Raw genomic sequence first — 50,038 nt, forward strand, 5'->3', positions numbered from 1 at the left:
TGAGGTCTCCGATCCTGTTGGCGAGCAGTGGTATTCGGTTACGTTTTCTCAGACGAGTTCGTCGATGCGGACCTCGAGCGGCGCCGCGGTGGCCGCGAGGACCTCGTCGACGGTGACGCCGGGTGCGAGTTCACGCAGTGCGAGGGTCCCGTCACCCACGACGTCGATCACCGCGAGATCGGTGATGATCCGGTCGACGACACCCTGCCCGGTCAGGGGCAGCGAGCAGGTGTCGACGATCTTCGAATTGCCCTCGCGGTCGGTGTGTTCCATGACCACGATGACCCGGCTGGCGCCGTGCACCAGGTCCATGGCGCCGCCCATGCCCTTGACCATCTTGCCGGGGACCATCCAGTTGGCCAGGTCGCCCGTGCTGGAGACCTGCATGCCGCCGAGCACGGCGGTGTCGATGTGCCCACCGCGGATCATCCCGAACGACAGTGCCGAATCGAAGAAGGCCGCACCGGGATTGACGGTCACCGTCTCCTTGCCCGCGTTGATCAGGTCCGGGTCGACGTTCTCCTCGGTGGGGTACGGGCCGGTGCCGAGGATGCCGTTCTCCGAGTGCAGCGTCACGTGCACGTCCGGCGGGAGATGGCCGGGGATGAGCGTCGGCAGTCCGATACCGAGATTGACGTACTCGCCGTCGATCATCTCCTCGGCCGCGCGGGCCGCCATCTGATCTCGGGTCCATCCCTTGGTGCCGGTCATCGTGCCGCCCCTTCCGTTGCCTGAACTGTCCGCTTCTCGATCCGCTTGTCCTGCGGACCGGTTTCGACGATGCGCTGCACGAAGATTCCCGGCAGGTGCACCTGGGCGGGATCGAGCTCGCCGGGCTCGACGAGTTCCTCGACCTGCGCGATGGTGACCTTGCCGGCCATCGCGGCCAGCGGATTGAAGTTCATCGCCGTCTTGTCGAAGATCAGGTTGCCCGCGGTGTCGCCCTTGACCGCGTGCACCAGTGCGAAGTCGGCGGTGATGCCCTGCTCCATCACGTACCGCTTGTCGCCGAAGGCCCGGGTCTCCTTCGGCGGGGACGCCACGGCCACCGAGCCGTCGCCGTGGTACCGCCACGGCAGTCCGCCGTCGGCGACGGGGGTGCCGACGCCCGCGGGGGTGAAGAAGGCGGGGATGCCGGCGCCGCCGGCACGCAGCCGCTCGGCGAGGGTGCCCTGCGGGGTGAGCTCGACCTCGAGCTCACCGGCGAGGTACTGACGGGCGAACTCCTTGTTCTCGCCGACGTAGGAGGCGGTGACGCGGCGGATCTGCCGTCCGTTGAGCAGCAGGCCCAGGCCGTGGTCGTCGACACCGCAGTTGTTGGAGAAGACCTCCAGGTCGCCGACGCCGGACTCGACGAGCGCGCGGATCAGGGCGTCGGGGATGCCGCACAACCCGAACCCGCCGACGGCGATCGTCGCGCCGTCGGACACGTCCGCGACGGCCGCCGCGGGCGTACCGAACACTTTCGTTCCCATCAAGACCCCTCTCGAGAATTCGGTCCGTGCGGACCCGGTGCAGGATGTGTTCACTCAATGGACGAGCGCACATCGTTCGCCTACCACTACAAACGCCAGGTCCTTTTATTTCAAGACCTTGTCAGAGGCCTTTTCGAGATTGCTCGCCCATCGGAACGTCGTTGCGGCCGACGTTCACTGAGTGGACGTATTCTGGGGGCATGGCTGACGAGCAGAGACCTCAGGTGATCGGGCGGGTCGGAGCCCTCCTGCGGGCGATCGCCGGGCACGAACCGGTCGGATCGTCGACGTCCGACCTCGCGCGGGCGACGAGCCTCGCACGGCCGACCGTGCACCGCCTGCTGACCTCGCTCGCCGACGAGGGGCTCGTCGACCGTGACCCGAAGACCGGACGATGGTCGCTGGGACCCGAGCTCTACCTCCTGGGTTCGCTCGCGGCCGGCCGGTACGACATCACCGACCTCGCCCGGGACGTGCTGCGCGATCTCGCGCGGGAGACCGGCGAGAGCGCGTTCCTGTCCGCCCGGCGCGGTGACGAGACCGTGTGCCTCGCCAGCGAGGAGGGCAGCTTCCCCCTGCGCTCCCACGTCCTGCACGTCGGCATCCGGCTGCCGCTCGGGGTCGCCTCCGCGGGTCTGGTCATCCTGTCCCATCTCTCGGACCGCGACATCGACGAGTACCTGTCCCGCACCGACCTGACCGCGGAGTGGGGACCGGACCACACCCGGCAGGCGGTCGAGGAACGGATCGCCGCGACGCGCCTGGCCGGCTACTCCACCAATCCCGCTCTGCTCGTGGAAGGGAGCTGGGGGATGGGGGCCGCCGTCTTCGACCACCGCGACGCACCGGTCTGGGCGCTGAGCATCACCGGGGTCGAGAGCCGCTTCCGCGAGGATCGTCGCCCCGAACTCGGAGAACTGCTGCTCCGGCAGGCCCACCGGCTCACCCAGTTGCTGCGCCAGCGTCCCCGGCGCTCCGGGTGAGGGCCCCGAGGTGATCCGCGAGGGGCTGCGGCACCGGCTCGTCGTCCCGGCGTCCGGGCGGCCCGCATTGTCGTCGCGTCAGCCCGGCCCCCGTCCCGTGAGCACCTCGCGGGCCATCTCGGCCAGTTGCGCCGGCCGCCGGGCGAGGGCGTCGACGTCGACGTCCTGGCCGCCCATCGTCCCGGCGCGGAACCTCGCCGCCACACCCTCCGCAATGGCGGCGAGCTTCCACAGCGCGAAGGCCTGGTGGTAGCGCAGGTCGTCGAGATCGCGTCCGGTCGTGTCGGCATACCGGGTGGCGATCGTGTCGACGTCGAGGAAACCGTCGGCGGGATCGGGTGCCCAGCCGATCACGTCGGCCGAGGCCCAGGTGGCGGTGAGCCACCCGAGGTCGGCCAGGACGTCGCCGACGGTCCACAGTTCCCAGTCGAGCACCGCCCGGACCTCACCGTCGGGCCCGATCAGCAGGTTGCCCGGCCGGAAGTCGCCGTGCACCAACCCGGTCCACCGTTCGGCGGGCAGATGCCGGGTCAGGAGGTCGTGGACGTCCCACACGGGACCGGGACCGACACCGCCGTCGGCGAGCTGACGGCTCCAGCGCCGCAACTGGCGCTCGAGGTAGCTGCCGGGTCTGCGCATCTGCGCCAGCGGTCCGGTCGTGGTGTCCACCGCGTGGATCTTCGCGAGGGTGTCCACGATGCTGTGGGAGGCGGCCCGTCGGTGCTGCCGGGGGAGCGCGGCGACCGTCTCGGCATCGTCGAGGACGATGCCGTCGACGTGCGTCATCACGTAGAAGTCCGCGCCCGTCACCGCGTGGTCGGTGCAGTAGCCCAGTACCGGCGGCACCGGCACCGGGCCGCCGGCGAGCAGGTCGAGGATGCGCCATTCCCGCACGACGTCGTGGGCGGAGGAGAGCAGCGTCCCGGTCGGCGGCCGCCGCAGGACCCATCGCGTCCCTGCGTCGTCACGGACCCGGTAGGTGAGATTGGACCGGCCTCCGGTGATCAGCTCGAAGTGCAGCGGCGGTGCGACCGCCGGGAGGTTCTCGACGAACCACGCGGTGACGCGCGCGGGGTCGATTCCGATCGGCTCGCTCGCGGCATTCGCCTCAGCCATCGCGCCCCTGCTCTCGGTGGGAAGTCGTGTGCGGATCCTTCATGCCTACCCGCCCGGCGCACCGATCGGTGTGTGCCGTGCCGGGCGGGCCGAAAGTCCTGGAACACCGTCCAGAGGGAGCGGATCTCGGCGACCGTGCGAGTATGAGGCCCGTGAATGTCCTCACCAGAAACCACGTACGCGTCACCGGCCGGGCCGGCGCGCCCGTCGTGGTGCTGGCCCACGGGTTCGGCTGCGACCAGAACCTGTGGCGACTGGTGGTGCCGGAGTTGGAACGCGACTTCACCGTGGTGCGGTTCGACCACGTGGGGGCGGGCCGGTCGGATCTGTCGGCGTGGAGTGCGAAACGGTACTCGGATCTCGACGGCTACGCCGACGACGTGCTGGCGGTGTGCCGGGCGCTGGACCTCGGGCCGGTCGTCTTCGTCGGGCATTCGGTGAGCGCCATGATGGGGGTGCTTGCCGCCGCGCGCGACCCCGGCGCGTTCGCCGGGCTGGTGCTGCTGGCCCCGTCGCCGTGCTTCGTCGACGATCCGTCCACCGGATATCGGGGCGGGTTCAGCGCCGCCGACATCGAGGAGCTGCTCGAGTCGCTCGACGCGAACTACCTGGGCTGGTCGGGTGCGATGGCGCCCGTCGTCATGGGCAATCCGGAGCGTCCCGAACTCGGCGAGGAACTGACCGCCGCCTTCTGCCGCACCGATCCGGCGATCGCCCGGGTCTTCGCCCGCGTGACGTTCCTCTCCGACAACCGCGCGGACCTGGCGAACGTGCGTGTTCCGACCCTGGTGGCCCAGTGCTCACGCGACGCGATCGCCCCGCCGGAGGTGGGTGCGTTCGTCCACGCGCAGATTCCGGGAAGTCAGTTGGTGACATTGGACGCCACGGGGCATTGCCCGCAGCTCAGTGCTCCGGACGAGACCGTGGCCACGATCGCCGCCTTCGCCGGTTCGGTGGGGTGATGATCCCGACCCGGGAGACGGACGACGGCCGGAACCCGGGCGCCGGGGCGCCGGTGGGCGAGGATCGGGAGATTCGCGCCGCGCTGGCCGAGGACAGCGCCGAGAGCCTGTACGAGAACGCGCCCTGCGGCTACCTGTCCACCCTGCCGGACGGACGCATCGCGAAGATCAACGCGACTCTGCTGCAGTGGCTGGGACTCCGGCGCGACGAGGTGGTGGGCCGGCGGTACTTCTCCGACCTGCTCACGGTCGGCGGCCGCCTCTACCACGAGACCCACTTCGCCCCGCTGCTGCGCATGCAGGGTGAGATCAGCGGCATCGCACTGGAATTGAGGACGGCCGACGGTGCCCGCCTGCCCGTCCTGGTCACCTCGGTGGTCCGGTCCGACGACGGCGGGCAGCCGCTGCTGATCCGCACCACCGTCTTCGACGCCCGGGAGCGCCGGGCCTACGAGATCGAGCTGCTGCGCGCCCGCCGGGAGGCCGAGGACGAACGTCGACGCCTGCAGCGGCTGACCCGCACCCTCCAGGCGACGTTGCTGCCGCCCGACCTGCCACACGTGCCCGGTCTCGAGGTCGCCGCGCACTACCACATCGCGTCCCCGGACGAGGTCGGCGGCGACTTCTACGATCTGTTCCCGCTCGCTGCCGGCACCTGGGGCCTGTTCCTCGGCGACGTGTGCGGCAAGGGGGCGGCCGCGGCCGTGATGACCTCCGTCGCGCGCTACACCGTGCGTGCCGCAGCCGTCTACGCTTCCGGTCCGGCGGCGGTACTGGCCGACCTGAACACCGTCCTCGTCGAGCGGTACCGCATGCACGATCCGCGGTTCTGCACCGTCGTGTTCGGGACGCTCACCCCCGACCCGTCGCCGGGCAGCTTCCGCGTCACCCTGGCGTCGGGTGGGCACCCGCCGGCTCTGTTGCTGCGCGCCGACGGCAGCGCCGACTACGTGCCCATTCCGGGCGGTCAGCTCATCGGGTTGCTGCCGCGGGCCCACATCGCCAGCGCGGTGGTCCGGCTGGATCCCGGCGACACCCTGGTGCTCTACACCGACGGTCTCACCGAGGCCCGCAGCGCTCCGGGCGCCGACGAGCGCTACGGAGAGCAGGCTCTGCTCGACTTCGCCCGGATGCTGGGTCCGGTCACCGCCGCGGAGGCCGTCACCGCCGTCCGCGACCTCCTCGACACCCTGGGCACCGGGGTGGAGGACGACACGGCCGTCCTCGCCGTCCACGTGCCGCGCCGCAGCGTCGGATCCTGACCCCCGGGTCTCCCGTCACACCGGTCCTCGGGAGCGATTGACATCACACGGTCCCCGGCGCACACTATGCAAGCGCTCAGCAACTTGAATCTGACGTCAAGTTATGTGACTCCCTGCTGTGAAGGAGCACCGGATGACCGACGCACCCGCCGCGACGACCCGCGGCGTGGCCACCACCGACGACCTGGTCCTCGCCGAGCGGCGCGGACCGGTCGTCCTGCTCACCCTCAACCGGCCGGCCAAGCTCAACGCCTGGAGCAACGCCCTCGAGGACCGCTACTTCGACCTGCTCGCGCAGGCCGACGACGATCCGCAGGTACGGGCCGTCGTCGTCACCGGCGCCGGCCGCGGATTCTGCTCCGGTGCCGACCTCGACGACCTGCGCCACGTCGCCGACGCCACGGACGAAGACCTGGTGCGCCCGCGCCCTCGCGACTTCCCGTTGCGCGTCCGCAAGCCGATCGTCGCCGCGATCCGCGGTCCCGTCGCGGGGCTCGGTCTGGTCGAGGCCCTCTACTGCGACGTCCGCTTCGGCGACGCGACCGCCCGCTTCACCGCCGCGTTCGCGCGCCGGGGACTCATCGCCGAGTACGGCGTCACCTGGCTGCTGCCCCGCGTCGTCGGCCACAGCCGCGCGACGGACCTGCTGCTGTCGAGTCGCATGATCGACGCCGACGAGGCCCACCGGATCGGCCTGCTCGACCACCTGGTCACCACCGGCAGCGTGGTCGACGCGGCCGTCGCGTACGCGACCGACCTCGCTGTCCACTGCGCACCGCGGTCGATGGCGACGATCAAGTCGCAACTGCGCGACGATGCAGACCGGTCCTACCCGGACGCCGTGGCCGGCGCGGACCGCCTGATGGTCGAAGCCTTCCGCGGTCCCGACGTCGCCGAGGGCGTCGCCAGCCACCTCGAGCGGCGCGCCCCCGAGTTCGCCGCCCTGCCCGGGAGTGCCCATGCCACTGCGTGAAACCGTCGGCATCGACCCGGACGCGATCCTGCGCTGGCTGGGCGATCTCGGCATCGAGCACACCGCACCGCTGACCTTCGATCGCATCGGTCTCGGGCAGTCGAACCTGACCTACCTCGTGCAGGACGGCGACGGGCGCCGGTGGGTGCTGCGGCGACCACCGCTCGGACATCTGCTGGCGTCCGCACACGACGTCGCGCGCGAGGCCCGCATCCTCTCGGCGCTCGAGTCCACCGACGTGCCGACACCGACCGTGTTCGGACTCACCGACGATCCGGCGATCAGCGACGTGCCGATGGTGCTCATGGAGTACGTCGACGGACAGGTGGTGGACCGGATGTCCGTCGCGGAGTCCCTGACGCCGGAGCGCCGCCGCCGGATCGGGTTGTCGCTCGCGCGGACGCTCGGCCGCATCCATGCCGTGGACCTCGACAGCACGGGCCTCGCCGCCCTGGCCCGCCCCAAGCCGTATGCCGAGCGGCAGCTGCACCGCTGGGCCGGCCAGTGGGAGAAGTCGAAGACCCGCGAGCTGCCCGAACTCGACGACCTGACCCGCCGGCTCCTGGCCGCGGTGCCTCCGCAGCACGAAACCACCCTGGTGCACGGCGATTTCCATCTGCGCAACGTCATCACCTCGTACGACAGCGGTGACGTCGTCGCGGCGCTGGACTGGGAGCTGTCCACCGTCGGCGACCCGCTCGCCGACGTCGGGTCGCTGTTCGCCTACTGGCCCGAGCCCGGGGAGGACACCGGCGGCGACTTTCCCGCCTCCACCCTCGAGGGTTTCCCCAGCCGCGCCGAACTCGCCGCCGTCTACCTGGACGAGACGGGCCGCGACCCGGCGGCACTGCAGTTCTGGCACGCGCTCGGATTGTGGAAGGTGGCGGTGATCGCGGAAGGCGTGATGCGCCGCGCGCTCGACGAACCGCAGAACAAGGCCGCGGCCGGCACTCCCACGATCGAACGCATCGACGCCCTGGTTCACAAGGCCCGCGAGATCGCCGACGACGCCGGCATCTGACGCCCCGACCCCTCGACACGCAGGAGACGACGATGTCCCCCGACGAGCAGACGACCGCACGCGACCTCTCCGCGCGTGTGAAGACGCTTCTGTCCGAACATGATCCGAGCACAACCCGGCCCGAGGACTTCCTCGGCGCACGATTCGACGCCGGCCTCGCCTGGGTGCACTTCCCGCCGGGCCACGGCGGGCTCGGCCTGCCGCAGAGCCACCAGGCGCAGGTCGAGGCCGAACTGGCCGCCGCCGGCGCGCCCCGGCCCGCCGCCGGCCGCAACGGCATCGGCCTGGGCATGGCCGCCCCCACCATCGCCGCCTTCGGCACCGAGGAGCAGAAGAGCCGGTTCCTGCGCCCGATCTACACCGGACAGCACATCTACTGCCAGCTGTTCAGCGAGCCCGGCGCCGGCTCCGACCTGGCCGCCGTCGCGACCCGCGCCGTCCGCGACGGTGACGACTGGATCGTCGACGGCCAGAAGGTGTGGACCTCCGGCGCACAGAACGCGCAGATGGCGATCCTGGTGGCCCGCACCGATCCGTCCGTGCCCAAACACGCAGGGCTGACGTACTTCCTGCTCGACATGAGCGATCCCGGCGTCGACGTGCGGCCGCTGCGGCAGATCACCGGTGAGGCCGAGTTCAACGAGGTGTTCCTCACCGGAGTGCGGGTACCCGACGCCGATCGGCTCGGTGACGAAGGGCAGGGCTGGCGCGTCGCCACCACCACCCTCAACAACGAACGCGTCGCGATCGGCTCCGGTGCGCCCCGCGAGGGCGGCATGATCGGCAAGGTCACCGAGGCCTGGCGCGAGCGCCCCGAGGTGCGCGACCCGGCGCGGCACGACGAGCTGATGCGGCTGTGGGTCGAGGCCGAGGTGACCCGGCTGACCGGCGAACGCCTGCGCCAGCAGCTCGCCGCGGGCCAGCCCGGCCCGGAGGGCTCCGGCATGAAACTCGCGTTCGCCCGCCTCGCCCAGACGATCTCGGGCTTCGAGGTGGAACTGCACGGCGAGCAGGGCCTGCGCTACGACGACTGGACCCTGCGCCGGCCCGAATCGGTGGACTTCACCGGCCGCGAACCCGGATACCGGTACCTGCGCGCCAAGGGCAACTCGATCGAGGGCGGCACGTCGGAGATCCTGCGCAACGTCGTCGCCGAGCGGGTGCTCGGGCTGCCGCCGGAACACCGTGTGGACAAGGACATTCCGTGGAAGGACCTGGCGCGATGACCGACCTGCTGTACTCCGACACCGAGGACGCCCTGCGCGACAGCGTCCGTCGCATGCTCACCGAACGCTGCCCTGCGTCCGTCGTGACGACCGCGTACGACGCTGCGCCCGCCGACTTCTCGGGCGTGTGGAAGACCGTGGCCGTCGAACTCGGACTGGCCGGACTGCTGGTCCCCGAATCTCTCGGCGGCGCCGACGCGAGCACCCGCGAGGCCGCGGTCGTCATGGAGGAGGTCGGCCGGGCCGCCGCCCCGGTGCCGTACCTGTCGAGCGCGGTGCTCGCCACCGTCGCGCTGCTGCGTGCCGGCGACACCGGGACCGTGCCGGACCTGGCGGCCGGTGCCGTCACCGGCGCCCTCGCGGTCCCGCTGTCGACGGGGCCGGACGCCGCGATCACCGGGGTGCGTCGCACCGGCGACGGGCTGACCGGCCGGGTCACCAGCGTTGCCGGAGCACACGAGGCCGACGTGCTCGTCGTCCCCGTCGCGGGCGCTGACGGCCTCGAACTGCACACCGTCCGGTCGGACGCCGCCGGCGTCACCGTGACCCCCGTGCTGTCATTGGATATGACCCGGCCGATCGCCGACATCGAGTTCACCGGGGCCGCCTCCACCCGCGTCGACGACGGCGACGCGGCAGCGGCGGTGGCCGAGGCGCTCCGGTGCGGGGCGGTGCTGCTCGCCTCCGAGCAACTCGGGGTGGCCCAGTGGTGCCTCGAGACGACCGTCGCCTACGTCAAGGAGCGCCGCCAGTTCGGTCGCGCCGTCGGCTCGTACCAGGCGATCAAGCACCGGCTCGCCGACCTGTGGCTCGAGGTGGGCGCCGCGCAGTCGGCCGCCCGGTACGCGGCCGACGCGTACGCGCGCGGCGACGACGACACCGCGATCGCGACCGCCGTCGCCCAGTCGTACTGCAGCGACGTCGCGGTGCACGCCGCCGAGGAGTGCATCCAGTTGCACGGCGGCATCGGAATGACCTGGGAGTACCCGGCGCACCTCTACCTCAAGCGGGCCAAGGCCGATCAGCTCGCGCTCGGCGTCCCGTCCCGGCACCGCGCCCGCCTGGCCGAGCTCGTCGACCTGCCGGTCGAATGAACTCGACTGCGCTGCAACCACACACGAGAGGACAGGTGTCGCGACTATGAGCTGGTACGACGACAGGCCCTGGATGGCGCAGTACGATCCCCGCGTAGCCGAGGCCGGGCCCGTCCCGCGGCGGACCACCCTCGAGGTGTTCGCGGACGCCGTCGCCACGGCGCCGGACGGACCGGCGATCACGTATCTCGGTGCGACGCTGACGTATCGGGAGGTCGACCAGCTCAGCGACGGGGTGGCGGCGTACCTGCTCGCGCAGGGATTCCGCACGGGTGACCGGCTCGCCGTGTACCTGCAGAACGTGCCACAGTTCGTCCTCGCGCTGTTCGGTGCGTGGAAGGCCGGCGGCGCGGTGGTGCCGCTGAACCCGATGTACAAGGACGAGCTCGACCACATCCTCACCGACGCAGGCGTCGTCGCCGTCGTGTGCGGTGAACAGCCGTGGGCGGACCGGGTGGCGGAGCGGTCCGCCGGGGCGGGCGTGACGATCGCGTTGACGGCGAGCGAGCTGGACCTGCAGACCTCGAACGACGAGCGGCTCTTCGCCGGTGTCGAGCGCCGCCGGACCCCGGGTGTCCCCGATCTGCTCGAGGTCGCCCGCGAGTGGGCCGGCCGCCCCGTCCCCGACCCTGGCCTGGTCCCCGACGACATCGCGCTCGTCTCCTACACGTCCGGGACGAGCGGACTGCCCAAGGGTGCCACCAACACCCACGCGAACCTCACCGTCAACTGCGTACTGCTGCGCCTGTACGACGAAATCCCGGCGGGTTCGCCGATCTTCGCGCTCGCGCCGCTGTTCCACATCACCGGGATGGTCGTGCAGCTGCTCACGGCGGTGGATCTGGCCGGTCCGCTGGTCCTGGCCTACCGCTTCGACGCCGGGGTGGTGCTCGACGTCCTGAAGCGGGAGCGGCCCGCGTTCATGGTCGGCCCGTCGACCGCGTTCATGGCGCTGCTGGCACATCCGTCGTTCTCGTCGGACGCGTTCGAGTCGCTGCTGACTCTCAATTCCGGTGGCGCGCCGCTGCCGCCGGCCATCGTCGAACGCTTCCGCGAGCGGACCGGCCTCTACATCCGCAACGGGTACGGCCTGACGGAGACCAGTGCGCCCTGCGTCGTCGTGCCTTCCGGTCGTGAGGCGCCGGTGGATCCGGACTCGGGCACACTGTCCATCGGTCTGCCGCTGCCCACCGCGACGGTGCGCATCGTCGACGAGGACGGCAAGGACCTCGGACCGGGCGAGGTCGGGGAGATCGCCGTCGAGGGGCCGATGGTCGTCCCCGCCTACTGGAATCTGCCCGAGGCCACTGCCCAGTCCATTCCGGGCGGACGGTTGCTGACCGGTGACGTCGGCTTCATGGACGCACAGGGCTGGGTGTACGTCGTCGACCGCAAGAAGGACATGATCAACGCCTCCGGGTTCAAGGTCTGGCCCCGCGAGGTCGAGGACGTGCTCTACCGGCATCCGGCGGTCCGGGAGGCCGCGGTCGTCGGCGTGCCCGACTCCTACCGCGGCGAGTCGGTCGCCGCGTTCGTGAGCCTGCGCCCGGACCAGCAGGTCGACCCGGACGAACTGGTGACCTGGTGCCGCGAGCGGCTGGCCGCCTACAAGGCACCCCGGTCGGTCGAGATCCTCGACGAGCTGCCCAAGACCACCAGCGGGAAGATCCTGCGCCGCGAGATGCGCAGGGTCGCATCGTCCTGACCCGAGGAGGAGACACGTGCCGAGCATCGACGAGATCCTGCGCCTGCGCGAGATCGCCCCGGCGACGTTCCGCGCCGCCCCGGTGCCGACCGAGATGGAGCGCACCTTCGGCGGTCAGGTCGCGGGGCAGGCGCTCGCCGCGGCGGCACGGACCGTGCCGCAGGAGTTCGGCGTGCACTCGGTGCACGGCCACTTCCTGCGCCCTGGCCGGCCGCTCGAGCCCGCCGACTATCACGTGGACGCCGTGCGGGACGGCGGCAGCTTCCGCACCCGCTACGTCACCGCGGTCCAGGACGGCGAGACCGTGTTCACCCTGACCGCCTCGTTCCACCGCGGTGACGACGGGCACGCCCACCAGACGGCCATGCCGCCCACGACCGGACCGGAGGAGGTCACGGAGAACGGGCGCCCGTGGGCCGCGTGGTACGACTTCCCGGAATGGGACGACTGGGAACGTCGCTGGCTCCCGGCGGACGAGGCCACACCCGACGCGCCGGCGCGCCGGCGGCTGTGGATCCGGCACCGCACCCCGCTGCCCGACGACCCGGTCCTGCACGCCTGTGCCCTGACCTACTGCAGCGACATGGCGCTGCTCGACATCGCCGTCCTGCCGCATCCCGAAAGGCCGATCCAGGGGGCGTCGCTCGACCACGCGGTGTGGTTCCTGCGGCCGTTCCGGGTGGACGAATGGCTGCTGTTCGATCAGGTGTCGCCGTCGTCCGATTCGGGACGCGCCCTGATCCAGGGACAGATCTTCGACACGACCGGACGACTGGTCGCCGCCGTCGCGCAGGAAGGCATGGTGCGGTTCCACACCGAGCGCGCCGCGGCCGTCGGTGCCGGACGCGCCGAAGGGCGGGATCGATGAACCGCGCCGCGCCCGAGCGCTCGGCCGTCCTCGTCGACTTCGGTGGCGTGCTCACCACGAGCGTGTTCGCCGCGTTCGAGCAGTTCGGCGCGGCACTCGGCGATCCGGGACTGCCGCTGCGGCTGCTCGGCGGCGACCCGGACTCGCGACGGCTGCTCGCCGACCACGAGTCGGGGCGCATCGACGCGGAGGAGTTCGAGCAGGGCTTCGCCGGACGGCTCCGCGCCCACGGAGCTGCCGTGACCGCGGAAGGACTCGCCGCCCGGATGCAGGCCGGGCTGCGGCGCGACGACCGGACGGTGGCCCTCCTCGACGATCTGCGGGCCGCCGGCGTGCCGGTGGCGCTGGTGTCCAACGCCTTCGGACGGGACTGCTACGCGGGCTTCGAGCTGACCGCACTCGCGGACGAGGTGGTGATCTCCGCCGAGGTCGGCATCCGTAAGCCGTCACGCCGGATCTACGCCCTCGCGTGCGAGCGCCTGGGGGTCGCCCCCGAACAGGCCGTCATGATCGACGACCTGCAGCAGAACCTCCACGGAGCGGCGCGGATCGGCATCGCCGGTGTGCTGCACACCGACGCCGACCGCACCCGCTCCGAGCTCGCCGAGCGATTCGGCTTCGTGACGGGGCAGGTGCCCGGCCAGGTGTGAGCCCCGGGCGCGCGGGTACCCGCCACCCATGACCAACGCACATCCTCACGGTCTCGATGCCGCGCCGTCCGGCGCTGCGGGCTCGTCGGACGAGTCGGTCAAGGAGAGGCAGCTGCTGCAGGTGCTGACAAAGGCGGTGAACACCCTCGGTGAGGCCGGGGTACGGTTCGCCGTCGGCGGCGGCTGCGCGGTGTACGCCCGTGGTGGCCCGGCGTCCGACCACGACGTGGACCTGTTCGTCCGCCCGCACGATGTGGACGCCGCGCGGGAGGCGCTCGTCGCCGCCGGCATGCGTCCCGTCGACCCGCCCGAGAACTGGCTGAGCAAGGTCTACGAGGGTGATCACCTCGTGGACCTGATCTTCCGGCCCAACGACCGGGACGTCGACGATTCGATGCTCGCCCGCGCACAGTGGATGCGCATCGGTCCGACCGCGGCGCCGGTGATCAGCGGCACCGACCTGATGAGCGACAAGCTCAACGTGCTCGACGCCCACCGCTGCGACTTCGCGCCGTTGCTGCGTATCGCCCGCGCCCTGCGCGAGCAGGTGGACTGGGGGCAGGTGGCCACCGCGACGGCCGCATCGCCGTACGCCCGCGCCTTCCTCGGCCTGCTCGCCGATCTGGGCATCATCGAACCCGACCCGGAGGCCCGACGATGAGTCACGAACACCCGGAGCACCCGCAGTACGTGGTGGCGCACCTGCACCGCGCCCTGGCCGAGGACCCCCGTACCGCCGAACAGGGCGTGCGCGTCACGATCCGCGGCACCGACGTCTACCTGACCGGCGAGGTCGCCAGCGCCGCGCGTCGTGACGCGCTGACCGTGGTGGTGCAGGAACAGTTGCCGGGCGTCACCGTCCACAACGACGTGCACGTGGTCGACTCGCGCGACCCCGGAACTTCGGTGGAGGAACTGCGATGAGGATTGCTGCCGTCGGAGACGTACACCTGGCCGAGGACGCCCGCGGGCATCTGCGGCCCGCTCTCGAACACCTGCACGAGCACGCCGATGTGCTGCTGCTCGCCGGTGACCTCACTCGGCACGGCACCGTCGACGAGGCGCGCGTCGTCGCCGACGAGTTCGGCGATCTTGCGGTGCCCGTCGTCGGTGTGCTCGGCAACCACGACTACCACAGCGACGCCGAGGACGAGATCACCGAGCTGCTCCGCGACCGGGGCATCGTCGTGCTCGAGGGGGAGTCGGTCGTCCTCGACGTCGACGGGGCCCGGCTCGGCGTGGCGGGAACCAAGGGGTTCGGCGGGGGTTTCGCGGGCAAGTGCGCGAGCGCGTTCGGTGAGCCGGAGATGAAGCAGTTCGCCGGGCACACCATGGAACTGGCCGACAGGTTCCGTGGCGCCGTCGCCGAGCTCGACGGTGCCGACGTCCGCGTGGCGCTGCTGCACTATTCGCCGATCAGCGACACCCTGCGCGGCGAGCCCGCCGAGATCTATCCGTTCCTCGGGTCGTATCTGCTGGGCGAGCCGATCGACGAGTTCCAGCTCGATCTCGCCGTGCACGGGCACGCCCACGCGGGATGCGAGCGCGGCACGACCCCGGGCGGCGTGCGGGTCCGCAACGTCGCACAGCCGGTCATCCGAACCGCGTACGCGGTGTACCGGTTCGAGAACTGATCGCGCCCGGGCGGTCGCGGGGCGGCACCGACCGGGCTCGATCACCGAGTCCGTCGCCCTCGGATCGGCGAACCACCGACGGTTGCCCGCGGCTCGAGAAACACTGTCGTGCAGGATTTTCGCAGCGACCGATGCCGACCCGTCGGGGCAGATCCTGTCCGACTGCATTGCGAACGAACAGCTGTACCGGCTGCTGTCGACCGCGACGGCCGGCGGGAACCTACATCCGATCCGGCTCCGGCTGCACAATTTCCCTGCCCGGTGCCGCGGCTCGAGCATCCGTCGACGCCGGCGCGCACGATCGCCGCCCGTCGGCCGGAGATCGACGCGTTGTCACCACCGGCACCGCTTTCGAGGGGCTCGCACCGCGACGTGCAACCGAACGACCAGAACCATCGCAATGAGCACATCGTCCTTTACGAACGCAAGCGTGACTGTGAGGGGCGGCAGGGCCGACACTTCTTGTTGTCGCAACCACAACGTTCGCAACCACAACGTGATCGAGGACGTTCGGGCGAGGAGGGGCAACGCTGGTAGTAGGTGCGCCGGCCGGTCGTCCGACGAAGGCGCTGCGGCGGGCCGCGCTGATGTCGCTGTCGACGTTCCTGGTCGGTGTGGCGCTCGGGCCGATCCTCTCCGATCGCACCGCACCCTTCCGTCAATCACCCCCCGAGGAGTACCGATGACTCAGAATCCACACGACGACCGCGTCGATGTCGTACGCGACGCGCACGGTCCGTTGCACGGGATCCGCGTCATCGACATCAGCACCGTCTACGCCGCCCCGATCACCGCCATGCTCCTCGGCGATTTCGGCGCCGAGGTGATCAAGGTCGAACACCCCACCGGCGACCCCGCCCGGACACACGGTGTGAACAAGGACGGGCACGGGTTGTGGTGGAAGGTCATCGCGCGGAACAAGAAGTGCATCACCCTCGATCTGAGTACCCCGGAGGGTCAACAGATTCTGCGTGACCTCGTGGCCGACGCCGATGTCCTGGTGGAGAACTTCCGTCCCGGCGTGCTCGAGAAGTGGGGGCTCGGACCGGACCGGTTGCAGTGTCTGAACCCCGGGTTGATCACGTTGCGGGTCACCGGCTTCGGACAGACCGGCCCCTATGCGGAGCGACGCGCATTCGGCACCTTGGCGGAGGCGATGAGCGGGTTCGCGCATCAGACCGGTGAGGAAGACGGCCCCCCGACGCTACCCCCGTTCGGTCTTGCGGACGGCGTGGCCGGTATCACCGGTGCTTTCGGGGTGACGGCCGCGCTGTACCACCGCGACAGTCCGGAGGGACACGGGCGAGGCCAGGTGATCGATCTCTCGCTGCTCGAGCCACTCGTCGGGATTCTCGGACCCGGCCCGAGCGCCTTCGACCAACTCGGCACAGTCGCCGGCCGGCAGGGCAATCGTTCCCCGAACAACGCACCTCGCAATACCTACCGCACCGGTGACGGCCGGTGGGTCGCCGTCTCCGCCAGCGCCACCTCCGTCGCCGAGCGAGTCATGCGCCTGGTCGGTCGATCGGACATCGTCGACGAACCGTGGTTCGGATCGGCAGGGGACCGGAGCAGAAACGGCGACCTCCTCGACGACGCCGTGGCGAAATGGATCGCCGCCCGCCCGCTCCACGAGGTCACGGCCGAGTTCGAACGGGTCGGCGCCGCCCTCGCACCCGTCTACGACGTAGAGCAGCTGATGAACGACCCGCATGTCCTCGCCCGGGAGTCCATCACCACCGTCGACGACGAGGACCTCGGCCCGCTGAAGATGCAGAACCTCATGCTCCGCATGCTGCGCACACCCGGCGCCATCCGGTTCCCCGGCCGCCGCCTCGGCCAGGACAACGACCGCGTCTACCGGGAATCACTCGGCCTGGATCCCGATCGCATCGCCGAACTGCGGCACAAGGGGGTGCTGTAGTGGAGCGAAGCGGTCGCCTCCGGACGCATCGGCAACTCGAACCGTGGCTCGGCCGTGCCGTCATCCGCTGCTGCCGACCGGCCGTGCCCGAGAACCCGACGCGTCCCGATGAATTCGCCCCGAACCCCGTCCCATGCTACTGAGGAGTCCCGCGCCGTGCACACCCCCATCATCCGCTCCGAACCGATCGACGCCGCGCATGCGCGATCATGGGTTCTCGTACCGGCCAATCGGCCCGAGTCGTTCGCCGCGGCCGCGTCGTCCGCCGCCGATGCGGTGATCGTCGACCTCGAAGATGCCGTGGTGCCGGCCCAGAAGCCTATGGCACGAGAGGCGCTGGCGGCCTGGTTGAGCAACGGCGCTCATGCCTGGGTCCGGATCAACGCCACCACGACCCCCTTCTGGGCCGACGATGTCGCGTTCCTGTCCGGACTCGAGGGCGTCGACGGGGTAGTGCTGGCCAAGACGGAGAACCCGGCTCAAGTCCAGGCCACGGCGGAACATCTGCCGCCGGGCACCCGGATCGTCGCGCTGGTGGAAACAGCCCTCGGAATGACCGCGGTCCACGACATCGCGCGCGCCCCCGCGACGTTCCGGCTGGCCTTCGGCAGTGGGGATTTCCGCCGCGACACCGGGGCCCATGCCACCTTCCTGGCGATGGCCTGTGCGCGAAGCCAACTGGTGATCGCCAGCCGTGCCGCCGCCCTGCCCGGCCCGATCGACGGACCGACGATCGGGCTCGAGGGCACCCCCCTGGTCGAAGACACCGAGCACGCGGCGGAGATGGGACTGACCGGCCGTCTGTGCATGCACAGCGAACACGCCGCGGTCGTCAATCGGATTCTCTCACCGACCGACGCGGACATCCTGTGGGCGCGCGAGGTCATCGACACGCTCGGCGAACACGGAGAACACATCAGCGCAGGCAGTGATCTGCCACGGCTGGCGCGCGCCCGGCGCATCACCGGCCTCGCCGCGCTCTACTCGATGCTGTAACCGCGCACCCCGGGGTGCCGGTCCGGCCAGGACAACGAGCACATCCACCGGGACTCGTTCGGACTCGATCGACGAAACCTCGACGCACTGAAAGCACTAGGACGGTTGAAAATGGAGCGAAGTTACCTGTTCGCACCCGGGCACAACGACAAGCTGGTCAGCAGAGTATTCGACGCCGGCGCGGACGCGGTCGTCCTCGACCTCGAGGACGCGGTGCCACCGGACTGCAAATCAGCTGCACGCACGAACGTCGCCGCTGTTCTCGCCGACCGCCCGGCCTGGGTGAGAATCAACGCTGCCGGCACCGAACCGGCGAGGGCCGATCTGGCAGCCGTCGCAGCCGTGGCCCGCGGCATCCGCATCCCCAAGGTGGAGTCGGTGGAGGACGTTCGCTGGGTGGCCGACCAGGTGCCCGGTACGCCCCTGATCTGTGCGATCGAAAGCGCCAAGGGCGTGGCGAACGCGATCACGATCGCCGCCGAGCCGACCGTCGCGCATCTCGCCCTCGGTGGAATCGACCTGCAGAATGATCTCGGGACCGACAACGGCGACACCGCCCTGCACTACGCGCGATCCCACCTGGTGATCGCCTCCCGCGCGGCGGGAATCGAACCCCCCATCGACAGCGTGTACCCGCACCTCGACGACACCGACGGACTGCGCCGCCAGGCCCGGGCGAGCCGTTCACTCGGATTCTTCGGCAAGTCTGCGATCCATCCCAGCCAGCTGCCGGCCATCCACGCCGAATTCAGTCCCCGCGAAGACGAGTTGCGATGGGCACGGGAGGTCGTCGAGGCATTCGACCGCGCAGGCGGCGCCGCTCTGCGCCTACCAAGCGGCGAATTCGTCGACCTTCCCGTGGCCGAGCGGGCACGCAGCATCCTGCGGCTGGCCGAAGTGCTCTCCTGACGTGTTGCTCAGCCGCGCTCCTCGTCTCGCGAGTGCCCGCCGTCCTCCGGACCGGCATTCAGCCCCACTGTCGCACAACCGGTCTCGCACCGGGTGCGCGGAGTACTGATTCGAGAACTGATCGCGCCCGGCCGGGTCGCGAGGCGACCCGGCCGGGCGCCGGGTCCTCAGGAGTCGGCCGTGGTCTCCAGGACGAGTTTGCCGGTGTTGGCACCGTCGAACAGCATGTTGAGTGTGCGTCCGAACGCCTCGACGCCGCCGGTCTCGACCTGTTCACGGGTCACCAGTTCGCCGCGGCGGATCCATTCCGACACGGCAGCCATGCCCTCGGGGAAGCGGTCGAGGTAGTCGAAGACGATGAACCCGGTCATGGATGCCCTGTTCACGAGCAGGGACAGGTAGCGGGACGGGCCCGGCTGCGGGTCGGTCGCGTTGTAGCCGGAGATGGCCCCGCACAACACGACTCGCGCGTTCTTGCGCAGCACGGCCAGCGCCGAGTCGAGCGTCTCCCCGCCGACGTTGTCGAAGTAGATGTCGATCCCGTCCGGTGCGGCCGCGTGCAGCGCCCGGCCCACGGATCCGGCCTTGTAGTCGATGGCGGCGTCGAATCCCAGCTCGTCGGTGAGCCACGCGCACTTCTCGGCTCCGCCGGCGATGCCGATGACGCGGCATCCGCTCAGTTTCGCGATCTGCCCGGCGATGCTGCCGACGGCCCCGGCGGCGCCCGACACGAGCACGGTGTCGCCGGGCTTCATCCGTCCCACGTCGACGAGCCCGAAATATGCCGTCATGCCGGGGAATCCGAGCGCACCCAGCCACACCGGCGACGGTGCGAGGGACTCGTCGACCGCGACGACGCCGCTGCCGTCGGAGACGGCGTAGTCGCACACGCCGAAGTGTCCGGAGACGAGCTGTCCCTCCTTGTAGCCGTCGTGGCGGGATTCGTGTACCCGCCCGACGGCGTGGGCGCGCATGACCTCGCCGATCCCGACCGGCGGGACGTACGACCGGACGTCGTTCAGCCATCCGCGCATGGCGGGGTCGAGGGAGACGTACTCGACGCGGACGGTGAACTCACCGTCGGCCGGCTGCGGAACCGGGGCGCTGGTGACCTCCCATGTGGAGTCGTCGGGGCGGCCGACCGGTCGTCGTGCCAGTCGGACCTGCCTGTTCACGGACGCCATACGTCTTCCTTTCGAGTGCAGAAGAGCCCTGCTGCGGTGCGGTGATTCGGATGTGCGGCGGTCGTCCCGGTTAGTTGAATTCGACGCCGGATTCAACTATACACAGTGGGTGACCGGGATCACCCCGTCGCCGCCGGATGCCCCGAGAACGGAAGGTCGACATGGCACGCGAGCTCGACACGGTCCCCACCGACTCCGACGCCCTCGAGGCCGCGCTCACCGGGATCCGGCGGGTGCAGGAAGCGCACTGGCCGCCGGAGGTGCCGCGGACGGTGGAGTACCCGATCGACGAGCGCGCGCTCGTGGACTACCTGCGGCACTGGGCGCACGTGCGCCCGCATGCCCCCGCGATCGAGTTCTACGGTCGCACAGTCGGTTACGCCGAGTACGACGACCTCTCCGACCGGTTCGCCGGCTGGCTGCTCGCCCGAGGCGCCCGGGCCGGCGACCGGGTCGGTGTCCACCTCGGCAACTGCCCGCAGTTCCACGTCGCGATGCTCGGCATCCTCAAGATCGGCGCCGTCCACGTACCCGTGAACCCGATGCTGCGCGAACACGAGCTCGCCCACGAGCTCGCCGACGCCGGCGTCACGATCCTGCTCACGCAGCCCGAACTGCTCCCGCTGGTGGAGGCGGTCCGGCCGCGCACGCCGGTGCGGCATGTCGCCGTCACTGCCCTCGGCGACATGCTCACCGGTACGAGGCCGGGGGAGGTGCCGCCACCGTTCCCTGTCACCGATCCGGCCGCCGGCGACTGGGCGAGCATTCTCGACAGTCCCCGCGCACCCGCCGTCGCGACGGACCCGGACGCGCTCGCCGCGCTGAACTACACCGGCGGCACCACCGGCATGCCGAAGGGCTGCGAGCACACCCAGTGGCACATGGTCTACACCGCGGCCGCGGCCACCGTCGGCGGCGGCCGGCGGGTGGGGGAGACCACCGTGGTGCTCAACTACCTGCCCATGTTCTGGATCGCCGGCGAAGTCTTCGGCATCCTCAATCCTCTCGTCAACGGCGGCTCCGTCGTGCTGATGACCCGGTGGGACGCGGACGCCGCGCTGGCTCTCGTCGAGCGGCACGGCGTCACCAGCACGGTCGGCACCGTCGACAACTACGTCGAACTCATGGACGCGCCCGGCTTCGACGGGAACCGTGCCGCCACGCTCGACAACGCCATGGCGGTGTCGTTCGTGCTGAAGCTCGACCCCGCGATCCGTCGGCGGTGGCGCGACGCGACCGGCCACACCCTGCGGGAGGCGAGCTACGGCATGACCGAGACGAACACCGCCGACACCTTCACGCTCGGTTTCCAGGACGGCGACTTCGACCTCGCGAGCGAGCCGGTGTTCTGCGGACTGCCCGTGCCGGGCACCGACATCCTGATCGTCGACGAGGCGGGCGCCCCGGCGCCGCTCGGTGAGACCGGGCAGATCGTCGTGCGCAGCCCCTCGGTGACCACCGGGTACTACCGCAACGCCGAGGCTACCGCGGACGCGTTCCAGGGCGACTGGCTGCGCACCGGCGACGTCGGCCGGTTCGACGAGCGCGGTGCGCTGCACTATCTCGCCCGCAACAAGGAGATGATCAAGACCAACGGTATGAGCGTCTTCCCCGCCGAGGTCGAGGCGCTGCTGCGCATGCACCCGAGGGTCGCGACGGTCGCGGTGGTCCCCAGGTCCGATCCGGACAGAGGGCAGGTCGCGTTTGCGTTCGTCCAGCCGGTCCCCGGCGCGACCGTCACGGCCGGCGAACTCACGGCGTGGGCGCGCGAGAACATGGCGGGTTACAAGGTGCCGATCGTCGAACTCGTCGAGGCGATGCCCATGACGGCCACCGGCAAGATCCGCAAGGGCGATCTGTTCGCGCGGGCGGAGGGGAGTCACTAGGGAGCGGGGCTCCGGGCCGGCGGGTGACACCCCAACCGGCTGCAATGATTGGTAGGCTAACCAAACCAAGGGTAGCCTGAGCTATCTTCTTGTGCGATCGATCCATCCGCGGCTGCGGCCCCCGAGCACGGAAGAGCGACCATGACCGACCGCTCCTGCAACGACAGCGGTGACTCGCCGTCGCCGGACGGCGAACCACCGGAACTCCTCGACCTCGTCGGGATCGGATTCGGACCCGCCAATCTCGCATTGGCGATCGCCGTCGAAGAGCACAATGCCGAAGTCCCACACGACCCCGTGCGGGCCCGGTTCTTCGACCGGCAGCCCGCGTTCGCCTGGCATCCCGGAATGCTCCTCGAGGGCTCGACCATGCAGATCGCCTTCCCGAAGGACCTGGTCACCTTCCGCAACCCGACGAGCCCCTACACCTTCTTCGCCTACCTGCACGACCGGGGCCGGCTCGTCGACTTCGTCAACCACCAGACGTTCTTCCCCACCCGGCACGAGTTCCAGGACTATCTGCAGTGGGCGGCCGCCCGCGTCGACGCCGACGTGCGGTACGGCACCGAGGTCGTCGCCGTCGAGGCCGTACGCGACCCGGCGGGCATCGCCGACCGCCTCGCCGTCCACGCCGCCGACGGCACCGTCGTACACGCCCGCAACATCGTCGTCGGGGTGGGGTTGCGGCCCCGCATCCCCCCGTGGGCCACCGAGACCGTGCGGTGCTTCCACAACCACCGGTTCCTGTTCCATCTGGCCGAGATGCCCGCGCCCGTGCACCAGCGGTTCGTCGTCGTCGGCGCCGGCCAGAGCGCTGCCGAGGTGGTGCAGTACCTGCACGACCACTATCCGCAGGCCGAGGTGCACAACGTGTTCGCCCGCTTCGGCTACAGCCCCGCCGACGACAGCCCGTACGCCAACCGCATCTTCGATCCGGCCACGGTCGACGAACTGCATGCCGCACCCGAGGCGGAGCGGGAGCGACTGCTGGCCCTGCACCGCAGCACCAACTACTCCGTCGTCGACCCCGACCTCATCGCGGCGCTGTATGCGGCCGAGTACCGCGAGCGCGTCGGCGGCCGGCGTCGGCTGTTCATGCGGCGTGCGTCCGAGGTCGGCGCCGTCACCGAGACGGCCACCGGAATCGAGGTGGACGTGCGCAGCACACTCGACGGGCTCACCGACACCCTGACGTGCGACGCCGTGGTCCTCGCCACCGGATTCGACGCTGCCCCGCTGCCCCCGCTGCTCGGCGCTCTCGCTCCCGAGTCGTCGCCGCTGCGCACGGTCGACCGGGACTACCGTCTGCCCACCGCGGGCGACGTCCGGGCGGGGATCTATCTTCAGGGCGGCACCGAGAAGACCCACGGGCTGACGGCGTCGCTGTTGTCGAACGTGGCGATCCGGTCCGGGGAGATCCTCGGATCCGTCCTCGAGCAGCGCGACGGAAAACTACCAGCGGGTCATGACCGGGCCCCGGACCTTGCTAGGGTACGGGAGCAGCACACCTATGCGACAAGTGAGGCGAGATGAGCACGAATCCTTTTGACGACGAAGACGGCCGCTTCTACGTCCTCATGAACGACGAGGAGCAGTACTCGCTGTGGCCGACTTTCTCCGAGGTGCCGCAGGGGTGGCGCGTGGTGTTCGGGGAGGAGTCGCGTGCAGCGTGCGTCGAGTACGTGGAGAAGAACTGGACCGACATGCGGCCGAAGAGCCTGCGTGACGCCATGGAAGCCGACGAGAAGGCGCGCAACGCCGGCGCCTGACCGTCCGAGGTAACGCGTGGACGAGAGTCACCCCGCGGGTGCGCCACCCGCGGGGTGACTCTCGTGGCGTTTCGACGCCCGGTACGGACGGACCAGCCGGACGCGCCGCAACTGCGGCCGGCGCAGCGACCCCGCCCGCAGCACGCTGCGCGGATGCCGGACCGTGCGGGCCAGCCACTCGCCGAGCGTCACCCCCGCCGCCAGCGCACACCCGATGCCGAACGCCGAGAACAGCGCGGTCAGTCCGAGCAGCAGTTCGTTGCCGATCACCGCATACAGGCCCCGGTACAACGACAGGCCCGGCAGCAGCGGGGTGATACCGGCGACCGCCACCACCAACGGTGGGGTCAGCGCCCGTCGCGCCATCAGGCCACCGGCGAAACCGACCACCGTCGCGGCCGTCGCCGACGAGATGATCGGGCCCACCGCGAACTCCATCGACATCAGGAACACGAGGCTGCCCGCCGCACCGCCGAGCGCGGCAGCCGTCAGCGCCCGCCGCTCGGCGTAGCACGCCAGCGCATAGAACAGCGCCGACGCCGCACCGGCGAGAACCTTCACGGGCAGAGCGGTCGCCGTGGGCAGGGCATCGTTGCTGATCACCGGTAACTCCGCGCCCAGCGCCTCCATCACCTTCAGCGCCGTCGCCACGCCGGCGATGATCCCGCCCGTCATCATCACCAGTTCGAAGAACCGCGCCGACGCGGTGATCGGCGCTCCGGTGATCGCGTCCTGCACCGACCCGACCAGCGACAAGCCCGACAGCAGCACCGTCACGCCGGCCGCGATGATCAGGCCCGGTGGCACGTCGACACCCAACGGCTCGCGCAGGTTGAACAACAGGATCGCGGGCGTCGCGGCGATGATGCCGCCGACGACGTGCTGGAAGAAGAACGGCAGGCCCATGCCGTTGAGCACACGGTTCGTCCGGTCGATGACCGCTGTCGACGCGAACGCCATCGCCGCCACGAGCACGCCACCACCGAGCAGCACCGAGATCGACGCGGCCATCGCCGCCCACGCGAACGTCGCCATCCAGCGGTGGTACGGGTGCGGCGCCGTCGTGATCGCCAGCAAATCCTCGCGGGCCTGCGCCGGCGAGATCGCCTCCCGCCGGATGCGCCGGGTCAACCGGTCCACCGCGGCCAGCCGCGTGAAGTCCATCGACCGGTACTGCACGACGCGCATCGTGCTCGCCGGCGGCATCGTCGGCCCCCGGTACGCCGAGAGGACGATCGAGTTGTAGGTCACGTCGACGTCGCACTGGGCCAGGCCGTACGTCGCGGCGACGAAACGCACCTGCTCGGAGGTGTCGATCGCACCGGTGCCCGCGGCCAGCATCACCTCGCCGACGCGGACGGCGACGTCGAGCGCCTCGGCGACCGTCGCGTCGTCGGTCAGGTCGATCGGCTGCAGCGGCGCCGGCGCCTCGGTGATGGTGTCCAGGGTCGCCCGGCGGTCGAGGACAAGCTTTCCGAAGGCGGTTGCCATCGTTCCCACCGCTGTGCGCTCCCAACTCTGTCGTCGTCGATGTCGGCCGTCCCGGCCACCAATCCACCGTAACGAACCGGGGGGTGGCATGCCCGGCCCGGTGTCTCGGTATGATTGGCGCGCTCGACTGCCTCCTTAGCTCAGTGGTAGAGCACTCGCCTTGTAAGCGAGCGGTCGTCAGTTCAATCCTGACAGGGGGCTCCACCAGCGGCGCCGGGGCATCCGCGCCCTTCCCGGTCGGACGCGACAGCAATTGCATCCGCATCCGACTGCGGGGCGCGCGGATCCGCTCAGGTCTCGCTGTCCGGGTGGATCGGTGAGGCGCGCAACCCGGTCTCGTCGCTCTCGTCCGCGGCGACCTCGAACACCTGCAACGGCGTGTTCGGGGGAGGGGCGTCCTCGGTTCGATCGGGCACCGCTGTCGCAGGGACGGCGGGCGACGACTCGATCCGGCGGCGGATCTCCGCGAGCAGGGCGTCGGTCGGCACCCGGGTCAGATCGGGTCCGGCACCGGATTCCGGCATCTCCGTCACGGTGATCACCCCCGGAGCTCGTGACGACGTGTCGACCGATTCTCTCAGAGCGCCCGACGGTGGATCACCGGTTTGCGGAGGCGTTGCGCATCGCGCGCCGGGCCTGCTCCTCGGTGAAGTTCGGCGTCACGCGCAGTTCCTCGAGAGGGACCTCGCGTGCGGCGCTGCGGACCTCGACGCGCACGGGATCGCCGGTCGTGTCGTCGGTGAGGCCGAGAGGAGCGCCGCGCTCGCCCTGGAGGTACTTGTCACCCCACTGCTTCAGCGCGAGCACCACGGGGAGCAGGTCGCGGCCCTTCTCGGTGAGGACGTACTCGTACCGCGTCCGCTGCCCGGGTTCCTTGTAAGGCCGACGCTCGAACAGGCCCTCGGCGGTCAGTTCGCGAAGACGGGCGGCCGCGACAGCCTCGGTGATCCCGACGCGGCGGGTGAAGTCGTCGAACCGCCTGGTGCCGTAGTAGGCCTCGCGCAGGATCAGCATCGCCGAGCGGGTTCCCACCGTGTCCATCGCCTTCGCGATCGAGCACTGGGTGGTCTGCCAGGCATCGCGATCGGCGAGAAAACCGTCCAACCGTGCCGCATCCATACGCCCATCCTAAGTGACTTGCTCGCGGCATAGTCAGGCCCGGCGGCCCGTCGCCGGCACGAAGGCCGTCGGCTACCCGCATGACGAACGGCAGTGATGGGCATCACAGTATGGAACTGTGGAACCAGGGGTAACACCTACCATGTACCGCTCGATGATCTTGGTGACGCCCTCGTCGTGCACCCTGCGGCACGGGGCGTCGTTCGTCTCCGTCCCCCGCGGAGACGAAGGATCGTCACACGACACATTGGAGGTAGGAATGGTTCTCGGTTCCCTCGCTGCAACGCTGTTCACTCTGCTCGCCGGTCTCGGCATTCTGCTCTGATCCCTCCCGCCTCGGGCGCTCCCACCTCGAAGTGGGAGCGTCCGAGGCGTTCGGACAGCCCCGCGGTCGAACCCGGCAGCCTCTCCCTTTCTGTGCCGACGGTGTTCCGGCTCCCGCGTCACCTGCCGCTGTTGCCGCCGCCGTTGTTGCTGCCGCCCTCGTTCCCACGGCCCGGGTTGCCACCTTCGTTGCCGTTGCCGTTGCCGTTGCCGTTGCCGTTGCCGCGACCCTCGTCACCGTTGCCGCGACCCTCGTCGCCGTTCTCCTCGTTGCCGTTCCCACTGCTTCCGTTCCCACTGCTTCCGCTCCCGCTGCTTCCGTTCCCGGACTCCGGCACGACCGGCGGCACGATCGGCGCCGGCGCGGGGACGGTGGTGAAGGTAGGCGACGGGCTCACCTCCGGGGTGACGGGGGAATTGGGGTTGTCGACCGGCATCGGGGTGGTGACGGGAACGCTGCTCGTCCCCGCGACCGACGGCGCATCACCACCCCGACCCCAGGCCAGCAGGAGCAGGGCGACCACCACTGCGGTCGTCACACCGAGCGCGAACAGGATCCGGCGACGACCGGGGTCGGACTCGGGGGTCGCGTCGAGCCTCGCAGGAGTCGTCGCAGGCCCGAGCGGCGCGGCGACGGTGAACTCCCGGGTCGGCCCGTGGGGCACCTCGCTCACCGGAGCGGCGAAGGACCGGCCCCGCAGGGCGGCGAGCATGTCCCAGGCACTGGTGAAGCGTTGTCCGGGATCGCGTGCCATCGCCCGTTCGATCACGGCCACGAGTCCGGGGTCGACATCCGGTCGCACCGCGGCCAGCGGGGGCGGCGGCCCATGGGTGATCGCGCGCGCCAGCGCCAGCAGGTTGTCGTAGTCGTAGGGCTTGCGCCCGGTCAGCGCCTCGTACCCCACGGCCCCGACGGCATACAGATCGTCGTGCGCGCTCGCCGGTGTGCCGGCGAGCCGATCGGGACTCAGGTAGGCGACGGTTCCGACGAGTTCGCCGGTGCGGGTGTAGTGCTCGCCGGCGCTCTTGGCAATGCCGAAATCGGTCACCTTCACCGCTCCGGCCTCGGTGAAGAGGATGTTGGCCGGCTTGATGTCACGGTGGAGGATCCCGGCCTCGTGCGCTGCGGCGACCGCGGCTGCCACGTCGCTCAGGATGGTCCGCACCCGGTCCTGCGGCATCGGGCCCAGAGCGATCTCGTCGGCGAGGGTGCCGCCGGGTAAGCGCTCCATCACGATGTAGGGCACGCCGGCGTCCTCGCCGCTGTCGTGCACCGCGACGATGTGCGGATCGTCGAGGGACGCCGCCGCGCGCGCCTCGGCTTCGAAGCGCCGGCGCTCGTCGGTCCGGCGTCCGAATTCGCCGCGGAGAACCTTCACCGCGACGGGTCGCCCGAGACGCGTGTCCCAGCCGTCTCTGATCTCGCCCATCCCGCCGCAGCCCAGAATGCCGCGCAACTCGTAGCGGCCGGCGAGCAGTTCGGGGACGGTCATGCCTCCGACGTTAGTGCGGTGCCGGCGGTGCTACCGGGTGAGCGACAGCCGTCCGGACCGCGTGACGTCGCGGGCAACCGATCAGCTGGCGGTGGCACACCCGGCCGCTGCCGCGTCCCGCAACTCGTCGACGGATACGCCCGCAACCGCCGCCGCGGCGGCCGTCCCACCGAACAGGGTGCCGACCAGCCCGTGCGACGGCCGAACACCCGCACCGGCGTGGAACAAGCCCTCGACCGGCCCCGTCGCGCCGAGCCGGGTGAACGTCTGGCTCGGGGTGAACGCCGGGCCGTACGACACGCCGCCGGTGCAGTGCATGAAGCGTTCGGCGGTGACGGGTGTCCCCGTCTCCTCGTGGACGATGGAATCGGCCAGGCCGGGGACTGTGCGCTCGGCAGAGTGCACCAGCCGGTCGCGAAGCTGACGTCGTCTCGCGTCGTAGCGCGGGGTCGAACCGCTTCCCGGCGCGATACCCCACCAGGAGTGCTGTGCGGGTGCCGGGCCGATCAGCTGGACATTGGTCTGTCCGGGTGCGCACAGCCGGGGGTTGTCCGGGTCGGCGAGGCTCGCGATCCACAGCCCGGAGGACGTGGCCGGGGGAAGCTCGCCCGCCCGGAGCGCGGCGTACTCGGCATCGAAGTCGTCCGTGTCGGAGACGAGACGGGTCGCGTTCGGATAGCCCTCGGCGGCGAGGTCCCGGTCCAGGATCAGGTAGACGACGGCGAGCGGCAGGGCCAGCTCGTAACCCCGCACCCGCCGGAGGAGCCGGGACGGCACACGATCCGGCGGCAGCAGCGACAGGTAGGTCTGCTGGATGTCCACCGCCGACACGACTGCGGGAGCGAGAATCTCGCGTCCGGGCCCCGGCACGGTGTCGAGCGAGGCGTCCTGTACGCGTACACCACGAACCTTGTTGCCGCCGAGAAGGATACGGCTCACCTCCGTGCCGAGCAGCACGTCGCCCCCGTGGCGGCGCACCACCTCTGTGAGACCCTCCGAGACGACCCGCGATCCGCCCTGCGGGTACGACAGGCCCTCGAGGTAGGAGTGGATCATCCGGGCTGCCACCGGCAGCGACAGCCGCGACGGCGCCACGGCCAGACTGCCGATCGTCCAGCCGAGCAGTGCGGTGGTGAGTTGCGGAGAGGCGTGCAGATGACGCAGGTAGCCGCCGGCGGTCGTGCGGCCGTGACGGAGCAGACCGCGCAGCCGCCACGGCAGCTGCGGCAGCTCCCGCAGGTGCGGCCGCTCCGCGATCCGTTCCAGCTCCTCGGTGAGCAGCCCGACGGTGGTGAGGAATTCGTCGATCGTTCGTCGCTCGCCCGGAAATGCTTCGTACAGAGTGGTCCGGAAAGCCTCCATACCCTTCGGGACCGCCAGTTCGCGATCCCCGTTCAGCAGCCGGAACATCCCCGCGGGATCGAACTCCCGGAAGCTCACGTCCACACCCAGCGGTCCCAGTGCATGCCGCACCGGCGCCTCGGAGGTGTAGTGCAGTCCGATGTCGAATTCGTAGCCGCCGTGGGTGAATGCGGACATGTGACCGCCCGGCTGCGTGCGGGCATCGGCCACCAGCACCCGGCGTCCCGTCGCCGCCAGATACGCTGCAGTCGTGAGCCCGCCGGGGCCGGCCCCGACGACGACCACGTCGTAGTCGTTACGTTCTTCCATGCTGACCTCCGATGTGCGGACATCGCCGGCTCGGGGTGTTGTTCAGTGAGACCGGATCTCCCGGGTGGACGGGTGACCCACCCGGACGAAGGTGACGAACGCGGCGACGATCCCGATGACGCTGCCCACGATTCCCAGCCCCAGGACGATGCGCGTCACGAGCGGCCAGTCGAACGAGGCCTCGCCGAAGTCGAACGGGAACACCTGCCAGATCTTCGGCAGCGCCAGCAGGGCGACCGTCGTGGTGACCGCGTCTCCCAGCGCCTTGAACCACACGGGATCCCACATCAGGTACAGGAGATTGGCGACCAGGCTGACCAGGATCGAGGTGTTGACCAAGCCGATGACGGAGCGGGTGTCCTCGGTGAGGAACGGCACGGCCTCCCAGCCCGGCCACACGTTCGCGGCATACAGCACCACCGCGTTGAGGAGCACCGCGACGAGATACCCGAATCGCCGGGCGGCGATCGGGGAGCGCGGGCGGGCCGGTGTCATGGCGACCTCCCCTCGGTCGGAACCGTCTTCCACGCTAACCCCGGCGTCGGGGTCCGCATCAGGGGAGAAAGTCACCGTTCGGCCGATGAGTTTGCCGCCGCTCGGTGGTCGGAACAGGTACGGCATCGTTCGCAGTGAGGAGTCAGCACCATGTTGGACCGTTCCTTTTCCAGTTTCGCCGTCGACGACGTGGCGGCGGCCGCGAAGTTCTACGGCGACGTACTCGGCATCTCCGTGTCGGAAGAGCACGGGATGCTGCACCTGCACCTCAAGGGCGGACGCGACACGTTGATCTATCCGAAGGAGGACCACACTCCGGCCACCTACACGATCCTCGACTTTCCCGTTCGCGACCTCGAGAAGGTGGTGGACGAACTCGCCGCTCGCGGTGTCCGGTTCGAGCGCTACGAGGGGGTCGACGACAGGGGCATCTTCCGTCGGGTCGGCCCGCCGATCGCGTGGTTCCGGGACCCGGCGGGCAACATCCTCGCCGTCCTCGAGACGGACGAGTCTCCGGACGAGGAACGGATTCGTGCGCTGATCGAGGAGCACACCGCGGCTCGTAACGCCAAGGACGTCGATCGGCTCGCCGCGTGCTACGTCCCCGGTGCGACGGTGTTCGACCTGGCACCGCCGCTGCGCAAGACCGCTCCCGCTCCGCAGGTCTGGGCGTCGTGGTTCGCAGGGTTCGACGGCCCTCTCGACTGTGAGGTGAAGGACCTGCACGTCGAGACGGCCGGCGACGTCGCGTTCTGTCACGCACTGTCGCGGCTGGGAGCGACCCAGCACGGAGGACCGCGCTTCGATCTGTGGTTCCGCGTCACGTTCGGTCTACGCCGCGTCGAGGGGGCGTGGCGGATCGCCCACGAGCACGAGTCCACTCCGTTCCATATGGACGGCACCTTCCGGGCGGTCACGGATCTGCAGGAGTGAGGGGATCAGTCCGGCGCCCGCAGTTCGTGCCTGCCGCTGGTGGCCGAGCCACCCGAGCCGCTGCGCAGCCACCGGCCGGGCAGCTTGCCTGCGAGATCGCCCAGCGGGCCCACCGCCTCGCGGAGCAGTTCGGCGGTCTCCTGCAGCACGTCGATGCTGGTGCTCATCCGATGGATCGTGGGGGTCAGTTGCACCAGCGTCTCGGACAGCGACACGATCTGATCGAGCGGACCGCCCTTTGCGAGCAGGCGTTCGAGGGCCCCCTGTTCGGCGAGGAGGGTGTCGAGCACCCCGCCCTGCTCGAGGGCCCGCTCGACCAGGCCACCGGGCTGGAGGGCGACGTCGACGATCCCGCCGGGAGCCGTGAGCCGTTCGACGGGTCCGCTTTCGGCGAGCAGACGCTCGAGTGGGCCGCTGGGGGCGGTGAGCCGATCGAGGAGGCCGCCGCTCGACAGCAGGCGGTCCAGGGCTCCGTCCTCGGCGAGGACCTTCTCGAGCGGACCACCGGGCGCGGTCACCCGGTCGAGGGCGCCGCCGGGTTCGAGGAGCCGGTCGAGGGGGCCGCCGGGGGCGGTGAGCCGGTCTACCGGTCCGCCGGGAGCGAGGAGGCGGTCCAGCGGTCCGCCGGGACGCAGCGCCTGGCCGAGCGGCCGGTCGTCGGCGGCCAGCACGGAGACCTGTTGCAGCAGGCCGAGCGGTCCCCGCGGGCTCGCGACGCCGACCGCGTTCAGCCCCGCGTATGTCTGGGGGGAGACCGCCAGGCGGACGGTCCCGATGACGCCTTCGGCGACGCCGAGGGCCGAGTCCGCCGCAGCGAAGCCGAGACGGACGGGGAACGCGAGCGCGGACGCCAGACTCATGCCTGTCACTGTAACCGGCGCAACAGTGCGGCTCGGCGGGACGAGCCGCCGCGGGTCCTCAGGAGACGCGGCGCGCGCCCACCCGGGCGTACACGTCGGTGCAGTCGCAGCGTTGAGCGAGTTCGGAGCAGTCGATCACCAGCACGTGCCGCACCCGGGAGGTGTCGAAGCAGTCGGGATCGGTGCAGTCCACGGTGGTCGTCGCGTGCACGACGAGGGTGCCGTGACAGTGGTCGAGATCGGATCGGCACGCCCGGCACGTCATGGGCGGGACCTCCTTCGCGGTGGCTGTCTTCGTCCCGTAATAGCATCACGCGCCGACAACATGGTGGACGTGCGGGGCGTGTCCGGCCGGATCAGCGCCTCCGGCGGCGGGCGAGGACGGCGACGGCCAGCACCCCGGCGACCACCCCGACCCCGGCCGCGATCCACCAGCCGCGTGCGTTCCCGGACCCGGGCACCGTCACCGCGACGGGTTCGGAGGTCGCGCCCGCCGCGCCGGGCGCGCCCGAGTAGACCGCGGTGATCGTGTGGCTTCCGGCGCCGGAGAGGCGATGCTCGACGGTGGCGCGGCCGTCGACGACCGCCACCGGCGGACCCAGGTCGGTGCCGCCGTCCCGGAACAGCACCGTGCCGCCCTCGACGTCCGGCGTCACCGTCGCCGTGAGGGTGACGACCGTGCCGTCGTCGACCACCTCCGGGGCGTCGACGGTGACCGTCGCGGGCACCTCGGCGACGTCGGAGATCGTGATGACCGCGAGCGGACCGGCGCCGGCGTTGAGGGGCCCGGTCATCGTGTCCCGCGGCGAGCAGCGTGTCGGTCCCCACTGGGTGGAGCCGAGGAACGTGGCCTGGGTGAGCGAGGTGTTGTAGTTGGCGTCGTCGTCGACCAGGCCCGCGGCGCCGGCGGTGCGGAGCATAGGCGTGATCACGCCCGCGTCGCCCGCGATCATGGTCACCTCCACCGCGGGGAGCCGGAACCAGCTGTCGCCGACGGGGCTGGGGGTGCCGTCGAGCTGCAATTGCGTCTTGGGCGCCCGGATCCCGGCCTCGCCCTCGGTGCCGGATGTGGGGCTGTTGCCGATGACCTCGTTGTTTCCGGACAGGCGCAGGATCGTGCCCGCCGGGTCGGGGACGCCGTCCTCGTTCACCCGCAGCACGCCGGGCGGCACGTTGTCCAGGTTGAAGGCGGTTCCGGGCACGACCGTCGCGTCGACGAACGTCGCGTTGGCGGGGATCGCGAAGTCGTTCTTCAGGCGGGAGACGCTGCGGGTGGTGGCGCCGCGGCTCGAGTCCGGATACGCGACGGGGGCCGTCTGGATGCGGTAGCTGAACCGCTCACCCGGACGGACCCGGGCGGGCGCGTCCACCGTCGCGGACGATCCGAGCAGCTCGTCGACGTCGATCACCGACCGCACCCGGCACGCGATGCCGAACGAGACCTCGACCTCCTCCGCGGCCGCGGGCGGGCAGGCCACGGCCAGGGACACGGCGACGGCGGCGACCGACGCCGCCCCGCGGTGCACCCACCTCGGCGACACGGACGGCTCCTCACGATGCGGACACGTCTCACAGTGCGGACACGTCCATGATCCCCGATCGCCGCACCCCGGCGGTCCGGATTCGGCAGGGCCGGCCGTACAGGAAGTTCCCAGGTTTCTCGCAGCGGCATGCCAGGGGTCTCCGGGAGAATCGGCGCCGTGACCGACAAGACCCCCGAGGCCCGGATCCTGATCGTCGACGACGAGCCGAACATCGTCGAACTGCTCGCGGTGAGCCTGAAATTCCAGGGTTTCGAGGTCGAGACGGCGAGCAACGGCGCCGAGGGGCTCGACCGGGCCCGGACGTTCCGGCCGGACGCGGTGATCCTGGACGTCATGATGCCCGGGATGGACGGGTTCGGGATGCTGCGCCGGCTCCGGGCCGACGGTTCGGACGCGCCGGTGTTGTTCCTGACGGCGAAGACCGCCGTGGAAGACAAGGTGTCCGGCCTGACCCTGGGCGCGGACGACTACGTCACCAAGCCGTTCAGCCTCGAGGAGGTCATCGCCCGGCTGCGGGTGATCCTGCGACGGGCCGGCATGGTCTCCGCGGACGAACGCTCGGCCCGCATCACCTTCGCCGACATCGAACTCGACGATGACACCCACGAGGTGTGGAAGGCCGGCCGGCCGGTGTCGCTCTCACCCACCGAGTTCACCCTGCTGCGGTATTTCATGGTCAATGCGGGCACGGTTCTCAGCAAGCCGCGGATCCTCGAACACGTGTGGAGCTACGACTTCGGCGGGGAGGTCGGCGTCGTGGAGTCGTACGTCTCCTATCTGCGGCGCAAGGTCGACACCGGCGACACCCCGTTGATCCATACCCTGCGCGGGGTCGGATACGTCATGCGGGAACCCCGGGAGTGAGCCGCATACGGCCGCTGCCACTGCGGCTGACGCTGGTCGCGGCGCTGGTGGCGTTGTCGGGGCTGGGACTGCTGACGTCCGGGGTGGCGGTGACGTCCGCCTTGCAGAGTTCGCTGCTCGCCCGGACCGATCAGGACCTGCACACCGCGGCTCGGACGTGGGCGAAGCCGCCCGGCGCCGGCCGCGACCTACCGCCGCCGGATGCCCCGAGTTCGAACCGGCCGCCGAGCCCGTTCTATGTGCGGGTCGTCGGCCCCGACGGGTCGGAGCGGTTCGTCGTCAACGACGAGTCCACGTCGCCGGCGCTGCCCGGTGAGCCGGTGTGGGAGCCGCAGACCGTGGGTTCCGCCGACGGGTCCGACGTGCGCTGGCGGGTGGTGTCGACCCAGAGCGCCGGGGGCATCGTGACCACCGTCGGTGTCACCCTGGTCTCGATCGAGGACACCGTCGATCGGCTCGTCGTGCTGCAGATCGGTATCGGCGCCGCGGTGCTGTTCGTGCTCGGGGTGGCCGGGTACTTCGTGGTGCGGCGCAGTCTGCGTCCGCTGAGGGAGGTCGAACACACCGCGGCGGCGATCGCGGGCGGGGATCTGCACCGGCGGGTTCCCGAGCGGGACCCGCGCACCGAGGTCGGGCGGCTGTCGGTGGCGCTGAACGGCATGCTCGGCCAGATCCAGGAAGCCTTCGCGGCGACGGCGGCGTCGGAGGAATCCGCCCGCAGATCCGAGGAGAAGATGCGCCGGTTCGTCGCCGACGCCGGCCACGAGTTGCGCACCCCGCTCACCACGATCCGCGGGTTCGCCGAGCTCTACCGTCAGGGCGCGAGCAGTGACACCGCAATGCTGATGGACCGCATCGAGAGCGAGTCCCGGCGGATGGGCCTGCTGGTGGAGGACCTGCTCGTGCTGGCCCGCCTCGACGCCCAGCGGCCGCTCGAGCAGAACCCGGTCGACCTGCTCGCGCTGGCCGCCGATGCGGTGCACGATGCGCGGGCCGTCGCGCCGGAGCGGACTGTGGAGCTCGAGGTGTTCGACGGTCCCGGAACCCCGGAGGTGCTCGGCGACGACGCGCGGCTGCGGCAGGTGCTGGGGAATCTCGTCACCAATGCCCTCACCCACACCCCGGCCGGCGCGCACGTCACCGTCCGGGTCGGCACCGCCGGACCCGACGCGGTGCTCGAGGTCGTCGACACCGGCCCCGGCCTGAACGAGGCGGACCGCGCCCGGGTCTTCGAGCGCTTCTACCGCGCCGACGCGTCGCGCGCCCGTTCGTCGGGCGGCAGCGGTCTCGGGTTGTCGATCGTCGCGGCGCTGGCGACGGCCCACGGCGGCCGGGTGGAGGTGGATTCCGCGCCGGGCGCCGGGTCGACGTTCCGGGTGCTGATCCCGCGGATCCCGGTGGAGTGACGGTCCGTCCCTGAGCTACGGTGACGTAACTGACTTTCGAGTAAGGAGACGTCGTGGGACTGTCGGGGACGGCGCAGCGCGCCCTGCGCAACGCCTGGGCGCTGTTCGTCGGCGACGGAATCGAACCGCAGCACGCCACCGCGTCCGTCGTCGTCGCCGACGGACCGCACCGTACCCTGCGCCGCTACGGTGAGTCCGACGCGGGTGCCCCCGTCCTGCTCGTGCCGCCGCTCGCCGCGCCCGCGCGCTGCTACGACCTGCGGCCCGGGCAGAGTCTCGTGCAGCATCTCGTCGAGACCGGCCGCAACGTCCACGTCCTCGACTTCGGCACCATGGACCGCTCCGACCGGCATCTCGGTTTCGAACACTGGGTCGACGACATCGTGCCCGAGGCGATCGCGCGGGTCGCCGAACTGTGCGGCGGTCGCGACGTCGACCTGGCCGCCTGGAGCCTCGGCGGAACCCTGTGCCTGCTCACCGCGGCCGCCCATCCCGGGCTGCCGATTCGCTCGATCACCGCGTTCGGCACGCCGATCGACTACGAGCGCATCCCCTTCCTCGGGCCGGCCCGGCACCTCGGCCGCGTCGTGGGCGAGCCCGCCCTCACGGCCGTGACCCACCTGCTCGGGGGCGTGCCCGCCCCGCTGGTGCAGCTCGGTTACCGGGCCACCGCCCTCGAACGCGAACTGACCCGGCCGTGGTTCGTCGCCCGCAACCTCGCCGACGCCGGCACCCTCGCCCGGATGGAGGCGATCGACCGGTTCCAGGCCGACATGCCCGGCTACCCGGGCCGGCTGTTCCATCAGATGGCGATGCGCCTCACGGTCGCGAACGAACTCGCGACGGGCCGGGTCCGGTTCGAGGACCGGACGATCGACCTCGCCGACGTCACCGTGCCCGTGCTCGCACTCGCCGGCAGCGACGACGTGCTCGCACCCGTCCCGGCCGTCGAGGCGATCGGCCGGGTGCTGCCCGGATCGCCCCACGTGCGATTCGAGGTCGTGCCCGGCAGCCACCTCGGCCTGCTCGCCGGCCTTGCCGCCCGCGGCACGTCGTGGGCGCATTTCACCGAGTTCCTCGACGACCCGGCGGCACCGGTGCCGCCGGGGACCACAGGGTCAGGCGGGGACGTGGTCCGCGTGCCCGAGTTCCCGTAGCGCGGCCTTCAGCTTCGCCTGGGCCTCGTCGAGCGACTCCGGCGACGGGTCCTTCTCCGCCTTGCTGATGTCGAAGTCACCGAGGTCGTACGCGGGGAAGACGTGCAGGTGCAGGTGCGGCACCTCGAGGCCGGCGACGAGCAGTCCCGCGCGCGGCGCGCCGAACGCCGAGCACACCGCCCGGCCCATGATGCGGGCGACGTTGTGGACCTTGTCCCACAGCTCGTCGTCGACGTTCTGCCAGTGATCCACCTCCTGCCGCGGCACCACGAGCACGTGGCCCTGGTTCACGGGGTTGATGGTCAGGAAGACGACGACGTCGTCGTCCTGCCACACGAACCGGCCCGGCAGGTCGCCGGCGATGATCATGCTGAACACGGAAGCCATACCGGGGAGGATAGGCGGACCGCCGCAGCCGGCGCCTCTCGTATCCTCGTCGCATGCCGTCGCCGCCGCCGTCCCGGACGGGACCGCTGCGCGCGCTCGTCACCGACCTGATCGACCGCCACCTGCGCACCGTCGCGGCGGGAGAGCGCCGTGTGGTCGGGCTCTGCGGCCCACCCGGCGCCGGCAAGAGCACCGCCGCCGACCTGCTCGTCGACCTCCTGCGCGATGCCGGCATCGCCGCCGCGGCCGCTCCGATGGACGGCTTCCACCTGTCCGGCCACCGGCTCGACGCCCACGGCACCCGATCCCGCAAGGGCGCGCCCGAGACGTTCGACGTCGCCGGATTCGCGGCCCTGCTGCGCCGGATCCGCGACGACCGCACGGAGACCGTTCACGCACCCGAGTACTCGCGCCGCCTCCACGAACCGATCGCCGCGTTCCACGAGATCACCCCCGAGACCCGCGTCGTCGTCACCGAGGGCAACTACCTGCTCCTCACGGACGGCGGATGGGAGCGCATCCGCCCGCTGCTCGACCTCGTCGTCTACCTCGACGCACCCGACGACGAGCTCGAGTCCCGCCTCGTCCGGCGCCACCGGGCCACCGGATCGACCGCCGCCGAGGCCGCCGAGTGGGTGCGCACGGTCGACCTGCCCAACGCGCGCACCGTCGCGCGGACCCGTGACCGCGCCGACCTGGTGTGGTGCCCGGTCGAGGGAACGGGACGGGACGCGGGAGCGGCCCGGTAGCGCCGGGCGGTCCGGTCGTCCGTCCCGGCCGTGGGGCGCCGATGCGTCGGTCCGTGGCCCCGGACCGGTCCCGTAACCTGTCCTGCGTGCGCGTACTCGTTATCGGCTCCGGTGCCCGTGAACATGCCCTCGTCCTGGCCCTGAGCCGCGATCCCGGCGTGACGGCCGTGCTGGCAGCGCCCGGCAATGCCGGCATCGGCCGGATCGCCGAACAGCTCCCGGTCGACGCCGCGTCCGCAGAGGACGTCGTCGCGCTCGCGAAGGCACAGGACGTCGACCTCGTGGTGATCGGCCCGGAGGTGCCGCTGGTCCTCGGTGTCGCCGACGCCGTGCGCGCCGCGGGCATCGCCTGCTTCGGTCCGTCCGCGGCGGCCGCCCGCATCGAGGGCTCGAAGGCGTTCGCCAAGGACGTCATGAAGACCGCCGGGGTCCGCACCGCGCACAGCGAGGTCGTCGACAATCCCGCCGATCTCGACGAGAAGCTCGACCGCTTCGGCCCCACCTGGGTGGTCAAGGACGACGGGCTCGCCGCCGGCAAGGGCGTCGTCGTCACCACCGACCGGGCCGCCGCCCGCGACCACGCCGCGGAGATCCTCGAGAACGGGCACCCCGTGCTGCTCGAGTCGTTCCTCGACGGCCCCGAGGTCTCGCTGTTCTGCCTCGTCGACGGCGAGACCGTCGTGCCCCTGCTGCCCGCACAGGATCACAAGCGCGTCGGCGACGGCGACACCGGCCCCAACACCGGCGGCATGGGCGCCTACACGCCGCTGCCGTGGCTGCCGCAGGGCATGGTCGACACGATCGTCGCGGACGTCGTGGAGCCCGTCGCTGCCGAGATGGTCCGCCGGGGATGCGGTTTCACGGGCTTGCTGTACGCCGGTCTGGCCATCGGCAAGGACGGCCCGGCCGTTGTCGAATTCAACTGCCGCTTCGGTGATCCCGAGACCCAGGCCGTGCTCGCCCTGCTCGAGTCGCCGCTCGGGGAGGTGCTGAACGCGGTCGCGACCGGCACCCTGGCCGAGCTGCCCCCGCTGCGCTGGCGCGACGGCGCCGCCGTCACCGTGGTGCTGGCCGCCGAGTACTACCCGGCCAGCCCCCGCACCGGCGACGTGGTCACCGGCGCCGACGCGCAGGGAGTGCTGCACGCCGGCACCAGGATCGCCGACGGCGCGGTCGTCTCGGCCGGCGGGCGTGTCCTCAGCGTCGTCGGCACGGGCGCCGACCTGTCCGCCGCCCGCGACGAGGCGTATGCCACGCTCGCCGGCATCAAGCTGCCGGGTGGGCACTTCCGCAAGGACATCGGGCTCGCCGCCGTCGAGGGACGCATCGCGATCCCGTCCTAGGGACGCATCCGCGCGGTGCCCGGACACGGGCACGCTCTGTTCGGCGCGCGGGTGTCCGGCGAACGAGCCGACGTCGCGACGGTCCGTCGGTGCACGCCCACCGGCGGACATCCGGTGAGCGCGAGCGGCTAACGTCTGAGGTCGTGCGCTTCGAATCCCGACGATCCCGGATCCAGACCTTCCACGTCATGGACGTGTGGAAGGCGGCCACCGAGCGGCAGCGCAGCCACGGCGACGTGCTGAGCCTGGCGGCAGGTCAGCCGTCCACGCCGGCACCCGCCCCGGTGCTGCGCGCCACCCATCGTGCCCTCGACGACGAGTTGCTCGGCTACACCGAGACGTTCGGGATCCTGCCGCTGCGCGAGGCGATCGCCGGCTACCACCGCGACCGCTACAGCGTCGACGTCGGCGCCGACGACGTGGTCGTCACGACCGGATCCTCCGGGGCGTTCACCCTGCTGTTCCTGGCTGCCTTCGACGTCGGCGACACGGTCGTCGTCGCCCGGCCCGGCTACCCCGCCTACCGCAACACCCTCGCCGCCCTCGGTTGCCGGGTGGTCGAGCTGGACTGCGGGCCGCACACCCGTTACCAGCCGACCGTCGAGATGCTCGAAGCCCTCGACGGTCCGATCGCCGGACTCGTCGTCGCCAGCCCCGCCAACCCCACCGGCACCATGATCGAGCCGGCCGAGCTGGCCGCGCTCGCCCGCTGGTGCGACGACCACGACGCGCTGCTCATCTCCGACGAGATCTACCACGGCATCGAGTTCGGAACGCACGGTGCACCCGCCACGAGCTGCGCGTGGGAGACCTCCCGCGACGCCGTGGTGATCGGCTCCGTGTCGAAGTACTTCTCGATGACCGGGTGGCGGCTCGGCTGGATGCTCGTACCGGAGGGACTGCGCCCGCCGTTGCAGCGCCTGGCCTCCAACATGACGGTGTGCCCGCCGGCGATCTCCCAGTACGCGGCCGTCGATGCGTTCGGCGCGGAGGCCCGGGCCGAGCTCGACGGACACGTCACGCGGTACGCGACCAACCGCGAGCTGCTGCTCCGGGGCCTGCCGGAGCTGGGTGTCACCGAGCTCGCCCCCGCCGACGGTGCCTTCTACGTTTACGCCGACATCGACCACCTGCTCCCGGACGGCGAGAACTCCACCCGCTGGTGTGCTCGGCTGCTGCAGGAGACCGGGGTGGCGCTCGCGCCGGGCGTCGACTTCGACACCGTGCACGGCGATCGGACCGTCCGGCTGTCCTTCGCCGGGGCCACCGCGGACGTGCAGGAGGCGCTGGAACGGCTGCGCACCTGGCTACCCGGATCGTGACGAAACCCGACAGATTGGTCCTACCTGCGAGTATTCGGGCCGTTTCCCTCAGGCGTGACCACGGGGACTGGCACCATGACAAGGGTGTCGATCGCAGCCACCCCCAAGGGCGAACGGCGCCGCCAGGCGCTCGTCGCGGCGGCGGCCGACCTGATCCTCGAGGGCGGGATCGATGCCGTCCGGCACCGCGCCGTCGCGCACCGGGCCGGACTTCCGCTCGCCTCCACCACGTACTACTTCCATTCCCTCGACGACCTCGTCGCGAGCGCGGTCCAGCACAACGGCCGGCGTGAACTCGACGTCATGCGCTCGCGCGTGCAGTGCGTCCCCCCGAGCGACCGCGGACCCGAGTCCACCGCGGACCTGATCGTCGACCTGCTCGTCGGGCCCGGCGGGGTGGGCGAGATCGAACGCGAGCGTCTCATCGCCCGCTACGAGCGGTGCGTCGCCACCGCCCGCCACCCCGAGCTGCGCGACGTCCAGCAGGAGCTGCGCGCGCAGATCGAACAGCTGCTCACAGACCTGCTGCAACGGTGCGGACGGTCGGTGCACGAGCCGCAGCTGCGGCGGCTCGTCGCGGTCGTCGACGGTGCCGTGCTCGGCGCACTCAGCGATCTCGACCCCGATCCGCGGGCCCTCGCGCGGTGCATCCTGCCCGGCGTCCTGGAGGGGGTGGCACCGCCTGCCGAACAGGAGGCGTGACGGGGCGCCGTAAACTGACGTCCTGTGAGTCGCATCCCGAACGTCCTTGCCACCCGTTACGCCAGCCCGGACCTGACAGCGCTGTGGTCGCCGGAGCACAAGATCGTGCTCGAGCGCCAGCTGTGGCTGGCGGTCCTGCGGGCGCAGGCGGAGCTCGGTATCGACGTTCCGCAGGAGGCGCTCGCCGACTACGAGCGCGTGCTCGAGCAGGTCGACCTCGAGTCCATCGCGGCGCGTGAGCGCGTCACCCGCCACGATGTGAAGGCCCGCATCGAGGAGTTCAACGCGCTCGCCGGCCACGAACACGTGCACAAGGGCATGACCAGCCGCGACCTCACCGAGAACGTCGAGCAGCTGCAGATCCTGCGCTCGCTCGAGCACGTGCACGCCCACGGTGTCGCGATCGCCGCGCGGCTGGCCGAACGCGCCGCCGAGTACTCGCCGCTGGTGATGGCGGGCCGGTCGCACAACGTCGCGGCGCAGGCCACCACGCTCGGCAAGCGGTTCGCGTCCGCCGCCGACGAGCTGCTCATCGCGCTCACCCGGTTGCGCGAGCTGATCGCCCGGTATCCGCTGCGCGGCATCAAGGGCCCCATGGGCACCGCGCAGGACATGCTCGACCTGCTCGGCGGGGACGCCGACAAGCTCGCGCGGCTCGAGACGAAGGTCGCCGAGCACCTCGGCTTCGCGAACGTGCTCACCAGCGTCGGCCAGGTCTATCCGCGCTCACTGGACCACGACGTGCTCTCCGCGCTCGTGCAGGTCGCGGCCGGGCCGTCGTCGTTCGCCCACACCATCCGCCTGATGGCCGGGCACGAACTCGTCACCGAAGGCTTCCAGCCGGGCCAGGTCGGCTCGTCCGCGATGCCGCACAAGATGAACACCCGTTCCTGCGAGCGGGTCAACGGCCTGCAGGTGGTGCTGCGCGGGTACGCGTCGATGGCCGCCGAGCTCGCCGGCGCGCAGTGGAACGAGGGCGACGTGTTCTGCTCGGTCGTGCGGCGCGTCGCACTGCCCGACGCGTTCTTCGCCCTCGACGGCCTGATGGAGACGTTCCTGACCGTCCTCGCCGAGTTCGGTGCCTACCCGGCGGTGATCGAGAAGGAACTCAACCGCTACCTGCCGTTCCTGGCGACCACGAAGGTGCTGATGGCGTCGGTGCGCGCGGGCGTGGGCCGCGAGACGGCGCACGAGGTCATCAAGGAGCATGCGGTCGCCGTGGCACTGGCGATGCGCGAGCAGGGCCGCGAGCCGGACCTGCTGGACCGGCTGGCCGCCGACGAGCGGCTGCCACTGGATCGAGCGGCTCTCGACGCCGCGCTGGCCGACCGGTCGGCGTTCGTCGGTGCCGCACAGGCGCAGGTCGCCACCGTCGTTGCGGCGGTGCAGGACCTCGTCGAGCAGTACCCGGACGCCGCGAAGTACGCGCCGGCGCCGATCCTGTAGGGATCATCCGGGAAAGGGCTGCCGGGGGATTTGTCAGATGGGGGTAGCCGAAATGCAGGGGAGAAGATGTTGGCCGGGAAGCCGGGTAATGCCGTACGGATCCGAGATGCGGTGCGGACGCGAGCCGCGCTGCTCGACGCCGCGACGGAGGTGTTCCTCCGCGACGGGTACGCCGCGGCGGCGACCGAGGAGATCGTCGCCGTCGCGGGCGTGACCCGCGGGGCGCTCTACCATCACTTCGCGAACAAGCGGGATCTGTTCCGCGGTGTCGTGGAGCGGATGCAGGTGGAGACCGAGGAGACGCTCGCGGCGATCGAGGGCAGCGATCCGTGGGAATCGTTCACCGCCGCGGTGCTGGCCTCGCTCGACGTCGTCTACGACCCGGCGATCCGGCGACTGCTGCTCATCGAGGCTCCCGCGGTGCTGGGCTGGGCGGAGGTCCGGGAGGGGCACCGCAAGAACACCATCATGATCACCGAGCGCGCGCTGCGGGCCATCGCGCGGCGCAGCGGCGAGCCGGCCCCGCAGTCGTCGGCGCTGGCGCACATGATCGTCGCGGCCGTCGAGGAGGCCATGCTCTACCTCGCCCACAGCGACGACCCGGTCCGGGAACGACCGGAGGTGCAGGCGCAGTTGTTGCAGCTCCTCGAAGGCGTCCGGCGGCCGGCACCCGTTCAGGAGAGTGCGTGAGCGACTGCGTGTTCTGCGCGATCGTCGCCGGCACCGCGCCGGCGAGCATCGTGCTGGACGAGCCGGATGTGCTGGCGTTCATGGATATTCGTCCGTTCACGCCGGGGCACCTGCTGGTGATCCCCAAGCGCCACGCCTCCGGCCTCGCGCACCTCGCTCCGCAGGACGGCGCGCAGGTGTTCGACGCGGGCCGGCGCATCGCGACCGCGCTGCGGGCGAGTTCGCTTCCCGTCGACGGGGTCAACCTCTTCCTGGCCGACGGCGTCGCCGCCGGCCAGGAAGTGTTCCACGTGCACCTGCACGTCGTTCCGCGTCGTCGCGGCGACGGCTTCGGTCTGCGGGCCGTGCCACGCACCCCGAACCGCACCGTGCTCGACGGCACCGCCGAGACCGTGCGGGCAGCGCTGGCCGAGACCGGGGGCAGCGCCGGCTGAGACCGGATCCTCCGGACTCACCCGGCCAGATCGTCCGGGCCCACTTCGTCGTCACGCCACGCCGACGCGCTGATCCCCTGGCTCGACCGCAGCCACAGGATGCCGACGGCGAGGGCCAGGACGAGCGAGCCGACGAGGACGAGCGCGCGGGCGGACGAACGCCCGCGCGCGCCGAGCAGGATCTCCGGAGAAGGGGAGGAATCGGTCACCGCACCATCCTGCCTCATCCCTGATGCGGCGGACATGTGCGCGACGGGCGACCCGGCACGCAACTGCATTGCCCTCGTCCCCCGGGCGCGGGAGACTGTCCGGGGACGGTGACCCGGGGAGTCGCTCGTCGGCCTGCCGCACACGATCGGCTACGCGCGTGGTCCGGTGCCGCATCGCCGGTAACCAGCCGCACCACCCGAGAGGAGACGACCGTGTCCGCTCGAATGTCCCTGCACCCGGGGATTCACGGATATGCGCGCGGCGACTTCACGGCCGTGCGGCAGGCGTTCGCCGAGAACTTCTCCCGCCGTAGGGAGTTGGGTGCCGCCTGCTGCGTCTACTACCGCGGCGAGAGGGTGGTCGATCTGTGGGGCGGAGTACGGGACAAGGCGACCGGCGCACCGTGGGAGCGGGACACCATGGCACTGGTCTTCTCCGCTACGAAGGGGATGGCCGCCGTGACCGTCGCGCTGGCCCATTCCCGCGGCTGGCTCGATTTCGACGAGCGCGTCTGCACCTACTGGCCCGAGTTCGCGCAGAACGGCAAGGAACGGATCACCGTCCGCCAACTGCTGGCCCACCAGGCGGGACTGTTCGGCTTCGACGAACCGGTGGATGCCGGGGTCATCGCCGATCCGGACCGACTGGCCGCGATCATGGCCCGCCAGAGACCGGAGTGGGCGCCGGGGGAGCGGCAGGCCTACCACGCGATCAGCCTCGGCTTCTATCAAGGTGAACTCGTTCGCCGGGTCGACCCGCAGCATCGCACGCTCGGGCAGGTCTTCCAGGACGAGATCGCGACGCCGCTGGGTCTGGAGTTCTAGATCCGCCTCCCGGCCTCCGTTCCCGACACCCGACTGGCCCCGCTCGTGATGCGGAATCCCTTCCTGAACATCGCCGAGTTGTCGCCGCGACTGTTTCCGGCGTTCCTGAACAAGCGGTCGGTGTTCTACCGCTCGTTGGTCGCCAATCCGGGAACGCTCGTGGCACTGGACCCGGACACGATCTACGCGCGCGATCTGGAGGCGCCGTCCGGCGGAGGCGTGGGCACGGCACGCGCCCTGGCGCACACCTACGGTGTCCTGGCCACCGGCGGTGCCGAACTCGGGATGCGCCCGGACACGCTGCACGAACTGACGGCCCCGCCGGTGCCGCCCCGACACGGATTCCACGACGCGTGCGTGCTCGGGGACATCCGGTTCTCGCTCGGTTTCATGCGCCCGAGTCCGGACTGGTCTTTCGGTGGGCCCCGGTCGTTCGGCGCGCCCGGTGCCGGCGGCTCCTTCGGCTACGCCGATCCGGACGCCGGGATCGGCTACGGGTACGTCTGCAACCGTATGGGCAAGTCTCGAAACGATCCGCGCGACGTCGCCTTACGTGCCGCGATGACCAGCGCCGCCACGTCGGCCTGATCCGCAGCGGTTGCGCACCCGGCACCGGGCGCCTCGAGCGGAACACCCTCCCGGAAAGGTGTTCGGAGTCAGGCCTTCGCCATCGCGGTGGGATGCGGTTCGGTGTCGACGCCGGGTATCCCGCGCCCGCGCAGGGACGCGCCGGCCGTCTCTGCCACGAAGTACAACGCGACGAGACCGACGACGCACGCGCCCATCATGTAGAAGGCGGGGACGAGGTCGTTCCCGGTCCGCTCCACCAGCCACTCGTTGACCGCCGGGGCGGTCCCGCCGAACAGCGACGTCGAGACGTTGTAGGCGATCGCGAAGCCGGCGAAGCGCACGTGGGTCGGGAACATGGCCGGGAAGGTCGCCGAGATGGTCGACAGCTGCAGCACATACAGCAGGCCGAGGACCGTGAAGGCGACGATCGCCCAGGCGAAGCTCACGGCCATGAGCATGTACATCGGGATCGCGAGCAACAGCAGCCCGCCCATCGAGATCAGCCACATCGGCTTGCGGCCGATCCGGTCGGACAGCGAGCCCGCGAACGGGATGACCGCCATCATGGCGAGCTGCCCGATGACGACGAGGGACAGCGAGGCGGTGCTCGACAGACCGATGCGGTTCTCGAGATACGTCGGCATGTAGCTCAGCAGGGTGTAGTTGCAGACGTTGAGCGCGACGACCAGACCCATGAGCGTCACGATCGGCTTCCAGTACTGCGAGAGCAGGCTCCTGAACTGCGTGCCGGTGTCCTGCTCGACCTCCCCCTCGGCCTCGAGTTCGCGGAACACCGGGGTGTCCTCGAGCTTCGACCGCAGGTACAGCCCGACGAGGGCGAGGGGTCCGGCGACGAAGAACGGCAGGCGCCAGCCCCATGCGCTCATGAACGCGTCGGTGGAGACCAGGTCGATGGACAGCACGATGAGCGCGCCGAACGAGAAGCCGGCGAGGGTGCCGAACTCGAGGAAGCTGCCGAAGAACCCGCGCTTACGGTCGGGGGAGTACTCGGCCATGAAGGTCGCCGCGCCGCCGTACTCGCCGCCGGTGGAGAAGCCCTGGATCATGCGGAGCAGCACCAGCAGCAGCGGTGCCCAGAAGCCGATGGAGGCGTACGAGGGAATGGCGCCGAGCAGGACGGTCGCGGTGCCCATCAGGATGATCGTCAGCGCGAGCACCTGGCGGCGTCCGAGCCGGTCGCCGAGGGGACCCCACACCAGCCCGCCGAGCGGACGTACGAGGAAGGACACGGCGAAGACACCCAGGGTGAGCAGCGTGGCCGATTCCAGGTCGCCGGGGAAGAACGAGTCGGCGATGTAGGTGGCGGTGTAGGCGTAGACGCCGTAGTCGAACCACTCGGTGAAGTTGCCCATGGCCGAGGCGCTGATCGCGCGCCGCAGATGACCGGGTCGGACCTCGGAGTGCACGTCGGTATCGCCGGTGGGTCTCAAGACACATCCCTTCGTTCGGACAACCGTTCCGGCGTACCCAATGGGCGGCCGTCCGATTCGTTCGATGTGCACCGAGAGGTGGTTCGTTACCCTTCCGTAATTTTTCTCCTGCGGATTCCCGCATGGTGAGAGCGTGGATCCGTCGATCGGCGCCCGGGGCTCGCGTGCCTAGTGTTGATCGAGGGCGCCGGCGCGCAGCGCGGCGGCATTGATGCGGGTCAGCACGTCGTGCAGTTCCTCGAGCTCGGCGAGGCTCACCCCGAGCCGGCGCACCACCGTTTCGGGCACCGCTTCCGCCCGATTCCGCAGTGCACGTCCCGCGTCGGTGAGGTCGACGACCAGTTGACGCTCGTCCTGGGGGCTTCGGGTGCGGGTGATCAGACCGAGCGACTCGAGCCGCTTGAGAAGCGGGGACAGGGTGGGCGAGTCCAGTTGGAGGGCCCGGCCGATCTCCTTCACCGACATCGGCGCGTCCCCCCACAGTGCCAGCATCACCAGGTACTGCGGGTGGGTCAGGCCGAGCGGCTCGAGCACCGGCCGGTACACCGAGAGCACCGCGCGGTTGGTGACGGACAGGGCGAAGCAGACCTGACGGTCGAGGGCGAGGGGGTCGGCCGTCGCCCTCGACGACCCGGCTTCGGCCCCGGCCGAGTGGGGGCGGGCCTCCGTGCTCATGGCCTCGATGCTACCCAACCGGGCACCTGCCGACGACGGTCGCCGGGGCGGGCCGGAAAGCGCCGCCGCACCGTGTCGTATGCCGCTGCCCGCTCCCGGGCCGGGATGGAGTCCCCGCGAGGTGGCATCGACCCATGGGTGATGCCTCCGAAACGACTGTCGGGCAGTCGATTACCGGACGAACGGGTATCGGTTTCCCCGGTGTGTGAATCGGAATGCATCACAATGTAATTCGACCTCTGCGGAGGCGTGCCGTGGGGGGCGTCCGGGCCGACGGGCACCGCTTCGGCGGATACGCGGCGCAGAAGGCGCACCGTCGCTCATCCGGCTCGGTTCGCCTTCCATGTCCGGTAGCGATCCGGCAGGCACACCGCGCACGGGCGGTAGCCGGCTGCGACGGCGTCGCATTCGCCGGCGAAGAAGACCCGGTCCCGGACGTAGCCGCCGCGCGCGATTGCCCGCCGTGCCGCGCGGCAGTCGAGTCGTCCGTAGATCCGGCCGCGGCGGTGTCCGCCCAGGGTGCCGGGGGCTGCGCTGAGGTAGGGATGTCCGTCGCTCCCGACGAGCGTGTAGCGGGTCACCGTGCGTCGTGCAGGACGAGGCCGAGGGTGTGACGGACGCCGGCGCGCACGGTGCTGACCCCGTGCCGGACGGGGGAGCGGGTCCAGCCGCGCGTGGATCGGGTGGGCCGGTCGCGGGTGGTGAAGATCAAGGCGTGACCCTGCTGCAGCACCGTGACCGTGCCCCGGGACTGGGCCCGGGCGCGTTGTTCGACGAGCAGGAACTCGCCGCCGAGGTGGTCGTGGCCGGGTCGGTCGAGGCCGATCACCACCTGCAGCGGGAACACCAGGTCGCCGTAGAGGTCGCGGTGCAGTGCGTTCCAGTCGCCGGCGGTGTAGCGGAGCAGGATCGGCGTCGGCCGGGTCTGGCCCGCGGCGTGGCAGGCGTCGAGCCAGTCGCCGAACTCGTCGGGCCACGGCGCCGGATCGCCGAGCCGCTGCGCCCAGTCCCGCGCGACGGGCAGCAGCCGGTGGTAGAACGCCGCGCGCAGCCGGGTGATGCCCTCGGGTACGGGATCGCCGAAGTAGCGGTAGGTGCCCCTGCCGAAGCGGTGCCGCTCCATGTCGATCGTGCTGCGGAAGCGGCGTTCGTCGTCCCACATCGCGGCGACGCGTCCGCACTCGTCCGCGGTGAGCAGCGGCCCGGTCTGCGCGCACCCCGTCGCGTCGAGCTCGGCGACGAGCGCCGGCCAGTCCTGAGCCTCGACCCGCGCGGTGAGCGAGTCGGTCCGAGCGGTCATGGTTTCTCCTCCCGCGGGGCGGTCCCATCCCGTAGACGCCTGCCGGGCGGAGAACGTGAGATCCGAGCGGGAGGTTCTCGCGGCGAACGGGAGGATGTCGGCGACGCCACTCGCGCGATGCCACAACAAGCTCCCGCTCGTCGCGAGAATCACCGGGTCGATCAGTTCTGGCCGGCGTCTCCGGTGCAGTTGGCGCTGGCAAAGGGGCCGCTGGACGTCTGCTCCGAGACGACTGCATCGTCGGCGAGGATCCGGCAGGTGATACTGCCACCGTCCTCGTTGTTGGTGACGGTGAGGGAGACGAACTTCCCGAGTCCGTCGATCGTCACGTCTTTGGTCCACGGGAGAGTGACGTCTGTCTCCTGAGCCATGTTCATGTCGCGCCCGGAGTAGGTCACGGACGCCCCCGTTCCTGTGCCCTCCACCTGGTAAGTGACGGTGACTTCCCGGTTGGCTTCCTTGTCGATCTCATTGGCCACGCCGCCGACGAATGCCATGCAACCGCCCATGACGAGAAGGAAGAAGAGCACGATTCCACCCACGATCCACGGCCACTTCTTCTTTCGCGGTGGCTGCTGGTAGTAGCCGGGTGGGTACTGGCCCTGTGGATACGGTCCCTGGCTGTAGTTGCCCTGCTGGTATCCCCCAGGCGGTGGTTGCTGACCGGGCGAGGAGCTGTATGGCTGATCCGACATGGCGATCCCCCTGTCTCGGAACGACACTGCCCCGAAGTTGTTGTGACGTTCGGCACATCGGGGTGTTGCGTCGGTGCGTTACGGACTGGAGGGATCGATCGAGCGGGAGGTTCTCGCGGCGAACGGGAGGATGTCGGCGACGCCACTCGCGCGATGCCGCAACAAGCTCCCGCTCGTCGCGGCAGTCACCCGTCGGCGAGCTTCGTGAGCAGGCGGGCGAGTTCGGTGCGTTCGGGGCCGTCGAGG

Annotated in this window: 53 protein-coding genes and 1 tRNA gene; 34 read left to right on the plus strand and 20 right to left on the minus strand. The window is 70.6% G+C overall.

The features are described 5' to 3' along the window. Positions 1-48 precede the first annotated feature (48 nt). Both QYS60_RS13210 and QYS60_RS13215 read right to left on the minus strand, forming a co-directional pair. The gene (locus QYS60_RS13210) at positions 49-711 is read right to left on the minus strand and encodes a CoA transferase subunit B (protein WP_054373893.1); all 663 of its coding nucleotides are present in this window, start codon (positions 709-711) and stop codon (positions 49-51) included. After that, positions 708-1,475 carry a CoA transferase subunit A gene (locus QYS60_RS13215; protein WP_289377487.1) on the minus strand — a complete coding sequence of 256 codons (768 nt, stop codon included), beginning with the start codon at positions 1,473-1,475 and terminating at the stop codon, positions 708-710. The genes QYS60_RS13210 and QYS60_RS13215 overlap by 4 nt, the downstream gene beginning before the upstream one ends. 200 nt (positions 1,476-1,675) lie before the next feature. On the opposite strand from QYS60_RS13215, the gene QYS60_RS13220 reads away from it, so the two are divergent. After that, a complete protein-coding gene (locus QYS60_RS13220) occupies positions 1,676-2,458 on the plus strand; it encodes an IclR family transcriptional regulator (RefSeq protein WP_289377488.1) in 783 nt (260 codons plus the stop codon). Positions 2,459-2,536: 78 nt separating this feature from the next. On the opposite strand, the gene QYS60_RS13225 is transcribed toward QYS60_RS13220, so the two are convergent. Further along, a complete protein-coding gene (locus tag QYS60_RS13225) occupies positions 2,537-3,574 on the minus strand; it encodes a phosphotransferase family protein (RefSeq protein ID WP_371383395.1) in 1,038 nt (345 codons plus the stop codon). A 152-nt stretch (positions 3,575-3,726) separates the two neighbouring features. Here QYS60_RS13225 and QYS60_RS13230 point away from each other — a divergent pair, with 152 nt between their 5' ends. The 15 genes from QYS60_RS13230 (at position 3,727) to QYS60_RS13300 (ending at position 18,798) form a co-directional block, all read left to right on the plus strand. Next, entirely contained in the window at positions 3,727-4,536 is an 810-nt protein-coding gene (locus tag QYS60_RS13230; protein ID WP_289377536.1) for an alpha/beta fold hydrolase, read from the plus strand. Next, positions 4,536-5,798, plus strand: a complete 1,263-nt coding sequence (locus tag QYS60_RS13235; RefSeq protein ID WP_289377490.1) for a SpoIIE family protein phosphatase — start codon at positions 4,536-4,538, stop codon at positions 5,796-5,798. Before QYS60_RS13230 ends, QYS60_RS13235 begins: the two co-directional genes overlap by 1 nt. Positions 5,799-5,931: 133 nt before the next feature. After that, positions 5,932-6,771 (plus strand): enoyl-CoA hydratase-related protein, encoded by an 840-nt coding sequence (locus QYS60_RS13240; protein ID WP_289377491.1) that lies wholly within the window; start codon positions 5,932-5,934, stop codon positions 6,769-6,771. After that, positions 6,758-7,792 carry a phosphotransferase family protein gene (locus tag QYS60_RS13245; protein WP_268966320.1) on the plus strand — a complete coding sequence of 345 codons (1,035 nt, stop codon included), beginning with the start codon at positions 6,758-6,760 and terminating at the stop codon, positions 7,790-7,792. Before QYS60_RS13240 ends, QYS60_RS13245 begins: the two co-directional genes overlap by 14 nt. Positions 7,793-7,824: 32 nt before the next feature. Continuing rightward, the gene (locus QYS60_RS13250; RefSeq protein ID WP_371383396.1) at positions 7,825-9,018 is read left to right on the plus strand and encodes an acyl-CoA dehydrogenase family protein; all 1,194 of its coding nucleotides are present in this window, start codon (positions 7,825-7,827) and stop codon (positions 9,016-9,018) included. After that, entirely contained in the window at positions 9,015-10,112 is a 1,098-nt protein-coding gene (locus tag QYS60_RS13255) for an acyl-CoA dehydrogenase family protein (protein WP_371383397.1), read from the plus strand. Before QYS60_RS13250 ends, QYS60_RS13255 begins: the two co-directional genes overlap by 4 nt. Positions 10,113-10,158: 46 nt before the next feature. After that, positions 10,159-11,817, plus strand: coding sequence for an AMP-binding protein (locus tag QYS60_RS13260; RefSeq protein ID WP_371383398.1), 1,659 nt, complete (start codon positions 10,159-10,161; stop codon positions 11,815-11,817). A 16-nt stretch (positions 11,818-11,833) separates the two neighbouring features. Further along, positions 11,834-12,685: an acyl-CoA thioesterase gene (locus QYS60_RS13265; RefSeq protein WP_371383399.1), complete on the plus strand. Its 852-nt coding sequence runs from the start codon at positions 11,834-11,836 to the stop codon at positions 12,683-12,685. Next, a complete protein-coding gene (locus tag QYS60_RS13270; RefSeq protein WP_371383400.1) occupies positions 12,682-13,335 on the plus strand; it encodes an HAD family hydrolase in 654 nt (217 codons plus the stop codon). The genes QYS60_RS13265 and QYS60_RS13270 overlap by 4 nt, the downstream gene beginning before the upstream one ends. Before the next feature lie 28 nt (positions 13,336-13,363). Next, positions 13,364-13,996, plus strand: coding sequence for a nucleotidyltransferase (locus tag QYS60_RS13275; RefSeq protein ID WP_029539981.1), 633 nt, complete (start codon positions 13,364-13,366; stop codon positions 13,994-13,996). Further along, positions 13,993-14,259, plus strand: coding sequence for a BON domain-containing protein (locus tag QYS60_RS13280; protein ID WP_029539982.1), 267 nt, complete (start codon positions 13,993-13,995; stop codon positions 14,257-14,259). The genes QYS60_RS13275 and QYS60_RS13280 overlap by 4 nt, the downstream gene beginning before the upstream one ends. Next, positions 14,256-14,969 (plus strand): metallophosphoesterase, encoded by a 714-nt coding sequence (locus tag QYS60_RS13285; protein WP_371383401.1) that lies wholly within the window; start codon positions 14,256-14,258, stop codon positions 14,967-14,969. Before QYS60_RS13280 ends, QYS60_RS13285 begins: the two co-directional genes overlap by 4 nt. Positions 14,970-15,651: 682 nt before the next feature. Next, complete coding sequence (locus QYS60_RS13290) at positions 15,652-16,893, plus strand: CaiB/BaiF CoA transferase family protein (RefSeq protein ID WP_371383402.1); 1,242 nt, start codon at positions 15,652-15,654, stop codon at positions 16,891-16,893. Between the two features lie 156 nt (positions 16,894-17,049). After that, the gene (locus QYS60_RS13295; RefSeq protein ID WP_371383403.1) at positions 17,050-17,889 is read left to right on the plus strand and encodes a CoA ester lyase; all 840 of its coding nucleotides are present in this window, start codon (positions 17,050-17,052) and stop codon (positions 17,887-17,889) included. 111 nt (positions 17,890-18,000) lie between these two features. Beyond that, positions 18,001-18,798 (plus strand): CoA ester lyase, encoded by a 798-nt coding sequence (locus tag QYS60_RS13300; RefSeq protein ID WP_371383404.1) that lies wholly within the window; start codon positions 18,001-18,003, stop codon positions 18,796-18,798. Between the two features lie 167 nt (positions 18,799-18,965). Here QYS60_RS13300 and QYS60_RS13305 read toward each other — a convergent pair whose 3' ends face one another. Further along, on the minus strand, positions 18,966-19,982 hold the full coding sequence (locus QYS60_RS13305) for an NADP-dependent oxidoreductase (RefSeq protein WP_371383405.1): 1,017 nt from the start codon (positions 19,980-19,982) through the stop codon (positions 18,966-18,968). 161 nt (positions 19,983-20,143) lie between these two features. Here QYS60_RS13305 and QYS60_RS13310 point away from each other — a divergent pair, with 161 nt between their 5' ends. From QYS60_RS13310 to QYS60_RS13320, 3 genes are all read left to right on the plus strand, one after another. Further along, complete coding sequence (locus QYS60_RS13310; protein ID WP_371383406.1) at positions 20,144-21,868, plus strand: AMP-binding protein; 1,725 nt, start codon at positions 20,144-20,146, stop codon at positions 21,866-21,868. Between the two features lie 141 nt (positions 21,869-22,009). Next, positions 22,010-23,401, plus strand: coding sequence for a lysine N(6)-hydroxylase/L-ornithine N(5)-oxygenase family protein (locus QYS60_RS13315; protein WP_371383407.1), 1,392 nt, complete (start codon positions 22,010-22,012; stop codon positions 23,399-23,401). Then, positions 23,398-23,637 carry an MbtH family protein gene (locus QYS60_RS13320; RefSeq protein ID WP_003936798.1) on the plus strand — a complete coding sequence of 80 codons (240 nt, stop codon included), beginning with the start codon at positions 23,398-23,400 and terminating at the stop codon, positions 23,635-23,637. The genes QYS60_RS13315 and QYS60_RS13320 overlap by 4 nt, the downstream gene beginning before the upstream one ends. 27 nt (positions 23,638-23,664) lie before the next feature. On the opposite strand, the gene QYS60_RS13325 is transcribed toward QYS60_RS13320, so the two are convergent. After that, on the minus strand, positions 23,665-25,137 hold the full coding sequence (locus QYS60_RS13325; protein WP_371383408.1) for a threonine/serine exporter ThrE family protein: 1,473 nt from the start codon (positions 25,135-25,137) through the stop codon (positions 23,665-23,667). A 120-nt stretch (positions 25,138-25,257) separates the two neighbouring features. On the opposite strand from QYS60_RS13325, the gene QYS60_RS13330 reads away from it, so the two are divergent. After that, a tRNA-Thr gene (locus tag QYS60_RS13330) sits at positions 25,258-25,332 on the plus strand. 86 nt (positions 25,333-25,418) lie between these two features. On the opposite strand, the gene QYS60_RS13335 is transcribed toward QYS60_RS13330, so the two are convergent. Beyond that, positions 25,419-25,652 carry a hypothetical protein gene (locus QYS60_RS13335; protein WP_238586371.1) on the minus strand — a complete coding sequence of 78 codons (234 nt, stop codon included), beginning with the start codon at positions 25,650-25,652 and terminating at the stop codon, positions 25,419-25,421. A 73-nt stretch (positions 25,653-25,725) separates the two neighbouring features. Next, positions 25,726-26,247 carry a helix-turn-helix domain-containing protein gene (locus QYS60_RS13340; protein ID WP_289377506.1) on the minus strand — a complete coding sequence of 174 codons (522 nt, stop codon included), beginning with the start codon at positions 26,245-26,247 and terminating at the stop codon, positions 25,726-25,728. Between the two features lie 154 nt (positions 26,248-26,401). Between QYS60_RS13340 and QYS60_RS13345 the strand changes: the two genes are divergently transcribed. Continuing rightward, positions 26,402-26,572 (plus strand): hypothetical protein, encoded by a 171-nt coding sequence (locus QYS60_RS13345; protein ID WP_235157328.1) that lies wholly within the window; start codon positions 26,402-26,404, stop codon positions 26,570-26,572. Between the two features lie 118 nt (positions 26,573-26,690). Here QYS60_RS13345 and QYS60_RS13350 read toward each other — a convergent pair whose 3' ends face one another. The 3 genes from QYS60_RS13350 to QYS60_RS13360 form a co-directional block, all read right to left on the minus strand. Then, positions 26,691-28,064, minus strand: a complete 1,374-nt coding sequence (locus QYS60_RS13350) for a serine/threonine-protein kinase (RefSeq protein WP_289377507.1) — start codon at positions 28,062-28,064, stop codon at positions 26,691-26,693. A gap of 81 nt (positions 28,065-28,145) precedes the next feature. Continuing rightward, the gene (locus tag QYS60_RS13355; protein WP_371383409.1) at positions 28,146-29,735 is read right to left on the minus strand and encodes a phytoene desaturase family protein; all 1,590 of its coding nucleotides are present in this window, start codon (positions 29,733-29,735) and stop codon (positions 28,146-28,148) included. 42 nt (positions 29,736-29,777) lie between these two features. Next, positions 29,778-30,230 carry a hypothetical protein gene (locus QYS60_RS13360; protein ID WP_371383410.1) on the minus strand — a complete coding sequence of 151 codons (453 nt, stop codon included), beginning with the start codon at positions 30,228-30,230 and terminating at the stop codon, positions 29,778-29,780. Between the two features lie 150 nt (positions 30,231-30,380). Here QYS60_RS13360 and QYS60_RS13365 point away from each other — a divergent pair, with 150 nt between their 5' ends. Next, on the plus strand, positions 30,381-31,163 hold the full coding sequence (locus QYS60_RS13365) for a nuclear transport factor 2 family protein (RefSeq protein ID WP_371383411.1): 783 nt from the start codon (positions 30,381-30,383) through the stop codon (positions 31,161-31,163). Between the two features lie 5 nt (positions 31,164-31,168). On the opposite strand, the gene QYS60_RS13370 is transcribed toward QYS60_RS13365, so the two are convergent. From QYS60_RS13370 to QYS60_RS13380, 3 genes are all read right to left on the minus strand, one after another. Further along, positions 31,169-32,023 (minus strand): ABC transporter, encoded by an 855-nt coding sequence (locus QYS60_RS13370; RefSeq protein WP_371383412.1) that lies wholly within the window; start codon positions 32,021-32,023, stop codon positions 31,169-31,171. 58 nt (positions 32,024-32,081) lie between these two features. Beyond that, positions 32,082-32,288 (minus strand): hypothetical protein, encoded by a 207-nt coding sequence (locus QYS60_RS13375; protein ID WP_371383413.1) that lies wholly within the window; start codon positions 32,286-32,288, stop codon positions 32,082-32,084. Between the two features lie 91 nt (positions 32,289-32,379). Then, positions 32,380-33,564 carry an Ig-like domain-containing protein gene (locus tag QYS60_RS13380; protein WP_289377513.1) on the minus strand — a complete coding sequence of 395 codons (1,185 nt, stop codon included), beginning with the start codon at positions 33,562-33,564 and terminating at the stop codon, positions 32,380-32,382. Between the two features lie 129 nt (positions 33,565-33,693). On the opposite strand from QYS60_RS13380, the gene QYS60_RS13385 reads away from it, so the two are divergent. From QYS60_RS13385 to QYS60_RS13395, 3 genes are read left to right on the plus strand one after another with little or no spacing between them, the layout of a single operon-like run. Beyond that, positions 33,694-34,431 carry a response regulator transcription factor gene (locus QYS60_RS13385; protein WP_371383414.1) on the plus strand — a complete coding sequence of 246 codons (738 nt, stop codon included), beginning with the start codon at positions 33,694-33,696 and terminating at the stop codon, positions 34,429-34,431. Next, entirely contained in the window at positions 34,428-35,837 is a 1,410-nt protein-coding gene (locus tag QYS60_RS13390; RefSeq protein ID WP_289377515.1) for a cell wall metabolism sensor histidine kinase WalK, read from the plus strand. Before QYS60_RS13385 ends, QYS60_RS13390 begins: the two co-directional genes overlap by 4 nt. 53 nt (positions 35,838-35,890) lie before the next feature. Further along, the gene (locus tag QYS60_RS13395; protein WP_371383415.1) at positions 35,891-36,994 is read left to right on the plus strand and encodes an alpha/beta fold hydrolase; all 1,104 of its coding nucleotides are present in this window, start codon (positions 35,891-35,893) and stop codon (positions 36,992-36,994) included. Here QYS60_RS13395 and QYS60_RS13400 read toward each other — a convergent pair. Further along, positions 36,956-37,381, minus strand: a complete 426-nt coding sequence (locus QYS60_RS13400; RefSeq protein WP_003936783.1) for an HIT family protein — start codon at positions 37,379-37,381, stop codon at positions 36,956-36,958. The two genes, QYS60_RS13395 and QYS60_RS13400, sit on opposite strands and share 39 nt — an antisense overlap. A gap of 53 nt (positions 37,382-37,434) precedes the next feature. On the opposite strand from QYS60_RS13400, the gene QYS60_RS13405 reads away from it, so the two are divergent. The 7 genes from QYS60_RS13405 to QYS60_RS13435 all read left to right on the plus strand — a co-directional run bounded on the left by QYS60_RS13405 (position 37,435) and on the right by QYS60_RS13435 (position 44,067). Next, positions 37,435-38,130, plus strand: a complete 696-nt coding sequence (locus tag QYS60_RS13405; RefSeq protein ID WP_289377517.1) for a nucleoside/nucleotide kinase family protein — start codon at positions 37,435-37,437, stop codon at positions 38,128-38,130. 86 nt (positions 38,131-38,216) lie between these two features. Then, the gene (gene purD, locus QYS60_RS13410; RefSeq protein ID WP_054375258.1) at positions 38,217-39,473 is read left to right on the plus strand and encodes a phosphoribosylamine--glycine ligase; all 1,257 of its coding nucleotides are present in this window, start codon (positions 38,217-38,219) and stop codon (positions 39,471-39,473) included. A gap of 143 nt (positions 39,474-39,616) precedes the next feature. Beyond that, positions 39,617-40,795 (plus strand): pyridoxal phosphate-dependent aminotransferase, encoded by a 1,179-nt coding sequence (locus tag QYS60_RS13415; protein ID WP_371383416.1) that lies wholly within the window; start codon positions 39,617-39,619, stop codon positions 40,793-40,795. Between the two features lie 84 nt (positions 40,796-40,879). Continuing rightward, positions 40,880-41,497, plus strand: a complete 618-nt coding sequence (locus QYS60_RS13420; RefSeq protein WP_003936779.1) for a TetR/AcrR family transcriptional regulator — start codon at positions 40,880-40,882, stop codon at positions 41,495-41,497. Between the two features lie 24 nt (positions 41,498-41,521). Continuing rightward, a complete protein-coding gene (purB, locus tag QYS60_RS13425) occupies positions 41,522-42,943 on the plus strand; it encodes an adenylosuccinate lyase (RefSeq protein ID WP_003936778.1) in 1,422 nt (473 codons plus the stop codon). A gap of 111 nt (positions 42,944-43,054) precedes the next feature. Beyond that, positions 43,055-43,633: a TetR/AcrR family transcriptional regulator gene (locus tag QYS60_RS13430; protein ID WP_003936777.1), complete on the plus strand. Its 579-nt coding sequence runs from the start codon at positions 43,055-43,057 to the stop codon at positions 43,631-43,633. Next, entirely contained in the window at positions 43,630-44,067 is a 438-nt protein-coding gene (locus tag QYS60_RS13435) for an HIT family protein (protein ID WP_289377518.1), read from the plus strand. Before QYS60_RS13430 ends, QYS60_RS13435 begins: the two co-directional genes overlap by 4 nt. A gap of 17 nt (positions 44,068-44,084) precedes the next feature. Here QYS60_RS13435 and QYS60_RS13440 read toward each other — a convergent pair whose 3' ends face one another. Beyond that, on the minus strand, positions 44,085-44,276 hold the full coding sequence (locus tag QYS60_RS13440) for a hypothetical protein (RefSeq protein WP_003936775.1): 192 nt from the start codon (positions 44,274-44,276) through the stop codon (positions 44,085-44,087). Positions 44,277-44,489: 213 nt separating this feature from the next. Between QYS60_RS13440 and QYS60_RS13445 the strand changes: the two genes are divergently transcribed. Both QYS60_RS13445 and QYS60_RS13450 read left to right on the plus strand, forming a co-directional pair. Then, positions 44,490-45,101: a serine hydrolase domain-containing protein gene (locus QYS60_RS13445; protein ID WP_371383417.1), complete on the plus strand. Its 612-nt coding sequence runs from the start codon at positions 44,490-44,492 to the stop codon at positions 45,099-45,101. A 48-nt stretch (positions 45,102-45,149) separates the two neighbouring features. Continuing rightward, positions 45,150-45,689: a serine hydrolase gene (locus QYS60_RS13450; protein ID WP_371383419.1), complete on the plus strand. Its 540-nt coding sequence runs from the start codon at positions 45,150-45,152 to the stop codon at positions 45,687-45,689. Between the two features lie 68 nt (positions 45,690-45,757). Here QYS60_RS13450 and QYS60_RS13455 read toward each other — a convergent pair whose 3' ends face one another. From QYS60_RS13455 to QYS60_RS13475, 5 genes are all read right to left on the minus strand, one after another. Beyond that, positions 45,758-47,044, minus strand: a complete 1,287-nt coding sequence (locus tag QYS60_RS13455) for an MFS transporter (RefSeq protein ID WP_289377537.1) — start codon at positions 47,042-47,044, stop codon at positions 45,758-45,760. Positions 47,045-47,290: 246 nt separating this feature from the next. Beyond that, positions 47,291-47,797 carry a MarR family winged helix-turn-helix transcriptional regulator gene (locus QYS60_RS13460; RefSeq protein ID WP_054375319.1) on the minus strand — a complete coding sequence of 169 codons (507 nt, stop codon included), beginning with the start codon at positions 47,795-47,797 and terminating at the stop codon, positions 47,291-47,293. A gap of 320 nt (positions 47,798-48,117) precedes the next feature. Beyond that, a complete protein-coding gene (locus QYS60_RS13465; RefSeq protein ID WP_289377520.1) occupies positions 48,118-48,378 on the minus strand; it encodes an Ada metal-binding domain-containing protein in 261 nt (86 codons plus the stop codon). Further along, entirely contained in the window at positions 48,375-49,097 is a 723-nt protein-coding gene (locus tag QYS60_RS13470; RefSeq protein WP_371383418.1) for a 2OG-Fe(II) oxygenase, read from the minus strand. The genes QYS60_RS13465 and QYS60_RS13470 overlap by 4 nt, the downstream gene beginning before the upstream one ends. Positions 49,098-49,258: 161 nt before the next feature. Then, positions 49,259-49,792: an MmpS family transport accessory protein gene (locus QYS60_RS13475; protein WP_040274023.1), complete on the minus strand. Its 534-nt coding sequence runs from the start codon at positions 49,790-49,792 to the stop codon at positions 49,259-49,261. Positions 49,793-50,038: the final 246 nt, after the last annotated feature.

The sequence above is a fragment of the Rhodococcus sp. GXMU-t2271 genome, from assembly GCF_041414735.1.
Lineage (GTDB): Bacteria > Actinomycetota > Actinomycetes > Mycobacteriales > Mycobacteriaceae > Rhodococcus > Rhodococcus indonesiensis.

Coding starts and splice junctions, on each gene's coding strand:
- QYS60_RS13240 (WP_289377491.1), top strand. CDS start 5,932: ATGACCGACGCACCCGCCGCGACGACCCGCGGCGTGGCCACCACCGAC.
- QYS60_RS13260 (WP_371383398.1), top strand. CDS start 10,159: ATGAGCTGGTACGACGACAGGCCCTGGATGGCGCAGTACGATCCCCGC.
- QYS60_RS13405 (WP_289377517.1), top strand. CDS start 37,435: ATGCCGTCGCCGCCGCCGTCCCGGACGGGACCGCTGCGCGCGCTCGTC.
- QYS60_RS13305 (WP_371383405.1), bottom strand. CDS start 19,982: ATGGCGTCCGTGAACAGGCAGGTCCGACTGGCACGACGACCGGTCGGC.
- QYS60_RS13245 (WP_268966320.1), top strand. CDS start 6,758: ATGCCACTGCGTGAAACCGTCGGCATCGACCCGGACGCGATCCTGCGC.
- QYS60_RS13235 (WP_289377490.1), top strand. CDS start 4,536: ATGATCCCGACCCGGGAGACGGACGACGGCCGGAACCCGGGCGCCGGG.
- QYS60_RS13250 (WP_371383396.1), top strand. CDS start 7,825: ATGTCCCCCGACGAGCAGACGACCGCACGCGACCTCTCCGCGCGTGTG.
- QYS60_RS13345 (WP_235157328.1), top strand. CDS start 26,402: ATGATCTTGGTGACGCCCTCGTCGTGCACCCTGCGGCACGGGGCGTCG.
- QYS60_RS13375 (WP_371383413.1), bottom strand. CDS start 32,288: ATGACGTGCCGGGCGTGCCGATCCGATCTCGACCACTGTCACGGCACC.
- QYS60_RS13400 (WP_003936783.1), bottom strand. CDS start 37,381: ATGGCTTCCGTGTTCAGCATGATCATCGCCGGCGACCTGCCGGGCCGG.
- QYS60_RS13275 (WP_029539981.1), top strand. CDS start 13,364: ATGACCAACGCACATCCTCACGGTCTCGATGCCGCGCCGTCCGGCGCT.
- QYS60_RS13225 (WP_371383395.1), bottom strand. CDS start 3,574: ATGGCTGAGGCGAATGCCGCGAGCGAGCCGATCGGAATCGACCCCGCG.
- QYS60_RS13350 (WP_289377507.1), bottom strand. CDS start 28,064: ATGACCGTCCCCGAACTGCTCGCCGGCCGCTACGAGTTGCGCGGCATT.
- QYS60_RS13340 (WP_289377506.1), bottom strand. CDS start 26,247: ATGGATGCGGCACGGTTGGACGGTTTTCTCGCCGATCGCGATGCCTGG.
- QYS60_RS13455 (WP_289377537.1), bottom strand. CDS start 47,044: ATGGGCAACTTCACCGAGTGGTTCGACTACGGCGTCTACGCCTACACC.
- QYS60_RS13450 (WP_371383419.1), top strand. CDS start 45,150: ATGCGGAATCCCTTCCTGAACATCGCCGAGTTGTCGCCGCGACTGTTT.
- QYS60_RS13335 (WP_238586371.1), bottom strand. CDS start 25,652: ATGCCGGAATCCGGTGCCGGACCCGATCTGACCCGGGTGCCGACCGAC.
- QYS60_RS13470 (WP_371383418.1), bottom strand. CDS start 49,097: ATGACCGCTCGGACCGACTCGCTCACCGCGCGGGTCGAGGCTCAGGAC.
- QYS60_RS13210 (WP_054373893.1), bottom strand. CDS start 711: ATGACCGGCACCAAGGGATGGACCCGAGATCAGATGGCGGCCCGCGCG.
- QYS60_RS13270 (WP_371383400.1), top strand. CDS start 12,682: ATGAACCGCGCCGCGCCCGAGCGCTCGGCCGTCCTCGTCGACTTCGGT.
- QYS60_RS13355 (WP_371383409.1), bottom strand. CDS start 29,735: ATGGAAGAACGTAACGACTACGACGTGGTCGTCGTCGGGGCCGGCCCC.
- QYS60_RS13475 (WP_040274023.1), bottom strand. CDS start 49,792: ATGTCGGATCAGCCATACAGCTCCTCGCCCGGTCAGCAACCACCGCCT.
- QYS60_RS13360 (WP_371383410.1), bottom strand. CDS start 30,230: ATGACACCGGCCCGCCCGCGCTCCCCGATCGCCGCCCGGCGATTCGGG.
- QYS60_RS13320 (WP_003936798.1), top strand. CDS start 23,398: ATGAGCACGAATCCTTTTGACGACGAAGACGGCCGCTTCTACGTCCTC.
- QYS60_RS13255 (WP_371383397.1), top strand. CDS start 9,015: ATGACCGACCTGCTGTACTCCGACACCGAGGACGCCCTGCGCGACAGC.
- QYS60_RS13315 (WP_371383407.1), top strand. CDS start 22,010: ATGACCGACCGCTCCTGCAACGACAGCGGTGACTCGCCGTCGCCGGAC.
- QYS60_RS13460 (WP_054375319.1), bottom strand. CDS start 47,797: ATGAGCACGGAGGCCCGCCCCCACTCGGCCGGGGCCGAAGCCGGGTCG.
- QYS60_RS13220 (WP_289377488.1), top strand. CDS start 1,676: ATGGCTGACGAGCAGAGACCTCAGGTGATCGGGCGGGTCGGAGCCCTC.
- QYS60_RS13310 (WP_371383406.1), top strand. CDS start 20,144: ATGGCACGCGAGCTCGACACGGTCCCCACCGACTCCGACGCCCTCGAG.
- QYS60_RS13290 (WP_371383402.1), top strand. CDS start 15,652: ATGACTCAGAATCCACACGACGACCGCGTCGATGTCGTACGCGACGCG.
- QYS60_RS13385 (WP_371383414.1), top strand. CDS start 33,694: ATGCCAGGGGTCTCCGGGAGAATCGGCGCCGTGACCGACAAGACCCCC.
- QYS60_RS13365 (WP_371383411.1), top strand. CDS start 30,381: ATGTTGGACCGTTCCTTTTCCAGTTTCGCCGTCGACGACGTGGCGGCG.
- QYS60_RS13280 (WP_029539982.1), top strand. CDS start 13,993: ATGAGTCACGAACACCCGGAGCACCCGCAGTACGTGGTGGCGCACCTG.
- QYS60_RS13285 (WP_371383401.1), top strand. CDS start 14,256: ATGAGGATTGCTGCCGTCGGAGACGTACACCTGGCCGAGGACGCCCGC.
- QYS60_RS13300 (WP_371383404.1), top strand. CDS start 18,001: ATGGAGCGAAGTTACCTGTTCGCACCCGGGCACAACGACAAGCTGGTC.
- QYS60_RS13370 (WP_371383412.1), bottom strand. CDS start 32,023: ATGAGTCTGGCGTCCGCGCTCGCGTTCCCCGTCCGTCTCGGCTTCGCT.
- QYS60_RS13215 (WP_289377487.1), bottom strand. CDS start 1,475: ATGGGAACGAAAGTGTTCGGTACGCCCGCGGCGGCCGTCGCGGACGTG.